This window comes from Streptomyces sp. NPDC006193 (genome assembly GCF_040613915.1).
Taxonomy (GTDB): Bacteria; Actinomycetota; Actinomycetes; order Streptomycetales; family Streptomycetaceae; genus Streptomyces.
In genome coordinates, this window is the sequence record NZ_JBEXTB010000025.1 from 1 (window position 1) to 53,160 (window position 53,160).

The window sequence follows — 53,160 nt, forward strand, 5'->3', positions numbered from 1 at the left end:
CCACGGACTGACGACCCTTCAGGAAGGCTGAGCTGAGATGGACTTCACGTTCGACGCGCGCACCGAGGAACTGCGCGCCAGGCTTCTGGCCTTCACGACTCCGCCCGGCGCGCTGCCGCGGCGGCGGCCAGGGCCAGCAGCAGTGCGATCACACCGGTGATGATGTTGTTGACGACGGTCTTCGTCGTGCTGACGTCGCCCGCCACGACCCACGGCGCGATGATGGTCCACGCGCCCAGGGCGCACGCTGCCCAGGCCATGCTGTGGGTGCGCTCGTAGGCGCGCCCGAATCCGCCGCTCATCAGGACGGCGTAGGCGATGCCGACGAGCATGTTGGTGACCGCGAGCGTGGACAGGTTGTTGAAGCCGGTGATCCACGGGGACGCCGCCAGGTAGAGGCCGGTGAGGAGCGCCAGCGTCTCGATGGCCTGGCCTTGAGGTGTGGACGTGGCGCGCTCCGCCATCTCGTGGCGAAGGCGCATGTCGACTATGTCCGGATGCGTCTCCAAGGAAGGTCCGGGAGAGGTTGCCATTGCGCTCACCTTCAAGGAAGAAGTGGTGCCGTCTCGGAGTCGTCCGGGTACCCATATCGGGTGAAAACGCACCCGGTCGCCCCCCGTCTCGCGCCCTGGTGCGGGGCCTTCGCAGGTGCTCCGTTGTGGTGTAGATGACTCACATGAGCAGGGTGTGCTTATCGGCTGGTCACCGGGGCACCCGATGTCGGGCAGTGCCGTCGCCGACACGTCGCCGGCCACTGCCGCAACCGTCCGTCCTGCGAGGGAGAAACAGCACCATGTCACGCAGCCCGGCCCAGGTTCCGACCGGCAGCCCCGCGCACCCGTCAGCGGCGCGGACCGCCGACGCACCCCGGGGAGGTGGTCTCCGATGTGCGGCCTGAGCGGGGAGATGCGCTTCGACGGCGGGCGGCCCGATCTCGCGGCCGTGCAGCGGATGAGCGACCGGCTGGCCGCCCGCGGCCCGGACGGCCAGGGCATCTGGTCGCACGGCCCGGTCGCGCTCGCCCACCGGCGCCTGAAGATCATCGACCTGTCCGAGCTCGGGGCCCAGCCGATGACGGACCCCGAGCAGGAGGTCACCGGCGTCTTCAACGGCTGCATCTACAACTACCGGGAACTGCGCGAGGAGCTGCGCCGCCTCGGGCACCGCTTCCGGTCCACCTCCGACACGGAGGTCGTCCTCAAGGCGTACCGGCAGTGGGGCACCGCCTGCGTCGACCGCTTCTACGGCATGTTCGCCTTCGCCCTCGCCGAACACCGGACCGGCCGCCTGATCCTGGCCCGTGACCGGCTCGGCATCAAGCCCCTCTACCTCGCGCAGAGCCCGGGCCGGCTGCGGTTCGCCTCGTCGCTCCCGGCGCTGCTCGCGGGCGGCGGGGTCGACACCTCGCTGGACCCGGCGGCCGTCCACCAGTACCTCAGCTGGCACGCGACCGTGGCGGCGCCCCGCACCGTGCTGAACGGCGTGCGCAAGCTCCCGCCGGCCACCGTGCGCGTCGTCGAGCCGGACGGCAGCCACCGCGACCACTGCTACTGGCAGCCGTCGTACACCCGGCGGCCCGAGTACGCGGACATGGGCCCGAGCGAGTGGCGGGACGCGGTGCTCGACGCGCTGCGCACCGCCGTGCGCCGGCGCATGGTCGCCGACGTGCCGGTCGGCGTGCTGCTCTCGGGCGGCCTCGACTCCAGCCTGATCGTCGCCCTGCTGGCCGACGAGGGGCAGCGGGACCTGGCCACGTTCAGCGTCGGCTTCGAGGCGGAAGGCGGCGCCGAGGGCGACGAGTTCCGGTACTCGGACCTGATCGCCAAGGAGTTCGCCACCGACCACCACCAGCTCATGGTCCCCTCCGAGCGGGTGTCCACGGCCCTCGACGGTGCGATCGCGGCGATGAGCGAACCGATGATCAGTCACGACGTGGTCGCCTTCCACCTGCTGTCGGAGCAGGTGGCCAAGGAGGTGAAGGTCGTCCAGAGCGGACAGGGCGCCGACGAGGTGTTCGCCGGGTACCACTGGTATCCGCAGCTTGCCGCGGTCGCCCGGGAGGACGAGCCCGAGCAGTACGCCGAGACGTACTTCGACCGGCCGCACGCCGACCTCGCCCGGATGCTGCAGCCGGAGATGCTGCCGGACGACGACGTCTCCGGCCGCTTCGTCCGGGAGCACATGGCGGCCCCGGGGGCCGAGACCGCACTGGACGCGGCACTGCGGCTGGACACCCATGTCATGCTCGTGGACGACCCGGTGAAGCGGGTCGACAACATGACCATGGACTGGGGTCTGGAGGCCCGGGTGCCCTTCCTGGACCATGAGCTCGTGGAACTGGCGGCGGCCTGTCCGCCCGACCTGAAACTGGCCGACGGCGGCAAGGGGGTGCTCAAGGAGGCGGGCCGCAAACTGCTCCCGCACGAGGTGGTCGACCGCCCCAAGGGCTACTTCCCGGTCCCGGCGATCACGCACATGGCCGGGCCCGTGCTGGAACGGGTCCGGGAGGCGCTCGACGCCCCGGAGGCACGGCGGCGCGGGCTCTTCAAGGACTCCTACCTCGCCGAGCTCCTCGCGGCTCCCGACCGACACCGCACCAAGCGCGGGGCGAACGCCCTGTGGCAGGCGGCCCTTCTGGAGATATGGCTGCAGACGCACGGAATATGACCGACGGGCGCGTCACCCACGGTACGGACGGCACCGGCGCCACGGCCGTCGAACGGCCCCGCACGGCCCCGACGGCCCCGACGGCCCCGACGGCCCCGACGGCCCAGGGTCCGGGCCCGGCCGCGCCGGACCCGGACGGCCGCGGCCGCACCCATGCCGCGCCCGTCCGGGTCCCGCTGCCGGACGCCTCCGGCCCGCGCGACGCGACGACCCGGCTCACCGCCCACGGCTGCTGGTACCCCTCGGCCGACCCCACCGGGGCGCATACGGCGTTCATCTGCGACCGCGGGGGCGTCCCGCAGCTGTGGGCGGGACCCGTGGACGGCGGCGAGGTACGGCTGCTCGACTCCGAACCGGACCCCGTCCGCGAGGTGTCCTGGTCGCCCGACGGGCGCTGGATCGCCTACACCACGTCACCCGGCGGCGGCGAACACTCGCGGGTGCTGTGCGTACGCCCCGACGGCTCCGACCGGCACATCCTGGCCGGAGCCGAACCGGGCACCTCGGCCTACCTCGGCTGCTGGGCGCACGACGGGTCGGCCGTCGCGGTCACCGTCGCCGTCCCGGCCGCCCCGCCCGCCTCCCCGGACGCCACCGGCGAGGCCCCGGCCGAACCCGGCGGGTACGCCGGCCGTCTGCCGGCCGGCTGGTCCGGCCGCGACGGCGACGCCGTGCTGCTCGGCGCGGCGCCGCTCACCGGGCCGGCGCCGGCGCCGGCCCTCCCCGTCCCGTCCGCGGTCACGGCGTCCGGTGAGGCACGGCACGGCCGGACCGCCGCGGCGGCCGGCTTCGGCGACGGGCTGTCCGCCTACCTGATCGACCCCGACGGGGTGAGCGCCCCGGTCCTGCTGGCCGCCGAGACGGACGCCGCGACGCTGCGCGTGTGCGACCTCAGCCGCGACGGCGGCCTGGCGCTGCTGCGCCGGGGCCCCCGGGGACGCCGCGAGGCGGTGGTCCTGCGCACCGGAGACCTGGTCACGACGTACACCGTTCCCGTGGCCGACGGCGACGTGTGGATCGGCCGGTTCTCGCCCCGGGCGGACACCCTCTGGCTGCGCAGCGACGCCCACCGGGAGTTCGCGGCGCTGATCGCCGTCCCTCTCGACCGCCGGGGCCGTCCGACGGGCTGGTCCGTCGCGGCGGAACGCGAGGGCAGCGACCTCGAACTGCTGGCGTTCGCGCACGACGGCCGCACCGCCGTGCTGGCCTGGAACGTCCGGGGCGCGAGCGAGGTCGAGGTCCTCGACACGCACCCGTCCGGCCCGGCCGGGGCCGCCGTCGGACCGCCCCGGCCCGTGCCGCTGCCGCACGAGGTGGTCACCCGCATCGCGGACGCCGGCACGGGGCGCCTGGTGCTCGCCCTGTCCGGATCCCAGCGCCGCCCCGGCGTGTGGTGGCTCCCCGAGGGCGTGGGCCTGGTGCGCACGCCGTGGTCGTCCCGGGACCGGGACGCCGTCCCGCCGGGCCGCCCGCCCGTGCGGCCGGTCCCGCTGAGGCCGACGGCACGCGACGGGCTGCCGCTGCACGGCTGGTACTACCGCGCCCCCGGACGCGGTCCCGGGGAACCGGCGCCCTGCGTGATCCATCTGCACGGCGGCCCCGAGGAGCAGGAACGCCCGGTCTTCAATCCGCTGTACCACGAGATCCTGGGGCGGGGGATCGACGTGTTCGCACCCGACGTCCGCGGCTCCTCCGGCCACGGACGGTCGTTCGTCGACGCCGACCTGGGCAGGGGACGGTTCGCCGCGCTCGACGACGTCGCCGACTGCGCCGCCCACGCGGTGCTGGCCGGTCCGGCCGACCCGTCACGACTGGCGGTCATGGGCCGCTCCTACGGCGGCTACCTCACGTTCGCCTCCCTCGTCCGGCATCCCGAGCTGTTCCGCACCGGCGTCGCGGTGTGCGGCATGTCGGACTTCGCGACGTTCTTCGAGGGCACCGAACCGTGGATCGCGCAGTCCGCGGCGCACAAGTACGGCCACCCGGAGCGGGACCGCGAGCTGCTGCGCTCGCTGTCGCCCATGAGCCGCATCGACGCGCTGCGCGTGCCGGTGCTCGCCGTCCACGGGGAACACGACACCAACGTCCCGCCCCGTGAATCGGAGCAGTTCGTGAGGGCGGCGCGCGAGCGCGGCCGGACCGCCGAGCTGCTCACCCTGCGCGACGAAGGCCACGAGTTCCTGCGCGCCGACAACCGGCGGCTGTTCCGCCGTGCCGCCGCCGACTGGCTGGAACGGCACCTGACCGCCTGACCGGGGACCCGCGGCGCAGGTCAGGGGCGGGGATTCGAGCGTGCCACCGCGGCCGGGCGTCGCCGCCGCGGCGTCCGGCCGCGGCGGCGCAGCGCCGGCACACGCGCCGCACCCGGTCCGCGGCGCCGCCGGACTCCGGGAAGGCGTCCTGCCAGGCCACATGCGGGAAGCGGAACAGCTCCGAGCGGCTCAGGGACAGCCCGCAGACGGTCTCGTTCCGGCCCGGCTCCCAGGCGTGCACCTCACCCGCGGGCAGCCTGCGGCGGCCGTCCTCCTCGTCCGTCCACCGGCCCGAGGCGGCCACGGCGTACCGCCGGGCGCGGGTCACCGCGGCCTGCCGGTGCGCCGGCCCCGCCGCCGGGGCACGGCGCCGTACGTGCCAGGCATCGCTCCGCCCTCCGGCGCCGGTCCGGGCCCTCAGTCCGGGCCCTCGGGGAGATAGTAGGTCTGCCTCAGGAACGCTGCCATGTCCCGGAGCGCCTCGGTGTACCCGGCCCGGTACCGCGCGTCGACGTCGGTGCGCCCGCTCTCGGCTCGCGCCCACGCGTCCAGGCGCAGGGCGATCCGCAGGTGGTTGCGGTACAGGGCGCCGTGTCCGCCCTCCAGGGCGGCGCGCGCCCGCCCCTCGTCCCAGTCCTCCAGGCCGCTCGTGTCGAAGGCGAGCAGTTCGTCGTCGGGCTGTCCCACGGCTCGGCTCCTCCTCCTCGGTTCCCCCCTCTGGGTACCCCTGTGTGCGGTGAGCGGTTCACGCCGCCGCTCCTGGGCACCCGCCGTCCCGCACCCCGCCGTCGGACCACGAGCGAAAGGCCTCCGGATGATCGACGAAAGCCATGTGAGGGAACTCCGCGACGCCCGCCACGACGGGGCCGCGCTGGTCTTCGTCCAGGGCAGCGCCCGCGTGGTCGACACCCCTTCGGGCGTCGAGGAGGACGCCCGGGGAGCCCTGGTGGTGATCACCAAGGCGGAGCTCGTGGACCGCCTGGGCCCGGCGCCGGCCGACCACGAGGTACGGGACCTCGCGTACGTGCTCACCGACATGGTCGGCAAGCTCGGCGCGTGACGCCTGCCGCGCCGGACCGCCCGCCCGGGCCGCTCAGCCGGTGACGAGTCCGGCGAAGCGGCGGCTGTCGATGTTGCCGCCGGACGCGATGACGCCGATCCGCCGCGGCGGGTTCTCGACACGGCCGGCCAGGAGGGCGGCGAGGGCCGTCGCGCCGCTCGGTTCGAGGACGACCTTGAGGCGCTCGAAGGCGAAGCGCATGGCGGCGACGATCTCGGCGTCGCTGACCAGGGCGATGCCGTCGACCAGACGCTGGTTGACGGGGAAGGTGATCTCGCCGGGCGTCGGCAGGGCCTGCCCGTCGGCGATGGTGCGGGGGACCGGGACGGTGACGCGTACGCCGCTCTCCAGGGAGCGCTTGGTGTCGTCGCCGGCTTCCGGTTCGACGCCGATGACACGGATGCCGGGGTGCAGTGCCGTCGCGGCGACCGCGCTGCCCGCGATGAGGCCGCCGCCCCCCACGGGGACGACGAGGGCGTCCAGCGGCCCGGTGTCCTCCAGGAGTTCGAGGGCGGCGGTGCCCTGGCCGGCGATGACGTGCGGATGGTCGTACGGCGGGATCAGGGCCAGGCCCCGCTCCTCGGCCAGGGCACGGCCGAGCGCGGTCCGGTCCTGGCTGTACCGGTCGTACGTGACGATCTCAGCCCCGTACCCGGCGGTCGCCTCCCGCTTGGAGCGGGGCGCGTCCTCGGGCATCAGGATGACGGCGCTGGTGCCCAGTTCGCGGGCGGCCAGCGCGGTGGCCTGGGCGTGGTTGCCGGAGGAGTACGCCGCGACGCCCCGCGCCAGCAGCTCGGGCGGCAGCTGGGCCACGGCGTTGTAGGCGCCGCGGAACTTGAACGCCCCCATCCGCTGGAAGTTCTCCGCCTTGACGAACACCTCGGCGCCCACCAGCGCGTCGAGCGTGCGGGAGGTGAGGACGGGGGTGCGGCGGACGACTCCTTCGAGGCGGGCGGCGGCCTCGCGGACGTCGGCGGACGAGACGGGCAGTGCGGAAGCCATGCGGGGTCCTTCGGACGGTGGGCGGGCCGCGGGAGGGCGGCCACCGGGCCGCCCGCGGCGCCCTCCGGGCCGCGGGACGCGGTCGCCCCCGACGGCCGGCGGATCGGTCCCGACGATCCGGAACGCGTGGTGGTCCGGTTGCGGACCGCAAGGCTAGGGAGTCCCCCGCGCCGCTGTCCAGCCCGGGGACGGTCCACGCCGTACGCCCCGCACCGGCGCCGCGGCCCAAGTAGCGTCTGCGGCAGCACGTTCGACACACAGGGCACGCGCCCTCACAGTCCAGCAAGGGGTGACACATGGCCGAGCGGTCCCGCGCAGGGCGCCAGTCCTGGCTGCGCACGTTCCACCAGTCGACACCGGGTGCGCCGCGCCTGCTCTGTCTGCCGCACGCCGGCGGCTCCGCGAGCTTCTACTTCCCCGTCTCGAAGGCGCTGGCGCCCGACGTGGACGTGCGCGCGGTGCAGTACCCCGGCCGCCAGGACCGCCACGAGGAACCCCCGGCCCGCTCCATCAGGGAGCTCGCGGACGGTGTGTTCCACGCGCTGGACGACCGGGACGACACACCGCTGGCCCTGTTCGGCCACAGCATGGGCGCGATGGTCGGCTTCGAGCTGGCCCGGCTGCTGCAGGCCGCGGGGCGGCCCCCCGCGGTGTTCTTCGCCTCGGCGCGCCGGGGCCCGTCCGTCGTGCGGACCGAGACCCTCCACCGCGGCGACGACGCGGAACTGCTCGCGGAGGTCACCAAGCTCGACGGCACCGACGCCGCCCTGCTCCAGGACGAGGAGCTGCTGCGGATGATTCTGCCCGTGCTGCGCGCCGACTACCACGCGGTGGAGACCTACCGGTACACGCCCGGACCGCGGCTGACCTGCCCCCTGGTCGTGATGACCGGCGACGACGACCCCCGGGTCAGCCACGACGAGGCCCGGGCCTGGGCCGAGGAGACCGACGGCGCCTTCGAGCTGCGCGCGTACCCCGGCGGCCACTTCTACCTGACGGCGCAGCAGGAAGCCGTCGTGGCCGAGATCAGGACCACGCTCCGGCGGCTCGGGCCCACCGCGGGCGCGGCGGCCTGAACACGCGGCGCACCGCGCCGGCGCGGTGCGCGCGGCGGCACCGGCCCTCCGGTGCCGCCGTCGGCGTGCGCGTCAGCCGAGCACCTGGGCGCTCTCGATGACGACGGGCTCGGTGGGCACGTCCTGGTGGCCCTGGCGGCTGCCCGTCTTGACGCCCTTGATGGAGTCGACGACGTCCTGGCCCTCGACGACCCGGCCGAACACGGTGTAGCCCCAGCCGTTCGGGGTCTTCGCCGTGTAGTTGAGGAAGTCGTTGTCCGAGACGTTGATGAAGAACTGGGCCGTTGCGGAGTGCGGGTCGCTCGTCCGCGCCATCGCCACCGTGTAGGCGTTGTTCTTCAGCCCGTTGAACGCCTCGTTCTCGATCGGCGCCGCGGTGGGCTTCTGACGCATGTCCTGGGTGAAGCCGCCGCCCTGGATCATGAAACCGTCGATCACCCGGTGGAAGATCGTGCCGTCGTAGTGGCCGTTGCGCACGTACGTCAGGAAGTTCTCCACCGTCTTGGGCGCCTCGGCGTCGTTCAGCTCCAGCACGATGCGGCCGAAGTTGGTGTTCAGCTCGACTGTCGACATCACAATCTCCTCGTTCCGGTGGGGCCTGCCCACGCCTCGACGGTACGGCCCGGGCGGCCGTCCTCCGGTGCGGCCGAGGGACCGGGACCACCCGGACGCTCGAGCGCACCAGGGAATATAGGATCACAAGCGGCACTCACGGCGCGGCAGCCCCCCGGACCTCACGACAGCCGCGGAGCGTCACCGGGCGCGGGAGGCAGAGCCAGATGGGCCAGGTCGGCCGGCGGCGGGGTGGACACCGTCCACAGCGGGGCCGCCGCCCCGTCGGCGAGCGCCGCCGGGGCGTCGGTGAGGTTCATCCGCTCCCGCAGCCGGCCGTAGAAGTCCGTCGGACCGAGCCGCACCGCCCTGAGCCGGCGGGGAGCGGCGTACACACCGATCCAGTCCCCGGGGCCCAGCACCCCGCGCAGCTGCCCGTCGATGCTGACCGCGGCCTGACCCGACCGTTCGAGCACCCGCAGCGCCACCGGCTCGTCCGGCGCCGCCACCACCGAGCGGTTGAACACCATGTGCGGTGCGACCGGCGTGAAGACGATGCCCTCCGCCCGCGGTGAGACCACCGGGCCGCCCGCGGCGAAGCTGTACGCGGTGGACCCGGTCGGCGTCGCCACGAGCAGCGCGTCGGCCGAGTAGGAGGCCAGGAGCCGGCCCGCCAGGTACACCGCGACCGACACCTGCCGGTCCCGCGCCAGCTTCTCCAGCACCACGTCGTTCAGCGCGGTGACGTTCAGCGCGACACCCCAGTCGCCGCCCGTCTCGCACTCCGTCCGCACCCGGGGCGGGGGCAGCAGCGGCCCGCGGCCGTACCGCAGCAGCGCCTCCATCTGCGCCGGCACCTCCAGCCGGCACGACGCCCGCAGGGTGAGGAGCATCCTGCGTTCCACCGTGATGCGCTCCTCCCGTACGGCGTCCAGCGCCGCACGCACCGCCGGGGCCGGAACCTCCGTCAGGAAGCCGACACGGCCGATGTCGACGCCGAGCACCAGCGCGTCGCTCTCGGCCGCCAGCCGGGCGCCGCGCAGGAACGTGCCGTCGCCGCCCAGGGTGACGACGAGGTCCGGATCGCCCGCGGCGTCGACCTCCTCTCGGGCGCTGCGCCGCGCGCCCTCCTGCCACACGTCGATGTCGGCACATCCCACCGCGTGCTCGGCGCACCACGCGCGCACGGCTCGCGCGGCGGCCACGGCCTCGGCGCGCCCGCCGTGCACGACCAGGCCGACACGGTTCACCGTCATACCCGTACACCGCCTCTCAGCCGGCTCGTCCCCCGTGCCATCCTCGTCGCGGACCGGGCCGGCCGCCGCTCGCCACGCCGCCGCACGCCACGCCGCCGCGCCACGACGCACGGCGCCTTCTGCGCCGCCCGGCCCGCGCGGTGTGACCTTCTCCCTTGCGGCCGCGGCACCGCTGCTGTGAGTCTCCCCTCGAACGACTTTCCGAAGAACTGTTATCGGTGCCGCGCCGTGCGGTCTCCCAGGTAACGGACAGCACCGCCCGGCGTCGAGAACAGGGAAGCGCAGATGACGACAGAGCACACGGTGGACACGGCGGCACTGGTCGACGCCGCCCGAGCGGGGGACGCGGCCGCCCAGGACGCCCTGGTCGGCGCATATCTGCCGCTGGTGTACAACATCGTGGGGCGAGCCCTGAACGGTTCGGTCGACGTCGACGACGTGGTCCAGGAGACCATGCTCCGGGCCCTGCACGCGCTCGGCGACCTGCGCACCCCCGAGAGCTTCCGGTCCTGGCTCGTGGCCATCGCCATGAACCGGGTCCGGGCGCACCGGCAGGACCGGCGACTCGCCCCGGGCGCCGTGGAGGAGGCGGCCGACGTCGCCGATCCGGGCGCCGACTTCGTGGACCTGACGATCGTCCGGCTCCAACTGTCCGGGCAGCGCCAGGAGACCGCGCGCGCCACCCGCTGGCTGGAGCCCGACGACCGGGAGGTGCTGTCGCTGTGGTGGCTGGAGTGCGCCGGTGAGCTGACCCGCGCCGAGGTCGCCGCGGCCCTGGAGTCGTCGCCGCAGCACACCGCGGTGCGGGTGCAGCGGATGAAGGCCCGCCTGGAGGCGGCCCGCGTGGTGGTACGGGCGCTCGACACCCGGCCGCCCTGTGAGGACCTGCGCGGCGTCCTCGTCTCCTGGGACGGCCGGCCGTCCGCCCTCTGGCGCAAGCGAATAGCCCGGCACGCCCGCGACTGCGCGCGCTGCGGCGGCCTGTGGAGCGGTCTGCTGCCCGCGGAGGGCCTGCTGGCCGGGCTGGCACTGGTCGGGGTGTCGTCGGCGCTGCTCGCGACGACGCGGTCCGCCGCGGCCGGCATGACCGCGGCCGGCTCGGCGAGGGAGGCGGGGGACCCCGGCGCGGGCGCGGAAGCCGCCGCCTGGGGCCCGGGCGGCGCCGCCCCGAACGGGGGCGGGGCGGAAGGGACCATGGGCGGGGCCGGCTCGGACGCGGGGGAGGCCGGCTCGGGCGTCCAGGCCGGGCCGCGGACCGCCCGCCGAGGCGCGACCGCCCGCGGTGAGGCGCGGCGCCGCCGGCGGATCCGCCGCCGTGCCGTCGGGGGAGCCGTCGTGGCGGCTTGTGTGGCGGGCGGCGGCATCTGGTACTTCGGCGCGGACGACTCCAACCCGCAGGGGGGCAGGGCCCCGGCCGCGCACGAAGCCGCCGCCCCCGTCGCCGGCCTGTCGCAGGCCCCCCGCCCCGCCGGGACCTCGGCGTCGCCGTCGGCCTCCGCCTCGCCCTCCGCGTCCCCCTCGAAGAAGCCCCGCGCATCCCAGAGCCCCCGCCCGGCGAAGAGGACCAGCACGCCCGAGCCCGAGCGGACCGTGCGGGTGACGCCGCGCGCCACCCGCACGGTGCAGGCGCAGGCGCAGCCGCAGTCGGCGCCCACGGGCACCGTGGCGCAGGTGGTCGCGCTGGTGAACAAGGAGCGGGCGGCCGCCGGGTGCGGTCCGGTCAGGGAGGACCCGCTGCTGGACAAGTCGGCACAGGGCCACTCCGACGACATGGCCGCCCGCGGCTTCTTCGACCACACCGACCCCGACGGCGCGGACCCCGGCGAACGCATCACCGCGGCGGGCTACCGCTGGTCCACGTACGGCGAGAACATCGCCCGGGGGCAGCAGACGCCGCAGGCGGTGATGGAGTCCTGGATGAACAGCCCCGGCCACCGCGCCAACATCCTCAACTGCGCCTTCAAGGACATCGGCGTGGGCGTCCACGACGGCTCCGGCGGTCCGTGGTGGACGCAGAACTTCGGCGCCAGGCTCTGAGCCCGCGCGGGACCGGCCGTGTCCGGCCGTACGCCAGCGGGCACCGCCCGTACGCCCGCACGACCGCGGGGACGCCGGCCGAGCGGTGCGCGGCGGCCGGACGCCTCGGCGCCGGCCGCCGCGTGCCGTGTCCGTGTCCGGCAGCCGTCACTCGTTCTGGAAGACGGCCTTGCTGACCTCGGCGGGGCTCTGGAACTCCTTCTTCCCGAGGTGGGAGATCCGTTCGGTGATCTCCTTGGGCGCGTGGTTGTCCTCGGCGACCTTCCGAAGCTGGTCGGTGTCGGCCGGGTACTCCACGCCGGACAGGGCTTTCTGCAGATCAGGGGGAGTGATACCCGCCATGGCTCCTCCAGGCGGTGAGATGGTGCACGGTGTTGTCGCCGGCGCCGCATGCTGCGCCGGACTGGTCAGGTACCCCTCCGCCGGGAGCGGATTCACATATTCCGAAGGGTGATGCCACCGGCCTCGCACGGGTACTCGAAGCTGCGCACCCGGACCCGCGATCCGTGTGGGAGGACCCGATGAGCGAGAACACCCCTTCCCAGGCCGAGGGCGAGCCGGAGGCGGACGCCCCCGAGGCCGAGCGGGAGCAGCCGCCCCGCACGACTCCGTCGCAGGCGGAGGGAGCGGACCCCGACGACGACCCCGAGCAGGACGACGCGTGAGGGGGACGGCACGGGCACGGCACGCACGGCGTCCCTGAACAGCCCGTCGAGGCCCCGCACGGCATCCCCGCCGCTGAACGAAGGAAATGCCGGCCGTGACGCGGTGGCGTGGCGGATCCGGGCAGGCGCCGCGGCCCCGGCCGGGACACCGGGCGGCGCGGGCTGGGCCCCCGCGGGGCGGGCAGGCCGGGGAATCTCCGCGCACCTCAGGGAGGCGAGCCGGGGAATCTCACCGCACCTGGGGGGAGGCAAGCCGTGGATGTCCCCTTCACGTGAGGGAGGCGCCCCGGACTCCGGTCCAGGAGGAGTTCGGCCGCAGGCGGCGCGGGCGGACGCGCGTGCGGGCGGCGCTGGGCGGCCGCCGGTCACTCCGTCGTCACGGCGCCCTCACAGGACCTGCCGCCGGTCCCCGCGCATGCCCCGGACCCCACCGGGTACGCGAGCCGGAAGCACGCCCGGGCGCCAGCCCGTCCGGGTGGCCCGTAAGAACGCCGCTACCTGGGGATCTGCCATGGAGACACCCGCACACGACGACCTGCCGACGCCGGCCCAGCAGGCGCTGGACGCGCTGGCCGTGAACGCCGAGGACCAGGCCGCCCTCGACACCCTCGCCCACAGTGACGTGCTCGTCCCTGTTCCGGACGACGCGGTCGACGGGGAGGGAACCGATTCCTCGACGGTGGCCCTGCCCATACTCGAGCAGCCGGGAGGCGACCCCGTGGTCCCGGTGTTCACCTCGGAGGGCGAGATGGCCGAGCTGCTGCCGTTCGTCTCGCGCTACCGCCTGATCCCGCTCGGCGCGCTCGCCTCGCAGTGGCCGGACGAGCATCTGTCCCTGGCCATCGACGGCAGCTCCGCCCACGCACTGACCCTCACCTCGCAGGGGGTGCGCACCCTGCTCGCCCGCTGAACCACCGGGATGGCTGCGCCGCCCGGGGCGAGCCGCGCGACCCGCGTCCGGCTCGCCCCGGGCCGGGGCTCACCGCTCCCGTTCGGCCAGCGTGCGCGCGAGCACGGCCCGCTGCAGCGGCAGCACCTCGGCGTGCAGGGCGCGCCCCTTGGGGGTGAGCGCCACCCACACCCCGCGCCGGTCCTCGGCGCACACGGAACGCTCCACCAGGCCGTCCTTCTCCAGCCGTCCGATCAGCCGCGACAGCGCGCTCTGGCTGAGATGGACCCGGCCGACCAGGTTCTGCACGCGGCACTGGTCGCCCTGCCGGGGCGACTCGGCCGCCAGGATGTCCAGCACCTCGAAGTCGCTGGCGCCCAGGCCGTGCGCATGCAGCGCGCGGTCGATCTCGCACATCGTGCGCGCGTGCACCGCGAGGATGTCCCGCCAGCGTTCCTCTAGCCGGGTCTCGGCCGTCTTGACTGCCATACCCGCACGGTAGCACCGTTCCGGCCAATCGTTGAGTGTGCAACTACCGGTGGCCGCGGACGGCCGTACGGGCCTCAGGCGGCCGGATCCTGCAGCAGGCCCACCAGGTTGCCGTCGCCGTCCCGGACCGAGGCGACGAGCCTGCCGCCGCCCACGTCCCGCACGTCCTGGACGACCTCGCCGCCCGCCTCCAGCAGGGCGGCGAACCGCTCCCGCAGATCGGTGACGTGCCAGTAGGGCACCGGCCCCGTCAGGCCCTGGGCGTGCCCGTTCGGGTCGAGGCCGACGTCCTGCCCGGCGGCCTTGTAACCGATGTAGTACGGCTCGTCGGCGAACGGTTCGACGCCGAGCAGGGCGGTGAAGAAGGCCTTGGCCCGCTCCGGGTCCTTGACCGGGTAGACGATCGTCCGCAGTCCGGTGGTCATACGGCTCACTCCTCGAACGCGCGTGGCCCGACGGCGGTCTCCGCCGGTGCCCCCACGCCAGGACCGCGGATTGCGCCGCGGCTTCTCGGATCCTGACCGGTTGCGGGCGCAGGGGCCGCGGCGCCCGCACGTGGGTGCCGGGGAGGGCCGTGTCCGGTCGGCGCCCTCCGCCGCGGGACGTTCCGCACGGCGGTCGCGTCGCACGGCCGTTCGGTACCGGCCAACGGGGGCGGACTCGCGGGCGGGGCGGCGTCGCCGGACGGCACAGTGGGAACACTGCGTACCAGGGGCCGGGACGGAGGGCGGACGGATGACGGCAACTCCCTCGGGCCGGATGCGGCAGACCATCCTGGACCTGCTCAAGGACCCGGCGGCCCACTTCCCCGCCGCCCGCCGCGACGTCGCCGAGGCCGGGGTCACCGCCCGGGCCGTCGCCGCCGAGCTGGGCCTGCCCCGCCGGACCGCCCTCGCCCATCTGACCTTCCTCACCCGCCTGGGCCTGCTGCGCACCCGCCGGGTCCGCTGCCGCACCCGCTACCGGCGCGACGAGGTCCGCATCGCCGAGGTGGCCCGGTTCTTCGAGAAGGGCTGGTGAGGAAGGGGACCACGCGGGGGCCGTACGGGCGCCGTGCGGGGGCCACACCGGGGGGCCGGGTCGAGGGGGCGTGCACGGTGGTGCGGCGGGGTGGTGCGGTGGTGCGGCTGGAGTGGCCGCCGGACCGGCGGGGGAGCCTGGGGGGCGAGCGTTCGGCCGCCTGCGGTGTCCGCGCCTCGCGGGGCCCGCCGGACGGCGTTTCGCCGCGCGCGAGCCGACGCACGGGCCGCCGGCCGCACGGGCCGGCCCGACGGCGAAGGGGCCGCACATGGACCGTCCCGCGGAACTCGTCCCGCTCCACTACGTCTCCCTGGGCGCCCGCGGGCCGGAGGACGTCGTCGCCGACCCGTACGGGCGGGTGCTGACCGGCGTGGCGGACGGCCGTGTCCTTCGCGTCCACCACCTCGACGACCCGTGCACGGCCCGCGTGGAGGTGCTGGCCCGCACCGGCGGCCGGCCGCTGGGGCTGGAACTCCTGCCCGACGGGGACCTGCTGGTGTGCGACGCGATACGCGGGCTGCTCCGCGTCGGCACGGACGACGGGTCCGTCCGGGTCCTCGCGGACTCGGTGGCGGGGGAGCGGCTCCGCTTCTGCAGCAACGCCGTCGCCCTGCCCGACGGCGCCGTGTGCTTCACCGTCACCAGCCGCCGCTACGGCCTCGACCGGTGGGCGGGCGACATCGTGGAGCACACCCGCACCGGTCGCCTGCTGCGGCTGCCCCCGGAGGGCGGGGAGCCCGAAGTGCTGCTGGAAGGGCTGCAGTTCGCCAACGGAGTCGCCGCGAGCGCCGACGGCTCCTTCCTGCTGGTCGCCGAGACCGCCGCCTGCCGCCTCCTCCGCTACCGGCTCACCGGCCCCGGCGCCGGACACGCCGAGCCCTTCGCCGACCTGCCGGGCATGCCGGACAACCTCTGGCGCGAGGGCCCGGCCGGGCCGGTCTGGGTGGCCCTGGCCGCCCCCCGCCTCCCGGCGCTGGGCCTGCTGCACCGCGCCCCGCCGGCCGTCCGCCGCGGCGCGGCCCGGGCCGCCGTCCGCGTGCCGTACCGCCCGGGCGCGACCATCGGCGTCGTCGCCGTGGACGACGAGGGCCGCACCGTCCACCGCCTCATCCGCCGGCGCTCCGGCTTCCGCATGGTCACCAGCGTGTGCGCGGCCGGCGAGCACCTGGTGCTGGGCAGCCTCCGGGAGCCGGGTGTGGCGGTCTGCACCCGGCCTGCCGCCCGCTGACGCGGCGGTACCCTGGCGGCCGTGAGCGCCCGCAGGGGCGGGGGCCGAACAGGAGACGCAGGCAGCATGACAGCCCCGGAAACGCAGACCCGCGGCGTCCGTCCCGTGCCGGGCCGGCGGTCCGGGTGGCGCGCGCAGACGCCCGTCGTCGCGGTGGTGGCGGCCGGCGGCGCGCTCGGCGCCCTGGCCCGCTACGCGCTGACGCTCGCCTGGCCCGCTCGTCCCGGCGGCTTCCCGTGGGCGACCTTCTGGACCAATGTCTCCGGCTGCGCGGTCATGGGCGTCTTCATGGTGCTGGTGACCGACGTGTGGGCCGCGCACCGTCTGCTGCGGCCGTTCTTCGGCACCGGCGTCCTCGGCGGCTTCACCACCTTCTCCACCTACGCGGTCGACGTCCGCCGCCTGGCCGGCGCCGGCCGCCCCGGCCTGGGGTCGGCCTATCTCGTCGCGACGCTGTGCGCGGCCCTCGCGGCCGTGTGGCTGGGCTCGGCCGCCGCCCGGCGCCTGCTGCTGAGGAGACCGCGATGACGCCACGTGCCCGCCGGGCGCTGCGGCTGACCGTCTACCTCGGCGAGGACGACACCTGGCACCACAGGCCGCTCTACTCGGAGATCGTGCGCCGCGCGCACGCCGCCGGGCTCGCCGGGGCCAGCGTCTTCCGGGGCGTGGAGGGTTTCGGCGCCGGCTCCCGCATCCACACCTCCCGGCTGCTGTCCCTGAGCGAGGACCTTCCGGTCGCCGTCGTCGTCGTGGACACCGAGGAGCGGGTGCGGGCCTTCCTGCCCCAGCTCGAGGACCTGGCCCCCGGGGGGCTCACGACGCTGGAGGAGTGCGAGGTCGTGCTGCCCGGCGCGGCGCGGGAGGACACCGGGGGGACGGGGCCCGGCCATGCGGTCGGTCCCGGCGGAGGTGGACACGAGGGTGAGGAATCGTTGTGAACTGGCTGCTCGTCGGTGCGGGGGCCGTCGTGGGCGCCCCCCTGCGCTATCTCACCGACCGCGCGGTGCAGGCCCGGCACGACTCGCTCTTCCCCTGGGGCACGTTCCTCGTCAACGTGGTCGGCTGCCTGCTCCTCGGGCTGCTCACGGGCGCCGTCTCGGCCGGGGCCGCCGGGCCGCGGCTGCAGCTCCTGGCGGGGACGGGGCTGTGCGGCGCGCTGACGACGTACTCGACCTTCTCGTACGAGACGCTGCGGCTGACCGAGGCGGGCTCCGGCCTCTACGCCGCGGTGAACGTCGTGGCGAGCGTGGCGGCGGGGCTCGCGGCGGCGTTCACCGGTGCCTCGCTCGCGGGCCTGCTGTGGGCCTAGGCGCCGTGCCCGTGGCAGCCGGCCGCATGAGCTGACCGAGCCGGCGAGCCGCGGCGGGCGCCTCCACGTGCCGAAGGCGCCGGAGCTTCCGCCAGGGCTGGGCGACATCACGTACTTCGTCCGCCGGACGGAACGCCGGCGCGCGATGACCGCGCGGCCGGTCACCCCGCCGACCGGGACCGCAGCCAGTAGGAGCGGGCAGCGACGATCAGTGCGATTCCGTGGACGGCGAACGCGGCCATGCCGATCCAGGCGACCAGCAGTGCGTCGCTCGAGGAGTGGAAGTCGCCTCGCCGCATCGTCACCGCGCCGGTTGTGGCCAGGGCCGCGTAGCCGACGCCTGACACCCCGTACGGAGCCAGTGTGGCGGCGCCGATCAGGGCCGGGGCCAGCGGGAGCCAGCGCGGGACGCGCCGGCCGCGCAGCCACGGCGTCCAGCGCGGGAAGACCTGGCCCCACGGCCGGACCAGTCCCCACAGCAGGAAGACGCCGAGCGCGGCCAGCAGCACGGTGCCGTCCAGGCCCCAGGACTCCAGGGTGAGCCAGATGCCCGACGCACCGTTGCGCCGGGAGACCGCGAGGATCTCCTCGCCGGTCATGCCGGCGAAGTCGCCGCCGAATGCCCAGGTGAGCTTCATCGCCGCGTAGGGGAGAAAGGCCGCCGTCCCGGCCCAGGCGGCGAGCTGGACCGGCCCGGAGGCGGCGGAAGGGGCCCGAACGGCGGCCTCGGCGGGCGGGCGGCGGTCGGACCGGGCGGTGGCCGCGAGCAGCAGGGCCCCGGCCGCCGCCAGCGCGTGGTGCGCGGCGGCCACGCCGCTGTCCACCCCCTGACCGAAGAGCAGCGTGATGACGTCCATGAGCAGGCCGAACGCGGCGGTCCCGGCCAGCGCGCAGACCACCCACAGCAGTACCCGTGACGCCGGCCGCAGTCCGTACCGCGCCACCGCGCCGCAGGCCAGGGCCGCCAGCGCCCCCACCCCCGTGACCGCCCAGCCCAGCGCCGGGGGCCCCGGGGCGCCGCCCAGGCGGAGCACCGGCGTCCCGCTCGCCGCGCAGGCCAGGCCGAAGCCCGCGTACACCAGCGCCCACACCGTCGCGGCGCGGGCCGCCCAGCACGGCCACCGCCGCCCCCATGCGCGCCCAGGCGCCCTCGTCGTCCCCGTCGCACCGGCCATGCACCGACCCTCGCACCGACCGCAGCGACCCGGCATCGGCTTGCGGAACGATCTCCCTCCGCCTCAGGGGTGAGAGCCGCTCCTCCCCGGGTATGCCGCGCACCCGCGGTGTCACGCGGGACGGCGGTCCGGAACCCGGGCGCCTGCCCCACGGCCGAGGGGAGTAAGTACTGTCTAGACACTGTCGACCAACCTTCCTCAGAACTGGATTCCATGAGCGCCATCTCCGTCGGTCAGGCCGTCGTCCTCGGAGTAGTCGAGGGGGTGACCGAGTTCCTGCCCGTGTCCTCCACCGGCCATCTCAAGATCGCCGAGGGACTGATGGACATCCCCGTCGACGACAAGTCCGTCGTCGGTTTCTCCGCCGTCATCCAGGTCGGCGCCATCGCCGCCGTGCTCGTGTACTTCTTCAAGGACATCAGGCGGATCGTCACCGCCTGGTTCCGCGGTCTGGCCGACCGCGAGGAGCGCCACCACCACGACTACAAGTTCGCCTGGTGGGTGATCGCCGCGACCGTCCCGATCGTCGTGGTGGGCCTGGCCGCCAAGCCGCTGATCGACGGCCCGCTCGCCTCGCTGTGGGTGGTCGCCGGTTCGCTGATCGCCGGCTCCGGCGTGATGTGGGCCGCCGACCAGATGGGCCGGCACAAGCGCGGCGAGGACGACACGTCGTTCAAGGACGCGATGTGGGTCGGCTGCTCCCAGATCCTCGCCCTGCTCTTCCCCGGGTTCTCCCGCTCCGGCGCGACCATGTCGACCGCGCTCATCCTGGACCTGGACCGCGTCGCCGCCACCCGGCTCTCCTTCTTCCTCGGCATCCCGGCGCTGACCGGCGCGGGTCTGTACGAGCTGAAGGACGCCCTCGGCGCGGGCGTCGGCGCGGCCCCCCTGGCCGTCGGCACCGTCGTGTCGTTCGTGGTCGCCTACGCCTCCATCGCCTGGCTGCTGAAGTTCGTCGCCAAGCACTCCTTCAACGCCTTCGTGCTCTACCGGATCGTCATCGGCGTCCTCCTCCTGGGCCTGCTCGGCACCGGCGTGCTCAGCAGCTGAACCCAGCGCGTCCCGCAGCTCACCGACGGGGTGCGGCGCCTGCCGGCCAGGCGTCGCGCCCCCGGTGCACCGCAGGTGCACGGCGGCTTGACAGCCGGCGCCCGCACCCCGCACCATCGATCCCCGTGAACCTGTCAGACAGCCAGACAGGTGGTCCGGCTCCCCGGCGCGTCAGCGCCATGGAAGCGGTGCTCGGCCACCTCCGCGGCGCCATCGAACGCGGCGAGTACGCCCTCGGCGACAAGCTGCCGTCCGAGGCCGAGCTGTGCCGCACCCTCGGCGTGTCCCGGCCGGTGCTCCGCGAGGCGCTGCGCGCGCTGCAGACGATGGGCCTCACCGTCTCCAGGACCGGCAAGGGCACCTTCGTGGTCGCCAACGCCGTCGAGGACCCCACCTTCGGCGACTACGCGGCCAGCGACCTGCTGGAGGTCCGCCGCCACGTCGAGATCCCGGTCGCCGGGTACGCGGCCCTGCGCCGCACCCCGGAGGACCTCGCCCACCTGGCCCGTCTGCTCGACCGCATGGAGCGGGAGACGGACACCACCGCCTGGGTCGCGATGGACACCCTCTTCCACCTGGCCGTGGCCGAGGCCGCCCATAACCCGGTCTTCCGCCGCGTCATCGAGGACATCCGGGACGCACTGGCGCGTCAGTCTGCCTTCCTGAACGAGCTGGGCGGCCGCCGCGAGCAGTCCGACCGCGAGCACCGGGCGATCGTCGAGGCGCTGGCCCGCGGCTCCGAGCACGACGCCGTGGCCGCCATGAGCCTCCACCTCGACCGCGTCGAGACGACCCTCACCGACATCGTGCGCGCCACGCGCACGGACCCCACGGACGGCGGACCGCCGGCGTGAGCGGGCAGCCCCCCGCGTACGGCCCGTCCCCCGCTCGCACCGGCGGCGCCGCGCCCCGCCCGCCGCGGACCGCCGCGGCGGGCGGCGACCACGGCGTCCGCCCCCGCCCGACCCGCCCCGCCGCCGGCGCGCGACCCGCGCTCCGGCCGGCCCCGACCCCATGACGCAGGCAGTGATGCACAGCAGTTCCCCCGCCGACGCACCCGTCGTCCGCGAACCCCTCCACGCTCCCGTCGCCCACCTCGTCCGCGGCGGCGTGGTCGAGGGCGTCCACTACGGCTCCGTCGTCGTCCTCGGCGCCGACGGGCAGGTGCAATTCCAGCTCGGCGACGTCGAGGCGGCCTTCTACCCGCGCTCCGCCCTCAAACCCGTCCAGGCCGTGGCCATGCTGCGGGCCGGGCTGCCGCTCGACGGCGCCCTGCTGTCGCTGGCCGCGGCGAGCCACTCCGGCGAGGAGCGGCACCTCGCCGGCGTCCGGCGCCTGCTGGAACTCGCCGGACTCACCGAGGACGACCTGCGCAACGTGCCCGACATGCCGTTCGGCCCGGCCGTCCGGGACACCTGGGTCCGCGAGGGCCGGCCGCCGTCCCGCCTGGCCCAGAACTGCTCCGGCAAGCACGCGGCCATGCTCTGGACCGCCCGGCTCAACGGCTGGTCCCTGAAGGACTACCTCGACCCGGAGCACCCGCTCCAGCGGGCCGTCGCCGCGACCGTCGAGGAGCTGACCGGCCAGCGCGTCGCCCGGGTCACGGTGGACGGCTGCGGCGCCCCGCTGTTCGCCGTCTCCCTGCACGGTCTGGCCCGCGCCGTCGCCCGCATCGCCTCCGCCGCGCCCGGCACCCCCGGGGCCCGCGTCGCCGATGCGATGCGCGAGCACGCCGAGATGGCCTCCGGCGCCGGCCGGGACGTCGCCGCGCTGATGCGCGCCGTGCCCGGGCTGCTCGCCAAGGACGGCTTCGAGGGCGTCGAGGTGGCCGCGCTGCCGGACGGCCGGGCCGTCGCCGTGAAGATCGCCGACGGGGCGGACCGGGCCCGCGTCCCGGTCACGGCGGCCGCGCTCGCCCGCGCGGGCGTCGACCCGGCCCTGCTCGCCGACTTCGCGGGGGAGCCGCTGCTCGGGGGAGGGGAGCCCGTGGGCTGCGTGCGGCCGGTGCGCGCGCTCGGTCCCGCGCCGCTGCCCGCCTGCGCGTAGCGCACCCGCTGCACGCCGGCCGTGCGGGGCAGGACCGCCGGCCGGCGTCGTCCCCGCGCGGACCGTCCCGCGGCTTACCGGACCCCGAAGGGGCCGCGGGCCGAGGACGCCCCACCCTGGCGCCTCACCTCACGTACCTCAGAAAGGCAGACCCCGCCCCCATGACCCCGCCCACCCGGAGCGAGCACGACCTGCTCGGCGACCGCGAGGTCCCCGCCGACGCGTACTGGGGCATCCACACCCTGCGCGCGACGGAGAACTTCCCCATCACCGGCACCCCGATCTCCGCCTACCCCCACCTGATCGACGCCCTGGCCGCGGTGAAGGAGGCCGCCGCCCTCGCCAACGAGGAACTCGGCCTGCTGGAGCCGGCGAAAGCCGCCGCGATCGTCGCCGCCTGCCGGGAGATCCGGGCCGGCGCGCTGCACGACCAGTTCGTCGTGGACGTCATCCAGGGCGGCGCCGGCACGTCCACCAACATGAACGCCAACGAGGTCGTGGCGAACCGCGCGCTGGAACTGCTGGGCCACGCGAAGGGGCAGTACGCGCATCTGCACCCCAACGAGGACGTCAACATGGGCCAGTCGACCAACGACGTCTACCCGACCGCCGTCAAGATAGCGACGGTCTTCGCGGTGCGCGGACTGCTCAAGGCGATGTCCGTGCTGCAGGACGCCTTCGCCGGCAAGGCCGTCGAGTTCCGTGACGTGCTCAAGATGGGCCGCACGCAGTTGCAGGACGCCGTGCCGATGACGCTCGGCCAGGAGTTCTCCGCGTTCGCCGTCATGCTGGAGGAGGACCGCGGCCGTCTCGCCGAGGCCGTCGAGCTGATCCACGAGATCAACCTCGGCGCCACGGCCATCGGCACCGGCCTCAACGCTCCCGCCGGCTACGCCGAGGCGGCCCGCCGCCACCTGGCCGCCATCACCGGCCTGCCGCTGGTCACGGCCGCGAACCTGGTCGAGGCCACCCAGGACTGCGGCGCCTTCGTCCAGGTGTCCGGCGTCCTCAAGCGGATCGCCGTCAAGCTCTCCAAGACCTGCAACGACCTGCGCCTGCTGTCCTCCGGTCCGCGTGCCGGCCTCGGCGAGATCAGCCTGCCGCCGGTGCAGGCCGGCTCGTCGATCATGCCGGGGAAGGTCAATCCGGTCATCCCGGAGGTGGTCAACCAGGTCGCCTTCGAAGTGATCGGCAACGACGTCGCCGTCACCATGGCCGCCGAGGCCGGGCAGCTCCAGCTCAACGCCTTCGAGCCCCTCATCCTGCACTCCCTGTCGAAGTCCGTCACCCACCTGCGCAACGCCTGCCTCACCCTGGCCGAGCGCTGCGTGTCCGGCATCACCGCCGACACCGAACGGCTGCGCGCGAGCGTCGAGGACTCCATCGGCCTGGTCACCGCGCTGAACCCGCACATCGGCTACGCCGCCGCCACCGAGATCGCCAGGGAAGCCCTCGCCACCGGCCGCAGCGTCGCCGAACTGGTGCTGGAGAAGGGCCTGCTGCCCGCGGAGCGGCTCGCCGGACTGCTGCGCCCCGAGGTCGTCGCGGGCAGCGGAGCGCCGACCGCCTGACCTGCGGCGACGCCGGCACGACTACGCTCGGGGACCGGCCCGGAGGCACAATGGCGATCATGACAACGACGTCGTCGCTCACCTACCTGCCGGTCCTGGAGCGCATCGCCGAGGAGATCAGCCGCACGCCCGGCCGCGGCCGGCCGGCCGACTACATCCCGGCCCTCGCGGCCTGCGACCCGCGCAGCTTCGGCATGGCCGTCGCCGAACTGGACGGCACGGTCTACGGGGTGGGCGACTGGCGGCGGCCCTTCTCCGCGCAGTCCATCACCAAGGTCTTCACGCTCGCCCTCGACCTCGCCCGCGAGGGCGACGCGCTGTGGGAGCACGTCGGCCGCGAACCGTCCGGCAACCCGTTCAACTCCCTGGTGCAGCTCGAGCACGAGAACGGCATCCCGCGCAACCCGTTCATCAACGCGGGCGCCCTCGTCGTCACCGACCGTCTGCAGACCCGTACCGGGGACGCGGCCGGCGAACTGCTGGCGTTCCTGCGGGCCGAGAGCGGCAACCGAGCCCTCGACTTCGACCGGGAGGTCGCCGCCTCCGAGGCCGCCCACGGGGACCGCAACGCGGCCCTCGCCCACTTCATGGCCTCCTACGGCAACATCGACAACGACGTGCCGGTCCTGCTCGACCAGTACTTCCGGCAGTGCTCCGTCGCCGCCTCCTGCGCCGACCTGGCCCTGGCCACCGGTTTCCTCGCCCGGCACGGCATCCGGGCCGACGGGGGCCGGCTGCTCAGCCGCAGCCAGGCCAAGCAGGTGAACGCGATCATGCTGACCTGCGGCACGTACGACGCGGCCGGCGACTTCGCCTACCGCGTGGGCCTGCCCGGCAAGAGCGGGGTCGGCGGCGGGATCATCGCGGTCGTGCCGGGCCGGTGCACGCTGTGCGTGTGGAGTCCGGGCCTGGACGAGCGCGGCAACTCGGTGGCCGGCGTGGCGGCCCTGGACTGGTTCACCACGCTCACCGGTCTCTCCGTCTTCTGAACGCCCCGTCCCGGCGTCCGTGCCGCCGCGGCCGGGAAGGCCGTACGGCGCGTGGGCGTCCGCGGGCGCCGCCGGGCGGGACGGAGGGACCGCGAGCCGCTCCCCGGTCCGCCGGCCGCGTCAGCCGCGCGGCGCCCGGCCGGTCCTCGACCGCAGCGCCAGCGCCAGCGCCCCCGCGCCGAGCCCCGACAGCCCGGCGACGACCGCGGTGCCGGACCAGTCCGAGTCGCCCTCCGGGGCGGCGGAGGTGGCCGCCATGACCGGCTTGGCCGACGGCGCCGTACGGGACCCGGCGCGCAGGCCGTCCAGCGAGCCCACCGGATCCACCCGCCCGGCCGCGGCGAAACCCCAGTCGAGCAGGGCGCGGGCCTCCTCGTACACGGCGAAGGCCCCGCCGGCCTGCGGGTTCAGCACCGTCACCACGAGCGTGCGCCCGCCCCGGCGGGCCGCGGCCACCAGGGTGTTGCCCGCATTGCTGGTGTAGCCGTTCTTGATGCCGATGAGGCCGGGGTACGGCGCCACACCGTCCTCGCCGGTCAGCAGCCGGTTGGTGTTGGCGATCGGGTAGGGCGACCCGTCGCCGGGGAAGTCGGCCTCGGCGGTGGCGCAGTACCGGGCGAAGTCGGGGTCGGCCAGTCCCGCGCGGCCGAACACCGCCAGGTCGTAGGCGGAGGACACCTGACCGGGAGCGTCGTAGCCGTCCGGGGAGACGACGTGGGTGTCCAGGGCGCCGAGGGAGCGGGCCTTCTCCTGCATCCGGGCGGCCGTGGCCTCCCAGCCTCCGTTCAGCGCGGCCAGCACGTGCACGGCGTCGTTGCCCGAGCTGAGGAAGACCCCGCGCCACAGGTCCGCCACCCGGTAGGTGTGCCCCTCCTCGACGCCGACCAGGCTGCTGCCCTCGCCGACGTCCTCCAGTTCCTCGTACCGCACGGTGTGCCGCAGCCCGCCGGGCAGCCCCGGCAGGACGGTGAGGGCGAACAGTGTCTTCAGGGTGCTGGCGGGCGGCAGCCTGCGGTGGGCGTCGCCGGCCGCCATCACCTCCCCGCTGCCGGCGTCGGCGACCAGCCAGGACAGCGCCGAGACGTCGGGCAGGGCGGGCGCGCCCGGGTGCGGCCGGACCTGGGCGCCGGAGCGGTGGAGCAGGGACGGCCCGGGCGTCGCCGCGTGGGGGCCCGGCGGCGCGGGCTCCCCGGCCCGGGGTCCGGCGGTGGCCGCGGCCGGTGTGAGCACCAGCAGGCCCGCCACGCACAGGGAGCAGGCCGACGCAGCCACGCGAGAGGAGAGTCCGGTGATCATATGATCAACGTACGAACGGTGGTGCGGGTGTGCCGCGCCGTCGGGGCCGTTCGGCCCACCGGAGCAACCCGGATGCGGCACCCCGCCGTCCCGCGGCGGGCGTCAGCCGGGCGGCAGGGTGGGCAGGATCCGCCGCAGGAACGCGGCGTTGCCGGGTGTGGCGCGCAACCGCTCCAGGAGGGTCTCCAGGGCGGCCGGCCCGGACTCCCGCGCACGCAGGGCGAGGCGCAGACCGTGTACGGCCGCCGACTCGGCCGGGGTGAGGAGGAGCTCCTCGCGGCGGGTGCCGGTGGCGCCGATGTCCACGGCGGGGAAGAGGCGGCGGGCGGCGGCCTCCCGGTCCAGACGGAGCTCCATGTTGCCCGTGCCCTTCAGCTGCTCGAAGAAGTAGGCGTCGGCGCGGGACCCGGTGTCCACCAGGGCGGTGGCCAGGACGGTGAGGGAGCCGCCCTCCTCGGCCTGCCGGGCGGCGCCGAAGAACCGCTTGGGGCCGATCAGCGCACCCGCGTCGACACCGCCGCTCAGGGTGCGGCCGCCGGCGGCGGAGGCGTTGTTGTGCGCGCGGCACAGCCGGGTCAGCGAGTCCATCAGGACGACGACGTCCTCGCCGGCCTCCACCAGACGCTTGGCCCGCTCCACGACGAGGTCGGCGAGGGCGATGTGCCCCCCGGGTGACCGGTCGAAGGTGGAGGCGTACACCTCGCCGCGCACCGAGCGGCGCATCTCGGTGACCTCCTCCGGCCGCTCGTCCAGCAGGAGGACCATCAGCCGGCACTCGGGGTGGTTGCCGGCCACGGCGGCGGCCAGCTGCTGCAGGAGCACCGTCTTGCCGGTCTTCGGCGGGGCCACGATCAGGCCGCGCTGGCCCTTGCCGACCGGCGCGAGCAGATCGGCTACGCGCCCCGCCGGCCCGGCGGCGGGGTGTTCGAGCCGGATGCGCCGGTGGGGGTGGAGCGGGGTGAGGTCCCGGAAGTGCCGCCGGGAGCGGAGGTCGCCGGGGGCGCGTCCGTCGACGCGTGCGACCGCCGTCACCGCGCGCTGGGCGCCGAGGACGCCCTCGACCAGGTCGCCCTTGCGCAGGCCGTGGCGGCGGATCAGCTGCGGCGGGACCTGCGGGTCGGCGGGGGAGGGCAGGACCGCGCCGTGCGGCAGGCGCACCGGGCGGGACCGCAGGCTGCGCGCGGAGGCCGGCTGCCCCGGTTTCCCGCCAGACGTCCCCAGACCGTAACGATCGCGGACGTGGGGGGACTTGCCCGTCAACCGTGCATTATCTTCACGGCATGTCCACGCCGCCGCAGCCCCCGCAGCCTGCCGACCAGCCTGCGCAGCAGCCCCAGCAGCCCGCCCCGCAACCGTTCGTCCCGCCCCAGCCGACGGCCTACCCGTACCCGCATCCGCAGTCGCCCCCGGCGGGTGCCTTCCACGGGCAGCCCACGCTGGTCGGCGGTCCCGGGCTCGCCCCGTCGCAGCCGGGGAACCCCTACCTGCAGGCGCCGCAGTACGGGCCCGTACCGCCCGTCCCCCCGCCCGGCGGCGGCAGGGGGGCCGGACGCGCGGTGCTGTGGGCGGCGGCCGGAGCGGTCCTGGCCTCCGCCGCATGGGCGGCCGGTGTGCTCCTCGCCGACGGCGCCGGCGGCGGCGAAGCCGACCTGCGCGGTTACTCGGCGCCGTCCGACCTGTGCTCCACCGCCGACTACTCCTCCTTCAAGGACGAGTACACCGGAAGCGACTCCTCGCCGACCCGCACGTCCCTCGAGGACGAGGCGCTGGACCAGAGCAACTGCAGCCTGAGCCTGAAGAAGTCCGGTTCGTCGTACGCCGACGCCTACCTGACCATCCAGCTGGACCTGCACAAGAAGACCGACCCCGGACCCGAGTTCACCGCCGCCTGGAAGAACTACGGGGAGAGCCACACCGGTTACGACGTCGACCCGGTCGAGGGCATCGGCGACGAGGCCTACCTGGTCAGCCAGGACACCACGAACGGCTCCTCCACCGGCTCCCGTTACGCCACCCTCGCCGTCCGCGACGGCTGGGTGACGTACACGATGACCTACAGCGCCTACCTCTCCTCCTACGACAGGGACAAGAACCCGCCCGCGCTCACGGACGTGACCGGCTGGCTGAAGACCGATTCCAAGGCCACGCTGCGGCAGCTCAGGCGGTGATCCGCGCCGGGGCGCGGCCGCTCAGGCCTCCCGCGCCCCGGCCTCCCGCGCGATCTGCTCGAACCGCGCGCCCATGGCCGCGGCGAGGGCCTGCGCGCCCGACAGCGGGCGGACCATCACCGTCAGGTCGTCGATCAGGCCGTCCTCGCCGACGTGCAGGAAGTCGCAGCCGGTCAGCTCCCGGTCGCCCACCCGCGCCCGGAACACCAGCGCGGAGTCCGGGCCGTCCGGGGCGCCGATCTGGCGGACGTACCGGAAGTCCTCGAAGACCTGGACGACCGCGCGCAGGATCGCCGCGGTGATCGCCTTGCCGGCGTACGGCCTGAAGACGACCGGGCTGGTGAAGACGACGTCCTCGGCCAGCAGCGCCTCCACGGCGTCCATGTCCCCGGCCTCGACCGCCTCGCGGAACGCGCGCATCGGATCACCCCTGCATAGTCAATTATTTGAATAGGTGCGGATGAGATTAATCAACGGCTGCTAGCCTGTCCACATGTCGCTGAAGTACGCCGTCCTGGCCGCCCTGCTGGAGGGCGAGGCCTCGGGCTACGAGCTGTCGAAGGCGTTCGACGCCTCGCTCGCGAACTTCTGGCCCGCCACCCCGCAGCAGCTCTACCGGGAACTGGAACGCCTCGCGCAGGACGGGCTGGTGCGGGCCCGCACGGTGGAGCAGGAACGCCGCCCCAACAAACGGATGTTCACGCTCACCGAGGCCGGCCGGGCGGAGCTGGGCGCGTTCGCCGCGCAGCCGCCGAAGCGGCCCACGGCCCTCCGCGACGAACTCCTCATCAAGATCCAGGCGATGGACGGCGGCGACCCGGAGGTCACCCGGGCGCTGGTCGAGGAACGGATGGGCTGGGCCCGCGGCAAGCTCGACCGCTACCGGCGGCTGCGCGACCGCCTGCTCGACGGGCGCACGGAGGAGGAGTACCTGCGCACCGCCGAGCGCGCCGGGCCGTACCTCACCCTCATGGCCGGGATCGGCTTCGAGGAGGAGAACCTGCGCTGGTGCCGGCGGGTCCTCGCGATCCTGGAGCAGCGCCGCACCGGCGCGCGGCCGGAGGCCGCGCCCGCCGGGGACCGGTGACCGCGGCCGCGACGCCGTCGGCGGCTCGCTCGCACCGCGGGATCTCCGTCGCACCGCAGGCCCGGATCGCCGTCGCGACAGTGCCGCCGCACCGCGGGATCGCCGCGCAACCGTGCCGCCGCACCGCGGGACCAGCGTCGCCGCCGCACCGCGTGATCGCTCGTCGGAGTGGTGCCGCCGCGTCGCGCGCACGCGACCGCCGGCGGTGCAGCACAGTGGGCGGGTGCCTCGTCGACTTCTCCCGCTGCTGGTGGCGGCGCTCGTCAGCGTCACCGGCTGCGCCACCGTGAGCCCGGGGCCCCTTCCGGGCCCCGCCCGCCCCCAGCGCTCGCCCGTGCCGGACGCGGCGACGCCGTCGGTCGTCCACGAGCCGGTCGACGTTCCGCCCGGGCGTGCGGCGCTCGTGCGCACGGGCCCCGGGCGGCCCCGGGGGAGCGCGCGCGTGACCGTGCCGGCGCGGCGCCCCGCGCCCGCCCGCAGGACCGTCCCCGCGGCACCGCCCCGGGCCCTGCCGCCCGCCGCCCCGCGCGTGGGCCGCCCGCGCCCCGAACGGCGTCCGCCGCGGCGGACGCCCGCCCGGCCCCGGCCCGCCCACCGTCCGCCGGTTCCCCGGATGAGGGATCTGTGCCGCCAGGCGGACGGTGTGGCCGAACCCCGCATCGTGCGGCTCTGCCACGACGCCTTCGGCTGACAAGGGCAGGGAGCAGGGGCAGGGGTCGGGGGAGGGCGGTGGCCGGGACACCGGCGCGTCCGTCCGCCCCGCCCGGCCCGGCAGGCCCGAGGCGGTTTCGTTCGGATCGGCCCGGGGCCGCGACGCCCGGCACGGCACCTCGCCGCGTCGTCGGACCACCCGGGTACGCCCGGTACGCGGGTGATCCTCCGCCGTGCGATGCACCGCACCGGACGCCGCGACTCACTCCGACCTGTAACGAAACCCCCCTAAGCTGGCGGCATGTTCGGCCCCGAAGGTCCCACGCTCCGCGAACTCGCCGTGCAGGCGCTGTCGTCCGTCGAGCGCGGCTACGACCTGCTCGCCCCCAAGTTCGACCGCACCCCGTTCCGCACGCCCGACGTCGTGCTGGACTCCGTGACCCAGGCGCTGGCGCCGCTCGGCCCGTTCGCGGACGGCCTGGACCTGTGCTGCGGCACCGGCGCCGGGACCCGGGCGCTGGCCGGACTGTGCCGCCGCAGCGTCACCGGGATCGACTTCAGCGCCGGCATGCTCGACGTGGCCCGGCGCCGGGTCCGGCCGGCCGCCGGCGGTCCCCGGCTCGCCTGGGTGCGCGGCGACGCCCGGGCCCTGCCGTTCACGGCCGCCTTCGATCTCGTGGTGTCGTTCGGGGCGTTCGGCCACTTCCTGCCGAGGGAACGGGCGGGGCTGTTCGCCGGGGTGCACTCGGTGCTGCGGCCCGGCGGGTGCTTCGCCTTCCCGGTCTTCGCCCCGCCCCGCCCGGGACACCGGGCCTTCTGGCTGCTGCTCGGGTTCGACACGGTGATGCGGGTGCGCAACGCGCTGTGGCGGCCGCCGTTCGTCATGTACTACCGGGCCTTCCGGCTCGGCGACGTGCTCGGGGAGCTGGCGCGCGCCGGCTTCACGGTGGAGCTGCACGCGCTGCCCGGGTTCGGCCGGCGAGCCGACGGCAGCCCGCGCGCCCGGCTGGTGACGGCCCGCAGGCCCGACGCCCGCCCGGCGGAGCTCACCCCGCGGCCGGCAGGGTGAACTCGTAGACCAGCGCGTCCTGTTCGGCGTTCACCACCAGGTCGGTGATCTCCAGGGGGCGCGCGTACTGGTCGTGCACCCGCCGGGTCACCCGCACCGAGGAGGCGTCCCCGACCTGGGTGATGGCGTCCCGGTGGTGCAGGGCCAGCCCGGCCTTGCGCATCCAGTCGTAGGCCCGCCGCAGCTGCGCGGGAGTGGCCCCGTCGGCCCGCTCCCGGTAGCGGGCCAGCTCCGCCACCTCGGCCAGCGCCACCGCCGAGAACGAGGTCACCGCCGTCCGCAGGGACCGGCCGTCCGGCGTGACCGACCGGTAGCGGTGCACCAGGGTGGGCCGGTGCGGGGCCAGCCCCAGCGCCAGCGCGTGCTCGGGCGGCGGCGCCTCCCAGGTCACCGTCGCCCGGTCCACCGCACGCGGGTCCGCCGGGCGGAAGCCCACCGGGAAGGTGAGCGCGTCCGGGGTCCCGACCGGTTGCCCGGGCAGCGTGGCGTGGCTGCCCCGCCGGTCGGTGGCGACCAGGCCGTTGCGGCGCAGCACGTCGAGCGCCTGCCGGACGGTCTCCCGGCTGACGCCGAAGTGCGCGGCCAGCTGCCGTTCGCCCGGGAGCCGTTCACCCGGTGGGATCGTGCCGTCGCGCAGTTCGTCGAGCAGCAGCGCCGCGATCCGCCCGTACAGGGGCCGGCCGTCGCTGGGCGAGGGATCGTGCGGGGTGGTGCGGGCCATGCCGCCCCTCCTGTCGGTGACGAAACGTAGCCGCGCGGGCTCATTGCGCGACCATGATTAGCATTGGTCTAAACCACAAGGGAAGGGCGGCCCCGCGGTTCGGCCGAAACCCACCCGGGCGATCTTCGGCCACCGGGGGAGCGACGCGGTCTCACAATGTCGTGGCAGACGGCGTCGGTCGGCGGCGACTTCCCGCATCACCGGCGGTGCGCGGCCCTGAGACGCATGACGCGGACCAGCGACCCGTCCGCGTCCGGATCGGCGGGCCCGGCACGACACGCGGACGCGTCGTGACCGGAAGCCCTGGGCGGTCGCCCGGCCCGTCGGCGCCCGAAGCGGGCTCTCGTGCGGCAGCCCGCGTCCACGGCCGTGGCCGCGGAACATCACGACCGGCGGCAGCGGTCGTGTGGCCCGCCCGGCAGCCGCAGCCGGGCCCTTCACGGGGTGGCCGTCCGACGCGGCGGCCGTCACGTGGTGCACCTCGATCGTGCGCAGCCGGGTCTCCCACGGCTCGCACGCCGCTCCGCACGCGCCTGCCGGAGCGTCCCGTCCCGGAAGGCGCCTTGCCGTCGGGTGCGGCGCGGCGCCCGACGGTCATGTGAGCGGCTGGGTCCAGCGCGGTCCGGTCCGGGCCCACTCCCGCTCCCACTCGGCCAGCCGGTGGCGCACCGCGACCCGGCGCGCGACGGCGTGCCCCAGGACCACCGCGGTCGCCGTGCCGCCCGCCGCGCACAGGCCCACGGTGACCGTGCGCTGCCAGACCGCCACCTCGTCCAGGGGCGACGCGACGCTGCGGCCCCGCGCGTCGAGCCACACCGTGACCGGCTCACCGGCCCGGGCCCCGGCCGGCACCGACACCCACGCGGTGCGGGTTCCCCGGCCCGGCTCCGTCCAGCGGACCTGGGCGCGGTGGGAGTGCCGGTGGTCACCGCGGACCGTGCCCGGCCGCTCGGGGGTGTCGCCGACCACCACGGCACGCACCTGATGCCGTTCGGCCCGCTGGGCCGCCGCCAGCGCCCGGGCATCGCCATGGGCGTGCAGGCCCGCGGCCACCCCCACCAGCGGCGACACCACGAGCAGCAGGACGGCGACGACCAGGACCGTCCACGCCTCCACGACGTCCGACCGGCGCCGCAGCGGGTTGCGCCGCCAGCGCCAGCCACGCACCCGGGTCCGCATGACCACCTCCTCGCCACCGCGGCGGCCGGAGGGCCGTCGGCAGCCGGTGCTCCCGGTTCCGCCGCCCCCGCCGCGCACGCACACGAGCGTCCACACCCGTCTCGTACCCCGTACGGCTCCCCTCGCGCACGTCGCGGACCGCGAGTTCCGGCCCACTCGCGCACGGCACGGGCGCGCGCCCCGCGGGCGCGCGCCCGTACCGCCGGCCCGTTCCCGTCGCTACGGCGCGCACCCCCCGGGGGGCTCAGCCGAAGCGTTCGATCCGGATGCGTTCCACCGGCTGACCGGCCGCCACCAGCAGCCGGGAGGCGTGTTCGGCGAACCCGTTGGAGCCGCACACATAGGCCTCCCACCCACCGGCGGGCGGTTCGGCCAGGAGAGGCGCCACATGCGCGGCCGTCAGGCGACCCACCGGTGTCCCCGGCGGGGCGCTGCGGGTGAACACGACCGTCGTCTCGGCGCCCAGCTCGGCCGCGTAGATCAGCTCCTCGGGGCTGCGCGCGGACACCAGCATCCGCAGCGGGACGGTCAGACCGCGCGCCCGGTGGTGCCGCACCATCGACATCAGCGGCACGATCCCCGAGCCGGCCCCCAGCAGCAGCGCGGGCCGGTCGCCCGGCCAGGCGAAGAAGCCGCTGAGCGGGCCGCGCACCTCGACCGTGTCACCCGGGCGGGCCACGGTGTGGAACCAGCCGGAGACCTCGCCGTCGGGCACCCGGTCCAGGGTCAGCTCGATGTGCCCGGAGTCGTCCGGCGCCGACGCGATCGAGTAGTGGCGCTGCGCCGTGTAACCGTCCTCCGCGGTCAGCCGCAGCATCAGGTGCTGGCCCGGCAGATGCCCCGCCCAGCCCGGCACGGCCAGGCGGAACGTGGCCGCGTGCGGCGTCTCGCGCCGGATCTCCGTCAGGGTGGCGGTCCGCCACACGCCCGCCACCCGGTCGCCGACGGCGATCCGCCCGGGCACCGCGAACCGCGTCGGGGGAGTCGTCGTCTCAGTCACCGGAGTACCGCTGCTCCTGCCAGGGGTTGCCCCGCCCGTGGTAGCCGTTGCGCTCCCAGAAGCCCGGCTCGTCGTGGTCGAGGAGCGTGATGCCCGCGATCCACTTGGCGCTCTTCCAGAAGTAGAGGTGGGGCACCAGCAGCCGCGCCGGCCCGCCGTGCTCCGGCGGCAGCGGCTCGCCGCCGTACTCCCACACGATCCACGCCCGCCCGCCGGTGAGGTCGGCGAGGGGCAGGTTCGTGGTGTACCCGGTGTGCGAGTAGGCCAGCGCATGGGCGGCGGACCCATGGGGCCGCACCACATCGAAGAAGGCGTCCAGCGAGACGCCGCCGAACCGCACGCCGAACTTCGACCAGCCGGTCACACAGTGGATGTCACCCTCGTACGCCGACGCGGGCAGCGCGTGCGCGGCGTCCCAGTCCCAGGTGTGCGGTTGCTCCACCAGGCCGTCGATGCGGAAGGACCAGTCGGTGGGCCGGAGGTCCGGGGTGACCTCGGCGGACAGGACGGGCCAGTCGTCCCCGGCGTCGTACTGCCCCGGCGGCAGCCCGGGGCGGTGGACGCGCGGGCGGCCCGTGAAGCCTCGCGTGACGTTCATGATTCAACCGTACGCTGTCGTCGCTTCCGCCCTGCCCCCGGTCGCCGCCGGAATCGTTGCGGCCGTGTGAAGTCTCCCGCGAGCCGGGAATAGCGGGCCCGGCGCCCCTCCTTGGCGTGTGGTGCCGGCACCGGTGGGCCGGTGACAGCGCGAGAGAAGCGAGGATCGAGGATGCCCCAGGCGTACGTCCCCGGCGACCGGACCGTGACCCAGGCGGTCCGGGTGAGCGCCGCGAGCAGCCCGGGCGGCCCGGGCCGGAGCGCCGCGGGCGCCCGGCACGTCCTCGACAACCCGGCCCTCGCCTCCCTGACCGGCCCGCACGCCCACTTCGCCGAGCGGCGCGGCCGGGTGCTGCGCTACCCGCTCGACGTCTCGCCGTGGCTGGCCCTGCCCGACGAACCGGACGCGCGGGACTGGGCGGAACTCGCCGGACTGGCCGGACCGGGCGCGGAGGTGCCGCTGCCCGGTTTCCGCGGGGAGGTCCCGGACGGCTGGGAGGTCACCGAGCGCATCGAGGGCGTGCAACTCGTGGACGACGGCCTGGCCGCCGCACCGGACGCGGAGGCGGTCCGGCTCGGCCCCGCGGACGTGCCCGAGATGCTGGACCTCGTGGCGCGGACCCGCCCGGGGCCGTTCCTGCCGCGCACCCTCGAACTCGGCGTCTACCTCGGCATCCGCCGCGGCGGAGCGCTGGTCGCCATGGCGGGGGAGCGGCTCCACCCGCCGGGCTGGACCGAGATCAGCGCGGTCTGCACCGACCCCGCCTTCCGGGGCCAGGGCCTGGCCGGCCGGCTCGTCCTCGCCGTCGCGCACGGCATCCGGCAGCGCGGCGAGACGCCGTTCCTGCACACCGGCGCCCAGAACACCGGCGCCGTCCGGCTGTACGAGTCCCTCGGCTTCCGGCTGCGCCGCCGCACCGCCTTCCTGACGGCCCGGGCGCCGCGACGGCTGCCGCAGGCGGTGGTCGCGGCGACGTAGCGCAGGCGCCCTTCAGCCGGGCCGGTCACGCCGGGTTCCGCGTCGTACCGCTCCAGGCAGGCCGCGAACCGCACCGGGTTCTCCTCCGGCCGGCCCGCGAGCCGCTCCCGGAAGGCCGCCCGGCGGCTGCGGGCGACCTGGGCGAGGATCGCCTGGCCGGCCTGCTCAGGTGCAGCCCTGGACGCGGTCAGTGCGACGTGAGCGAGCCCTCGTAGAGCCGGAGAAGGCCGCAGCCGCGGGATACGGCCCTCAGGGGGGCCACGGGGCGTACGTGCCCCTGCCGTGCTTCCCTGTGCCTTGTCGATCGATCCGCCGCGATCCCCGGGCGGCGGCACGGACGCCACAACCGACCTGGCCGCCACCGATCTGACGCTGCAGCACGCCCGCCGGGCCGCAGATCGACGGCGCTCGCGCGTCGTACCCGAACGGGAACGGCGCGATCCGGCGATCGGGGACAGACCCCGTGCGGCGGACGGCGGCGCGCAGAGCCCGCCCCGGGACCGGCCTGCCCGTCCCGGGGCCGGGTTCTACGCTGCCGGCAAACGCGGAGCTGCGGAATCCGGTTGCTGCTCGGGGGCAGCCGGGCTTCTGTTCGGGCGGCCGAGCGGTGTCGCCCGCGCGGGTCGGCCGAGGATGACGCCGACCATGACCAGCACCAGGCCGCACACCTGCTGCACGGCCAGTGCCTCGCCGGCGACCCATATGCCGAGCAGCACGCCCGTGACCGGGTTGAGCAGGCCGATCAGACCCACGGTCGCGGCAGGCAGGTGCCGCAGCCCCGTGAACCAGGTGACGAAGGCAAGCGCCGTCGCGATGAACGCTACGTAGGCGAACGCCAGGAGCGTCGGCGCGGAGAACGCGGGGGGAGCCTCCTCCACGAACGCGGCGCACGGGAGCAGGAGAAGTCCTCCGGCGGTCAGCTGCCAGGCGGTCGAGGCGAGCACGTCGGCGTCGGCGCTCCACCGTTTGGCGAGGATGTGACCGAAGGACGACACCAGCATGGCGGCGCCGGAGGCGAGGATTCCCGGCACGCTCACTCCACCGGCTCCCGTGAGGAGCATGAGACACACCCCGACCAGCCCGATCCCTGAGCCGGCCAGGTGCGCGGTCCGGGGCCGCTCGGCCACCACGGGCCAGGCGATGAGCATCATCGTCAGGGGGGACAGCGCCATCACGGTCGAGGCGACGCTGGTCGGAAGCAGTTGTGAGGCGGCATAGACGAGCACGAAGAACACGCTCACGTTGAGCAGCCCGAGGACGGCGGACCGCCACCACCACCCGCCACGGGGCCGCTGCCTGCACACCGCCAGCAGGACGAGGCCGGCGGGGAGCGCCCGCAGAGCGGCCCCGTAGAGCGGGCGATCGGCAGGAAGGAACTCGTGCGTGACGAAGTAGTTGGCCCCCCACGCCACCGGTGCGACCGTCGTAAGAGCCACCCAGCGAACATTAGCTTCCATGGAAGCTAATGTAGCTTCCCGGGAAGCTATTATGAAGACATGGAAGACCGGGAATCGCTGGACCGGGTGTCGCGCATCCAGGCCGACTGGCGCCGCGAGCGGCCTGACCTGGACGTCTCCCCGCAGGGGGTGATCGGCCGGCTGCATCGCCTGGCCGCACGGCTCACGCAGGAACTCTGTGCCGTCTACGACCGTTACGGGCTCACCGAGGGAGAGTTCGACGTCCTGTGCGCCTTGCGCCGCGCAGGTGCGCCCTATGAACGGGCGCCCGGCGAGCTTGCCGTGCACACCATGGTCACCACCGGTGCCATGACGAAGAGGATCGACCGCCTGGAGCGAGCCGGACTCGTCACCCGCCGTCCCTCCGCCGACGACCGGCGCGCTCGGATCGTCGCCCTCACCGGAGCCGGCCGTGAACTGATCGACCAGGCGTTCACCGACCACATGCGCAACGAACGCCGTCTGCTGGAACAGCTGACCACCGCTGAGGCCGAGGCACTCGAAACCCTGCTCAAGACCTGGCTCCACCGTATGGATCATCCGCGCACCCCCGGCGGCGAGTAGTACCCGGCAGCCCGCGAACGGGCCGACAAGCGAAGCCTTCGGTATTGTTCGAACGAACAGAACAGTGTTAGAAGTGGTGCATGAGCGTCGGAGACCGACTTGACCTGACCCTGCGGCTGGTCCAGAACGCGGGCAGACTGTCCGTGTCCGAGCTGGCCGAGCGTCTCGGCGTCTCCGAGATGACCGTCCGCCGGGACCTGAACGCGCTGGAGAGCCAAGGCCTGCTCCGCCGAGTCCACGGCGGTGCGGTCCCCGTGCGTCCTCGGGAAGAGGGCGGAGGCTTCTTCGCCCGCCGTGAGTGGCAGGCCGTGACCAAGGACCGGCTGGGGGCGGCGGTCGCAGCGATGGTCGAGCCGGGGTCGACAGTCCTGCTGGATGCCGGTACGACCACGGTCCACGTCGCCGAGCATCTGGTCGGGCGCGCCCCGCTCACTGTGGCCGTACTCAGTCTGCAGGCGGCATCGGTTCTGGCGGACAAGCCGGGCATCGAACTGCTCCTCGCGGGAGGACGCTCGCGCCCCGGCGAGCGCTCGCTGGTAGGCCCGCTGGCCTTGCGTACTCTGGGCGCCCTGAGCTTCGACTGCTTCGTCATGTCGATCGGCGGGGTGCACGCGGAGCGCGGCTGGACGGAGTTCTCACTCGATGACGCGGCGGTCAAGCAAGTAGGTCTCGCGCAAGCGGAACGAACCGTGGCCGTGGCGGACGCCACCAAGCTGGGTGTGCGGGCCTTCAGTCAGGTCGCGCCCCTGAGCGCGGTCGGCACCTTCGTCACGGATGCTGCAGCGAAGGACGTGCGGACTCATCCGAACGGACCCCTCACACTGCAGGCGTTGAAGGATGCCGGCGTGGAGACCCACCTGGTGTGACGCCGTCGCTCCGCGACCTGCCGGAGGGGGCGGCGATCGGCTGTCGGCCTTTGCGCCAGCATGCTTGCGTGACAGCTACGCGTGATCAGCGTCCCGGCGAAGCCACTCCCGACCAGGGCCGCTTGGCGGGCAGTGATGGTTCCGGTCGGTGGCGGCCAACCCTTGCGCCGACGCGGCCACTCGGTGCGTGCGGTACCGGAGGCCATGACTTCCCCACGGTGATCACGCAGCCGGGTGCCGCACGGTCGCTCCGAGGCCCTTGCGTCCGGATGTCCCGCACCCGGAAGCGTCCCGCTTGCCGGCGGAGGCGCGGCTGCGACGGCGCCGCCCAGCGGTCCGCGGTCACCGCCACCGGCACTCTCGTGGCCCCGGCATGAAGCAGTGCCGTGGGATCGCCACCAGGCGCGACTGCGACGGCTGCATGGAGCCCCGGATACCCGCATCAGCGCGACCGGCCAATTCGCACAGGGCGCTGTTCAAAACAAACACAACTGTGTTAGAACTGTGGTGTTGAAGCGAGCGGTCCGGCTGTGAGGCCGATCGGTGTGCGGCGGCTCGCCGAGGCGCTCACCGGAGTCCGCCGACGAGACCGCAGACAGCGAAATGCCAGCCGCAAGGCGTCGAGCGTTCTGGATCGCCCTGACGAGTTCTCAGGCGGGATCGCACCAGGCCGCCACGGATCGTCGAGCAGTGCTGGTCTCGCCCGGCACCCCGCATGCCGGCGCACGGAATTCCCGACAGCACGCAGCGTGCCGGTCACCCACAAGACATCGACTCGTCCACCACCCGAAGGAAAGGTGTCTCCATGACGATCGACGAGCGTTCGCTCATGATCCTGGTAGCAGGCCCCTACCGCTCCGGCACCGGCGACGACCCGGCCAAGCTCGAAGCCAACGTACGCGCCATGACCGACGCTGCACTGAAGCTCTTCCGCGCGGGCCATCTCGGTGTCACCGGCGAGGCACTCGCGCTTCCGCTCCTGGAGGCCGCCGGCAGCACCGGTCCCGGCGACGCGGTCCACGAAGAGATCTTCCACCCCGTCGCCGAGCAGTTGCTGGCGCGGTGTGACGCGGTGCTCCGCGTCGGTGGTCCCTCCGAAGGCGCCGAGCTGATGGTCTCCCGGGCGCGTGCGATGGGCAAGGCCGTCTACACCAGCCTCGACGATGTGCCTCCGGTCCGATGACCGTCGGCGTGGATACGCCCGACCGTCGTGGACGCACCCATCTGGACCGGCAAGGCCGCGATGTGACCGGCAACCCCCGAGTCCGCATTCGCGACGTGGAGGTTCTTTCCTGCGACTGGTACGTCCTTCGCAAGACGACCTTCGACTACCGGCACAGCGACGGGCACTGGAGCCGTGAACAGCGCGAGACGTACGACCGCGGCGACGGAGCCACGATCCTCCTGTACAACCAGGCACGTGGAACGGTGCTGCTGACACGGCAGTTCCGCCTGCCTGCCTATGTGAACGGCCATCCCGACGGGATGCTCATCGAGACGCCGGCCGGACTGCTGGACGGTGACACACCCGAAGAAGCCGTCCGCAGGGAGGCCGCGGAGGAGACAGGCCACACCGTCGGCGTCGCCGAGCGCGTCTTCGCCGTGTTCATGAGCCCGGGCTCAGTCACTGAGCGGCTCCACTTCTTCGCCGCACCCTACGAGGGACCGGCACCGGGACTCCGTCAACAGGGCGTCGCTGAAGAGGGGGAGGACATCACCGTCCTGGAACTCCCCTTCGCGCAGGCTCTGGACATGATGCGCATCGGTGAGATCGCGGACGCCAAGACCATCATGCTTCTGCAATGGGCCGCTCTGAGCGGACCGTTCTCGCTCCCGCTCGGACGAGACCGCTGTGGTAGCGGTTGAGCGGCACCCGCGAACAAGAGGCTTGTTCGCCCGGAGCAGACGGTCGTGATCAGTGGCTCATACGAGCGGTCTGGTCCGCCCAAGCGTGTCCACGAGGTGTACGACGAGCCGTTCGGCCAGGTCGTGACCAAGGGCTGGAACTATCCGCTGAAGACGGATGTCACGGCGAGCACCGTGGGTCGGCGAGTGAAGCTCACGTGCCACGACTCCTTCCCTCACAAGCTCACCACGTGGCGTCCCGGCACCGCCGAGTGACCACCCCGACTGACTGAGGTCGGCTGAGTCTTTCGGCACGGCGCGCCGCAGAGTGCGATCGCGGGCTGGAAACGGCTCAGCCGACGTCCGGTCCGCGGCGGCAGAACCACACTCGGAAAGCGCACTCGGCGGCGGACTTCCAGCAGGCGTGCCCGGGCGCTCTTCTCCGGTGTCCGTCCGATTCCGAACGCGGCGGTCATGTCGGTGGCGGTGGTGCCCCGCTGCTTCGCTGCGGCGACCGCCTCCCGCAGGCCCTGCAAGAAGGTCCTGCCCTCGGCGTCGTCGCCCAGCGCGACGAAGTGCGCACTCCGCTCTGGGCGCCAAGGTGCCGTCGAAGCTGGGGACCTGATGCGGCCGGGCTTGCGCTTGCGGGGCGCAGAAGCCAGCAGGGGGCCGTGCCGGCTGATGATCCGGCCGACACGGCCGCCGGACAGATCCCGAAGAGTACGGCGAGCTGGCGCATGGTCAGGTTGGTGTGGCAGTACATCGCCGTCCTCCAGCTTCAGTGCCCGCGGCCGGCCCCGGCCGGTCCGGGGCGAGAGCCCCGGCCGCCCTCGCGGTGGACGGCCCGCACCAGGCGCTGCCATCCACGCGGGCGAGCCAGGTGAACACCTCTATGAGCCGGTTCCGTGTGCCGGAAGCCGATTCCGTGTGCCGGGAGCCGAGTCGTGGGGCCTGGGGTAGGGTGGCCCTCCGGTCGCGGACGTCGCGGCCCCGACGGCGAGGAGGTGAGTCCCATTACCGCTGTGTCGGCTGGGGTGCTCCCTCCCCGTGACGGCGCGGTGCACCGGAAGCGGTGACCGCGGGGGCGCCTCAGGTCTCGCGCTCCCGAAAGGCCTTCGGCTTCCATGCCCACTCCCGCACCTCTCTCCCCGTCCGCCGTCGTCTCCGCACTGCGCGCCGCCGGGTGCGTCTTCGCCGAGGACGAGGCGGAACTGATCCTCGCCACCGCCCGCACCCCCGGGGACGCCGCCGCCATGGTGGACCGGCGCGTCGCCGGACTGCCGCTGGAGCACGTCCTCGGCTGGGCCGGGTTCCACGGACTGCGCATCGCCGTGGAACCAGGGGTGTTCGTCCCCCGACGCCGTACCGAGTTCCTCGTCGACCAGGCGCTGGCGGCGGCGCCGCACGCGACCGTCGTCGTGGACCTGTGCTGCGGTTCCGGCGCGCTGGGCGCGGCCCTCGCCGCCGCCCTGGACGGCGCCGAGGTGCACGCGGCCGACATCGACCAGGCCGCCGTGCGCTGCGCCCGCCGCAATCTCGCCGCGTTCGGCGGCCGGGCGTACCGGGGCGACCTGTTCGACGCCCTGCCGACCGGTCTGCGCGGCCGCGTGGACGTCCTGACGGCGAACGTCCCCTACGTCCCCACCGCCGAAGTGCCCCTGCTGCCGGCCGAGGCCCGCGACCACGAGCCGCTGGTCGCCCTGGACGGCGGCGCGGACGGCCTCGACGTGCTGCGCCGGGTGGCCGCCGGGGCGCCCCGGTGGCTGGTGCCCGGCGGCTGCCTGCTCACCGAGACCGGTGCGCACCAGGCGCCGGCCGCCGTGCGCATCTGCCGCGACGCCGGTCTGACGACCCGTCTGGCGGTGAGCGAGGAGCGGTACGCGCACGTCGTGATCGGCGTGGCCGAGTGACCGCTACGGCAGTTCCTGCGCCCGTGCGACGAGCAGGGCCACGTCGTCGTGGTTGTCCGGGTGGTGGAGCGTGCGCAGGAGGAGGTCGCAGGTCTCCTCCAGCGGCCGGGCGGGGTCGTCGAGCAGGGTCAGCAGGAAGGCCAGGCGCTCGTCCAGCGAATGGCGGCGGGTCTCCACCAGCCCGTCGGTGTAGAACACCAGCTCGTCGCCGGGCGCCAGGTCGACGGTGACGGTGGAGAAGCCGACCCCGCCCACGCCGAGCGGCACCCCGGTGGGCAGGTCGAGCAGCTCCGGCGGGCGGCCGGGCCGTACCCGGGCCGGGGGCAGATGACCGGCGTTGGCGATCCGGCACTGGCGCAGATGCGGGTCGTGGACGGCGTACACGCAGGTGGCGATGGAGTGGTCGAGGGCCGAGGTCGTCTTGTCCAGGTGCTCCAGCAGCCGGGCCGGGTCCAGGTCCAGCGCGGCCAGCGTGGTGGTCGCGGTGCGCAGCCGGCCCATCGTGGCGGCCGCGCTGATGCCGCTGCCCATCACGTCGCCCACGACGAGCGCGGTCTTGCCGCCCTCCAGCGGGATCACGTCGAACCAGTCGCCGCCGACCTCGCTGGTGGCGCCCGCCGGCTGGTAACGGGAGGCCACCTCCAGGCCGGTCGTGACCGGCGGATGGCTGGGCAGCAGGCTGCGCTGCAGGGTCAGCGCGGTGTTGCGGGCGTTCTGGTACCAGCGTGCGTTGTCGATCTGCACGGCCGCCCGGGCGGCCAGCTCCCGCGCCAGCAGCAAGTCGTCCTCGTCGAACGGCAGCGGGTTGCGGGTGCGCTTGAGGTCGAGCGCGCCCAGCACCTCGCCGCGCGCGATGAGCGGCACCGCGAGGTACGAGTGCAGGCCCGCCCGGGCCAGCAGGCCGGCCGCCTCGGGGGAGCGGGCGATGCGCGGCAGGTCCTCGTCCTTCACGTGCGGCACCAGCACCGCGTCGCCCGTGCGCACGCACTCGGTCACCAGCCGGTCGGAGGCGTACCGGGCGATCCGGCCGGGCGGGTCGGCGGCCCGTACCGCGTCCGAGCCGTCCTCCGGGCGGACCGCGAGGGCCCGGATCACCGCGGACTCCGAGGGGCCGAGCGTGCTGGGCCGGCCCTCCACCACCGCGTCCAGCAGGTCCACGGCGGCCACGTCGGCCAGTTCCGGCACGGCGACGTCGGCCAGCTCGCAGGCGGTGCGCTCCAGTTCGAGCGTGGTGCCGATCCGGGCGGAGGCGTCGGCGACGACCGCGAGCCGGCGCCGGGCCGCCTCCGCCTCCACGGAGGCCCGGTGCTGCTCGGTGATGTCGACCAGCGAGAACGCCACGCCGAGCACGTTGCCCATGGCGTCCTCCAGCCGGTACAGCGAGAGCGACCAGGTGCGGTCCTCCTCGGGGGCCGCGTGCGTTCGGCCCACGAGCAGGTCGTCGACGAGCGGCACGCCCGTCTCCAGCACCCGCCGGGCTGCCGCCTCCAGGGCGTCGGCGTCCACCAGCGGCAGCACCTCGCGCAGGGTGCGGCCCACGTGCCCGGCGGACGTCAGCCCGTCGGTCTTCTCCAGGGCCGGGTTGACCGACACGAACCGCAGCCGGGTGTCCAGGACGCCGTACCCGATCGGTGACTGCTTCACCATCCGCTCCGACAGCGCCACGTCCTGCTCAAGCCGCCGCACGGTCGTCTGGTCGGCGGCGAGCCCGAGGGCGTACACGTCCCCGTGGTCGTCCAGCAGGCGCATGTTGCGGAACTCCACCAGGCGGGTGCCGCCGTCCTTGTGCCGGATCGGGAAGCCGCCGGCCCAGCTCTGCCCGGTGCGCATCACGTCGGCGAAGAGCCTGCCGACCAGGGCGATGTGCTGCTCGTGCACCATCAGCCGGGCGGCGTACTGGCCGAGGGCCTCCTGCGCGCTGTAGCCGAACAGCTCCTCCGCCTGCGGGCTCCACAGGACGATCCGCCCGTCGGCGCCCAGCACCACCGACGCCACGCCGAGCACGTCGAGCAGCCCGCCGGGCCGCAACGGCCCCCGCGCGGGCTCGTCGCCCTCGGCCACCGCAGCCCCGGCTGCACTCATGCCACGCACCGCCTTCGCCCGTCCGCTCGGCATGCCGTCCCCCGTGCCGACTCCTTCTGTTCTACCGCGCTCACACCCGACTCTCCGAGGCCTTCGCCGTCTGTCTCCACCATCTCCCGACACGGCGGCGGACGACCGCCGGAGCCGCCGCGGCGGCGGTGCGCGCGGTGCGGGCCGCCCGCCGGGACCGTACAGCGCGGTCCCGCGGGCCGTGAAGGTTCACGCTCATGTTGCTCCCTTGGCCTGTACATGACCACGCGCCCGCGCCAGACTGTCCGCCGACCGAGTGCCCCACCCCCCTGTCACCGAGGAGTCGGCCATGCCCGCGTCCGCCCGGCGCCGCCGCCACGCAGTTCTCGCCGGACTCGTCTCCCTCGCCACCGCCGCCGTCGTGTCCCTGTCCGCGTCCGCGCCCGCCGCCGCGGCGGACACCTGGACGGAGACCGGTTCCGACCGCGCCGACCCGCTGACCGAGAGCCAGGGCCTGACCTCGATCGAGGTGCCGGCGGGCAGCCCCAACCGCTACACCGGCATCGGCACCGTCCCCGTCGACGTGTCCGCCCGCGGCTGGAACCACGTCGGCGACCCCGACGCCTCCTACGGCGGCTTCTACATCGAGCCCTACCAGCGGGACTCCGGCAACTCGAAGATGTTCCGCGTGCGGACGCCCGGCGGCACCTGGACGGAGTACGTCCACACGCTGAGCCCGGGCGAGGCGCTGAACAACTCCTGGGTCGCAGTCTCGCCCGACGGCCAGTGGATGCTCTCGGGCGAGTGGGGCACGATGAGCCGGCTGCTGGTCTTCCCGACGCCCGGCGTCAACCCGTCCACCTCGCCCTCGGCGAACCTCCCGCAGGCCGCGACCGTCCGGCTCGACCACGCCGTCCGCGACGTCCAGGGCTGCGACTTCTCCGCCCCGACCACCCTGCTGTGCTCCTCCGACGACCCCGAGGGCAGCCTCTTCGGCCTCACCAAGCCACTGCTGCAGATCGACCTGTCGGCCGCTCCGAGCGGCGCCGCGGACGTCGTGGGCCATGTCACCGCACTGCGCCGGCTCCCGCTGCGCAGTTCCTGCTCAGGCGGCTTCGAGGCGGAGGGCATCGACTACGACCGCCGCAGCGGCATCCTGCGGGTGATCGTGGTCTCGCCCGGGTTCTGCGTGCTGACCGACAGCAAGACGTACAGGTTCGCGCGCGGCTGAGGCGTGCGCGGCCGCTCCGGGTCATTCCCCGCGGATGGACGCGGTCCGGCGGGGTACCCCGTTCCCTGGCAGCGGCCACGAAAGGATCGATCAATGGCAGACACGGAGCGGTCGCATCCGGAGACCGTCACGGTGGAGCTCAGCGGTTCCACGGAGGACGCGCGCATCGTCTTCGACGCGCTGAGGTCGTGCTTCGCCTCCGACCGGGGCGCGAACGAGCCGCCTCGGCAGCTCCACGAGAGCCGCCCGATGGTGTGGCACGGCAGTTACGACGTCGCGGACGCCCGCGCGGAGGGCTGCGCGCCGGTCCGCCTCGGCTCACCCGTCCAGGTGGACGTCCAGGGCGGCCCCTGGGCCGTGGACCGGTTCCGCACCACCCTGGACGCGATGTTCACGGTGGAGGAGACCGGCGCGGCCTCCGGCGACCAGGAGCGGGACCTGCACCTGCGCCTGGAGAGTCGCTGAGTCGTCCGGGCCGCGCCCCGGCCGGCCCGTCGCCGGCCGGGGCGTACTGCGCCAGGCCGTGGCCGAAGGACCAGTCGGCGGAGCCGTTCTCGGTCAGGGTCACGAACACGTTGCGCGGCTCGGTGCCGGTGCGCTCGTGCACCAGCTCGGCGATCCGCCGGAACATCGCCCGCTTGCGGTCCGCGCCGCGCCCGGCGCGCAGGGTGATCGCGACGAACACCACCGAGTCGTCCCGGCGCACGCCGGGGTGGTCGCCGTAGCGCAGGCCGCTGCGGACGCCGTCGTGGCCGGTCAGGACCTGGAATCGGTCCCCGGCCGGGATGCCGAGCGTCTCCACGAGGGCGTCCTGGACGGCCTGGCCCAGCGCGTCGAGGCGGGCGGGATCGGTGCCGAGCGCGTCCATGCGGACGAAGGGCATGGGGGCGTCCTCTCGGGCGGCGGATCGGTGCCAAGTGAGTGTACATACTAGTAGGTACAGAGTGGCCGGTGTCACCTCCCTCTTTTGTGCAACTAGTTGCACAAAGCTGGGCGCGTCCTCTACAACAAGAAGCGACGACACCGCGCACGGAGGGCCCGATGAGCCGCTACCCCCACCTGACGACCCCGCTCGATCTGGGCTTCACCACGCTGCCCAACCGGGTGCTCATGGGCTCGATGCACGTCGGCCTGGAGGAGGCCGAGCGCGGCTTCGAGCGGATGGCGGCGTTCTACGCGGCCCGCGCGCGCGGGGGAGTGGGCCTCATCGTCACCGGCGGCATCGCGCCCAACGAGGAGGGGCGCCCCTACGAGGGCGGCGCCAAGCTCACCACCGAGGCGGAGGCCGAGCGGCACCGGGTGGTCACCGAGGCCGTGCACCGCGAGGGCGGCAGGATCGCGATGCAGATCCTGCACTTCGGCCGCTACGCCTACCACCGCGACCTGGTCGCCCCCAGCCCCCTGCAGGCGCCGATCAGCCCCTACGTGCCGCGCGAGATGACCGACGCCGACGTCGAGCGCACCATAGAGGACTACGCCCGCGCCGCCCGCCTCGCCCGGCGGGCCGGCTACGACGGGGTCGAGATCATGGGCTCCGAGGGCTATCTGATCAACGAGTTCACCGCCGCCGGGACCAACCGGCGCACCGACCGCTGGGGCGGCTCCCACGAGAACCGCATGCGGTTCCCCGTCGAGATCGTCGAGCGGGTGCGCGAGGCCGTCGGCGAGGACTTCATCGTCGTCTACCGGCTGTCGATGCTGGACCTGGTGCCGGGCGGCTCCACCCTGCAAGAGGTGATCACGCTCGGCAAGGCGGTCGAGGCCGCCGGAGCGACGATCATCAACACCGGCATCGGCTGGCACGAGGCCCGCATCCCCACCATCGCCACCTCCGTGCCGCGCGGCGCCTACGCCTGGGTCACCAAGAAGCTCATGGGCGAGGTCTCCGTGCCGCTGGTGACCACCAACCGCATCAACACGCCCGAACTGGCCGAGGAACTCCTGGCCGGCGGCTACGCGGACATGGTCTCCCTGGCCCGCCCCCTGCTCGCCGACCCCGACTTCGTCGCCAAGGCCGCCGCCGGCGCCCCGGAGGCCATCAACACCTGCATCGGCTGCAACCAGGCCTGCCTCGACCACACCTTCAGCGGTCGGATCACCTCCTGCCTGGTCAACCCGCGCGCCTGCCACGAGACGGAACTGGTGCTCGCGCCGACCCGGCGCAAGAAGCGCGTCGCCGTCGTCGGCGCCGGCCCGGCCGGGCTGGCCTGCGCGGTCTCCGCCGCCGAACGCGGCCACGCCGTCACCCTGTTCGACGCGGCGAGCGATATCGGCGGACAGCTCGACGTCGCCCGCCGGGTGCCCGGCAAGCAGGAGTTCGACGAGACGCTGCGCTACTTCCGCCACCAGCTCGACGCCCACGGCGTCGAGGTGCGCCTGGACACCTGGGTCACCCCCCAGACCGTGGCCGACTACGACGAGGTCGTCGTCGCCACCGGCGTCACCCCGCGCACCCCGGACATCCCCGGCGTCGACCACCCCAGCGTCCTCGGCTACCTCGACGTGCTGCGCGACGGCGCCCCCGTCGGCGACCGCGTCGCCGTCCTCGGCGCCGGGGGCATCGGCTTCGACGTGGCCGAGTTCCTCACCGACGCCGGCGACAAGGCGAGCGAGGACCCGCGGACGTACTTCCGTCACTGGGGCGTCGACATGGACTACCGGGCGCCCGGCGGGCTCGCCGCCCCCGAGCGGCCCGCGCCGCCCCGACAGGTGCACCTGCTCCAGCGCAAGACCAGCAAGGTCGGCGCCGGGCTCGGCAGGACCACCGGCTGGATCCACCGCACCGAGCTGAAGCACCGGGGCGTGACCATGGTGCCGGGCGTGCGCTACGACCGGATCGACGACGCCGGGCTGCACATCACCGTCGGCGGCGAGAGCACGGTCCTGGAGGTCGACACGGTCGTGCTCTGCACCGGCCAGGAGCCGCGCCGGGAACTGTACGACGAGCTGGTCGCCGCCGGACGCGCCGCGCACCTGATCGGCGGCGCGGACGTCGCGGCCGAACTCGACGCCAAGCGGGCGATCAAGCAGGGCACGGAGCTGGCGGCGGCGCTGTAGGGGCCGCGGCCGCCGTCCCTAGGATGAGCCCATGTCACTCCCGCACGCGATCCTCACCGCCCTGCTGGAAAAGCCGTCGTCGGGGCTGGAGCTGACCCGCCGGTTCGACAGGTCGATCGGCTACTTCTGGTCCGCGACGCACCAGCAGATCTACCGCGAGCTGGGAAGACTGGAGGCCGCGGGCTTCATCCGGGCCCTGCCGGCCGAGCAGCCGGCCCGCGGGCAGCGCAAGAGCTACGAGGTGCTGCCCGCCGGCCGCGCCGAACTGGCCCGCTGGACCGCCGCCGCGCAGGACCCCAAGCCCCAGCGGGACGTGCTGCTGCTGCGGCTGCGCGCGGCGGCCGTGGTCGGCACGGCGGGCCTGGAGGCCGATCTGCGCCGCCATCTGGAACTGCACCGGCGGCAGCTGGCCGAGTACCGGGAGATCGAGGAGCGCGACTTCCCGCCGGGCCGGGACAGCCCGCAGGACCGGCTGCGGCACCTGGTCCTGCGGGCGGGCATCGACCTGGAGACCTTCTGGACGCAGTGGCTCACGCACGCCCTGGCGGAGTTCGCCGAACTGCCCGGGCCGGCCGCGGACTGAAGCGGGCGCCGTGCCGGCGCCTCAGAGGCGGTACGGCTTCGAGCGGCGGCGCAGCACCCAGCCGGTGGCCACGACGCCCGCGCCGACCAGGGCCGCGCCGGCGCCCAGGGTCAGCGGGCCGTAGTCCCGGGCGGCGCCGCCCAGGCCGCCCATCACCCCGCGGGAGGGCGCCGCCGTGGACGTCGCCGAGATCGTCGGCCTCGCGGGCGCGGAGACGATGACCGACTGGCTGCCCGCGGTGGCGCCGCTGGAGCAGAGGACCACCACGGTGTAGGTCCCCGGGCTCACCCCGGACCAGGCCGCCGACTGGCTGACCGAGGTGCCCGACAGGGCCACCTGGCGGCCCTGGGAGAAGGTCGCCTGACGGCTGGTGAGCAGGGCCGCGGTGCCCCAGCTGCCGTTGATCTGGGTGCACGCGCCGGTGACCACCGAGACCGTGGAGCCGCTGGTGCTGACCGAGATGCCCGAGACCGCGGCGGACGGCCCGGCGAGCGCGGCCGGGAGCCCGGCGGCGGCCGCCAGGGTCAGGCCGGAACGGAGCAGGAGTCGTGAGGTGTGCATCGGGCCTCCGGCGGCACGGTCGGCGGTACGTCCCATGCGCCGCCGAGGGTCGGGAAACGGCCGTGCTGCCTCAACCGCAGCCAACGCGGTCCCGGACGCGCCCGCACCCCGACGGCGCCCGGCCGGGTGACGCGCGCCCCGTCCGGCGTACCCGCCGGGCCGGCCCGGACCGTCAGCCGCCGGTGGTCACGGTCCGCTCCGCCGAGTAGCCGCCCCAGGTGCCGTCCGGCAGCCGTGCCCGCAGCCGCACCCGGTGCCTTTCCCCTGCGGCGGCGCCCGCGTAGAAGCTGTGGTGCGCCCGGCCGCGCGGCGCGGCGCCGCCCCACACGAGCGAGGTGGCCGCCGCGCCGTCCAGCTGGATCTGGTACTCGGTGATCACCCCGTCCGCGCGGGGCGGGTCCCAGGCCAGGTCGATGTAGTAGGCGCCGCCGGAGCGGTGGGCGGTCGCGGTGAACCCGGTGGGCGCCGTGTCCCGGCCGTCGTCGCTGCCGGGGGTGGCGAGGCGGACCGGGGCGCCGGCCGGGGAGAGGTTGCCGGCGGCGTCCCGGGCCCGCACCGTGAACACGTAGCACCTGCCCGGCCGCAGGCCGGTGACCACCGCGGCGGTCTGCGTCCCGCCGACGCTGTGGATCTTCGTGCCGCCCTGGTGGATCTCGTACGACACCACGCCCCGGTCGTCGCGGGACGCGCTCCAGGACAGCTGGGCCGCCCGGCTGCCCACCGCCCGCCCCGCGGTGTTCCGCGGCGGGGTCGGCGCCGAACGGTCCGCCGCGGCCACCGCCGGGGTCCGCGCCCTCACCGCCCGGCTCGGCGGGCCCAGCCGGCCCGTGGCGGACCGGGCCCGGACGGTGAAGGCATACACCGTCGACGGCTTGAGCCTGGTGACGTCCACCATGTGCTGCGAGCCAGGCACTTCCGCGACTTTAGTGGGGCCGCGATATACCTCGTAGGTGTCGACCCCCGAGCCGTGCGGGGCCGCGTTCCACATCACGTGCACGCTGGTGGCGCTGCCCGCCGCCGCGGTGATCCCGACCGGCGGACCCGGCGCCCGGCCCTCGTTCCCGTCGGCCCGGCTCCCGCCGCAGGACGCGACCAGCAGCACCGCGCCGCAGGCCAGGACGAAGGGCGGGGGAACGCGTCGCACGGCTCTGCCTCCCCGGGGACGGCGTCGCACTCGTCGAAAGGTCCGGACCAATATGGCCCGGCCGGTGGCGCAGCGGCAAGGGGGTCACCGCGGCGAGCCGCCCCGGCGTGCGTCCGGGGACGTTACGTATGCTGAGCCTCCCACGGCTGAACCGACGCCTCCGCGGTGCGGTTCACGCCGCCGGCGCGGACACGCTGTCGTCGCCGATCCCGCGCCGACGCGGGCGGCCGGGGGTCCGGACCGGCGCCGGCCCGGACCCCCGGCCCCTGTTCCCCGCTCGCCCGGCTTCCCCCGCCGCTCCGTGCCGCCGTCCCCTACGGGGCGTCAGAAGCGTGCTCCATCCGGCCCCTTCGGGGCGGGCGCGTTGGCCGAGCGGCCGGTCCCGCACCACAGTGGCCTCGACATCCCCCGTGTGAGAGGGTCCCTCATCGTGCGTCTCCCGTCGCTGACGCTGGCCGCCGCCGGCGCCGCCCTGATCGCCCCGGCGGCGCTGCCCGCCCCGGCCACCGCCGTGCCGCCCCGAGAACGGCAGGTGGCGCGCAGCGAGGGCGCGGTCGCCGCCGCCGAGCTGCTGGCCCGCACGGACGCGTGCACCCGCGTCTCCAAGGGCCGGTACCGCACCGACGCCGGCAGCGCCCCGGCCGTCCCCGTCTGCGGCACCCGCGACGCCGTCTTCTGGAAGGCCGACCTGGACATCGACTGCGACGGCCGGCCCACCGCCCGCTGCAACCGCCGCACCGATCCGTACTTCGGCGCCGCCACCGCCTTCCAGCAGTACGACGGCCGCCACCTCGACGCCGAGAGGCTGCCCTACATCGTGGTGCCGGCGCCGAGCCGCCGCTGGGACCACCGGGAGCACGGCGTCCGCGGCGGCTCGGTGGCCGCCGTCGTCTACCGGGACCGGGTGCAGTACGCGGTCGTGGGGGACACCGGCCCGAGCGACATCATCGGCGAGGCCTCCTACGCCACGGCCCGCAGACTCGGCATCCCGGCCGACCCGCGCTCCGGCGGAGCGGATGCCGGGGTGACCTACATCGTCTTCCGGGACTCCGGCGCCGGACCCATCGAGGACCACGCGGCGGCGGTGGCCGCGGGGGAGCGGCTGGCCAGACTCTTCGTCGACGAGGACGACTGAGCGGCCCGGCGCCCCTGCGGCGGTCACACCTTGCGGTAGCTGTACGCCTCCGCCGCCGCGGCCTCCACCGCGTCCAGGTCCGCCCCCGCGGCGGCGGTGACCACGGCGGCCACCGCGCCCTCCAGGAACGGCGCGTCCACCAGGCGGGTGCCGTCCGGCAGTTCGTCGCCCTCGGCGAGCAGCGCCTTCACCGTGAGCACCGCACTGCCCAGGTCGGTGAGCACCGCCACCCCGGCCCCCCGGTCCACGGACGCCGCGGCGGCGGAGATCAGCTCGGCGCTGGTGCCGAGCCCGCCGCCCCCGGTGCCGCCCGCCGCCGCCACCGGCACGCCGCTCACGCCGCCCGCCAGTCCCTTCGCCAGCTCGGCGACCGAGGCGGCCACGGCCGCGCTGTGCGACACCAGCACGATCCCGACCAGTTTCTCCTCACTCACCGTCCGCCTCCGCCGTGTCGGCCAGTGCGGCGATCAGCAGCGCCGACGAGACCGCCCCCGGATCCTGGTGGCCGATGCTGCGCTCGCCCAGATAACTCGCCCGGCCCTTGCGGGCCTGCAACGGCGTGGTGGCCAGGGCGCCCTCCTCCGCCGCGGTCCGCGCGGCGGCGAAACCGGACCCGAACGCCTCCACGGCCGGCATCAGGGCGTCGATCATGGTCTTGTCGCCCGGGGCCGCCCCGCCGAGCGCCATCACCCCTTCCACGCCCGCGCGCAGCGCCTCGCCCAGCTGGTCCGCGCCCACCTCCGCGGCATCGCCGAGCGCCTTGCCGGTCCGGCGCAGCAGCGTGCCGTACAGCGGTCCGGACGCGCCGCCCACCGTGGAGATCAGCTGCCGTCCGGCCAGGGTCAGCACGGCGCCCGGAGTCGCGGGCGTCTCCTTCTCCAGGGCGGCCCGCACCGCCCTGAACCCGCGCTGCAGATTGCTGCCGTGGTCGGCGTCCCCGATGGCCGAGTCGAGGGCGGTGAGCCGGCCCGCCTCACGGTCCACGGAGGCGGCGACCGCCGTCATCCAACGGCGGAAGAAGTCGGCGTCGAGCACTGGATCTCCTTGCGTGGTAGGGATGCCGGCCGGTGCGGTGAGCACTTCTTCGCCCTATCACATCCCCCAGCGCAGCGCCGGGGTCTTCACCGGAGCGTCCCACAGCCGCAGCAGTTCCTCGTCGACCTGGCACAGGGTGACCGACGCGCCCGCCATGTCCAGCGAGGTGACGTAGTTGCCGACGAGGGTGCGGGCCACGGTGACCCCGCGCTCGCGAAGCACCCGCTGCACCTCGGCGTTGAAGCCGTACAGCTCCAGCAGCGGGGTCGCGCCCATGCCGTTCACCAGCACCAGGACGGGGCTGCGGGGCGGCATGTCCTCCACGATCGCGTCGACCGCGAAGTCGGCGATCTCACCGGAGGTCATCATCGGCCGCCGTTCCCGGCCCGGCTCGCCGTGGATGCCGATGCCCAACTCCAGTTCGCCCTCAGGAAGATCGAAGGTCGGGCTGCCCTTCGACGGGGTCGTGCAGGCGCTGAGCGCCACCCCGAAGCTGCGGGAGTTCTCGTTGACCCGGCGGCCGACGGCCTCCACCCGCTCCAGCGGCTGCCCCTCGGCGGCGGCGGCTCCCGCGATCTTCTCCACGAACAGCGTCGCGCCGGTGCCGCGCCGGCCGGCCGTGTACAGGCTGTCGGTGACC

54 protein-coding genes and 4 pseudogenes (1 of these 58 only partly in view) are annotated in these 53,160 nt (G+C 74.6%); 32 read left to right on the plus strand and 26 right to left on the minus strand.

The features are described 5' to 3' along the window. Positions 1–92: 92 nt before the first annotated feature. The gene (locus ABZ261_RS21530; protein WP_356861460.1) at positions 93–482 is read right to left on the minus strand and encodes an SPW repeat protein; all 390 of its coding nucleotides are present in this window, start codon (positions 480–482) and stop codon (positions 93–95) included. A 403-nt stretch (positions 483–885) separates the two neighbouring features. On the opposite strand from ABZ261_RS21530, the gene ABZ261_RS21535 reads away from it, so the two are divergent. Next, positions 886–2,667, plus strand: coding sequence for an N-acetylglutaminylglutamine amidotransferase (locus ABZ261_RS21535; protein WP_356861462.1), 1,782 nt, complete (start codon positions 886–888; stop codon positions 2,665–2,667). Next, the gene (locus ABZ261_RS21540) at positions 2,664–4,919 is read left to right on the plus strand and encodes a prolyl oligopeptidase family serine peptidase (protein ID WP_356861464.1); all 2,256 of its coding nucleotides are present in this window, start codon (positions 2,664–2,666) and stop codon (positions 4,917–4,919) included. Before ABZ261_RS21535 ends, ABZ261_RS21540 begins: the two co-directional genes overlap by 4 nt. Positions 4,920–4,959: 40 nt before the next feature. Here the strand turns inward: ABZ261_RS21540 and ABZ261_RS21545 are convergent. Then, positions 4,960–5,247: pseudogene (locus tag ABZ261_RS21545) on the minus strand (hypothetical protein); the annotation flags it as partial. A gap of 89 nt (positions 5,248–5,336) precedes the next feature. Continuing rightward, positions 5,337–5,606 (minus strand): hypothetical protein, encoded by a 270-nt coding sequence (locus ABZ261_RS21550; protein ID WP_356861466.1) that lies wholly within the window; start codon positions 5,604–5,606, stop codon positions 5,337–5,339. A 127-nt stretch (positions 5,607–5,733) separates the two neighbouring features. On the opposite strand from ABZ261_RS21550, the gene ABZ261_RS21555 reads away from it, so the two are divergent. After that, positions 5,734–5,979, plus strand: a complete 246-nt coding sequence (locus ABZ261_RS21555) for a hypothetical protein (protein WP_356861468.1) — start codon at positions 5,734–5,736, stop codon at positions 5,977–5,979. A 33-nt stretch (positions 5,980–6,012) separates the two neighbouring features. Here the strand turns inward: ABZ261_RS21555 and ABZ261_RS21560 are convergent, their stop codons facing one another. Next, positions 6,013–6,981, minus strand: coding sequence for a threo-3-hydroxy-L-aspartate ammonia-lyase (locus ABZ261_RS21560; RefSeq protein ID WP_356861470.1), 969 nt, complete (start codon positions 6,979–6,981; stop codon positions 6,013–6,015). Positions 6,982–7,277: 296 nt separating this feature from the next. Between ABZ261_RS21560 and ABZ261_RS21565 the strand changes: the two genes are divergently transcribed. Next, entirely contained in the window at positions 7,278–8,057 is a 780-nt protein-coding gene (locus ABZ261_RS21565; RefSeq protein WP_356861472.1) for an alpha/beta fold hydrolase, read from the plus strand. Positions 8,058–8,129: 72 nt separating this feature from the next. On the opposite strand, the gene ABZ261_RS21570 is transcribed toward ABZ261_RS21565, so the two are convergent. Together ABZ261_RS21570 and ABZ261_RS21575 are read right to left on the minus strand one after the other, a co-directional pair. Continuing rightward, the gene (locus ABZ261_RS21570; protein ID WP_356861474.1) at positions 8,130–8,630 is read right to left on the minus strand and encodes a peptidylprolyl isomerase; all 501 of its coding nucleotides are present in this window, start codon (positions 8,628–8,630) and stop codon (positions 8,130–8,132) included. Between the two features lie 161 nt (positions 8,631–8,791). Then, positions 8,792–9,865 carry an NAD(+)/NADH kinase gene (locus ABZ261_RS21575; protein WP_356861476.1) on the minus strand — a complete coding sequence of 358 codons (1,074 nt, stop codon included), beginning with the start codon at positions 9,863–9,865 and terminating at the stop codon, positions 8,792–8,794. A 285-nt stretch (positions 9,866–10,150) separates the two neighbouring features. Here ABZ261_RS21575 and ABZ261_RS21580 point away from each other — a divergent pair, with 285 nt between their 5' ends. After that, positions 10,151–11,902: a sigma-70 family RNA polymerase sigma factor gene (locus ABZ261_RS21580; RefSeq protein ID WP_356861478.1), complete on the plus strand. Its 1,752-nt coding sequence runs from the start codon at positions 10,151–10,153 to the stop codon at positions 11,900–11,902. Between the two features lie 147 nt (positions 11,903–12,049). On the opposite strand, the gene ABZ261_RS21585 is transcribed toward ABZ261_RS21580, so the two are convergent. Further along, positions 12,050–12,244 carry a DUF2795 domain-containing protein gene (locus tag ABZ261_RS21585; protein WP_356861480.1) on the minus strand — a complete coding sequence of 65 codons (195 nt, stop codon included), beginning with the start codon at positions 12,242–12,244 and terminating at the stop codon, positions 12,050–12,052. 179 nt (positions 12,245–12,423) lie between these two features. Here ABZ261_RS21585 and ABZ261_RS21590 point away from each other — a divergent pair, with 179 nt between their 5' ends. Both ABZ261_RS21590 and ABZ261_RS21595 read left to right on the plus strand, forming a co-directional pair. Beyond that, entirely contained in the window at positions 12,424–12,567 is a 144-nt protein-coding gene (locus tag ABZ261_RS21590; RefSeq protein ID WP_356861482.1) for a hypothetical protein, read from the plus strand. Between the two features lie 511 nt (positions 12,568–13,078). Next, the gene (locus ABZ261_RS21595; protein ID WP_356861484.1) at positions 13,079–13,477 is read left to right on the plus strand and encodes an SseB family protein; all 399 of its coding nucleotides are present in this window, start codon (positions 13,079–13,081) and stop codon (positions 13,475–13,477) included. A 69-nt stretch (positions 13,478–13,546) separates the two neighbouring features. On the opposite strand, the gene ABZ261_RS21600 is transcribed toward ABZ261_RS21595, so the two are convergent. Both ABZ261_RS21600 and ABZ261_RS21605 read right to left on the minus strand, forming a co-directional pair. Then, entirely contained in the window at positions 13,547–13,945 is a 399-nt protein-coding gene (locus tag ABZ261_RS21600; RefSeq protein WP_356861486.1) for a MarR family transcriptional regulator, read from the minus strand. Between the two features lie 74 nt (positions 13,946–14,019). Next, positions 14,020–14,370, minus strand: coding sequence for a VOC family protein (locus ABZ261_RS21605; RefSeq protein WP_356861488.1), 351 nt, complete (start codon positions 14,368–14,370; stop codon positions 14,020–14,022). A gap of 310 nt (positions 14,371–14,680) precedes the next feature. Here ABZ261_RS21605 and ABZ261_RS21610 point away from each other — a divergent pair, with 310 nt between their 5' ends. The 5 genes from ABZ261_RS21610 (at position 14,681) to crcB (ABZ261_RS21630) (ending at position 17,502) form a co-directional block, all read left to right on the plus strand. Next, entirely contained in the window at positions 14,681–14,965 is a 285-nt protein-coding gene (locus ABZ261_RS21610; protein ID WP_356861490.1) for an ArsR family transcriptional regulator, read from the plus strand. 268 nt (positions 14,966–15,233) lie between these two features. Continuing rightward, positions 15,234–16,193 (plus strand): SMP-30/gluconolactonase/LRE family protein, encoded by a 960-nt coding sequence (locus ABZ261_RS21615; protein ID WP_356861492.1) that lies wholly within the window; start codon positions 15,234–15,236, stop codon positions 16,191–16,193. A 66-nt stretch (positions 16,194–16,259) separates the two neighbouring features. Next, a complete protein-coding gene (gene crcB / locus ABZ261_RS21620) occupies positions 16,260–16,721 on the plus strand; it encodes a fluoride efflux transporter CrcB (RefSeq protein ID WP_356861494.1) in 462 nt (153 codons plus the stop codon). Next, entirely contained in the window at positions 16,718–17,131 is a 414-nt protein-coding gene (locus ABZ261_RS21625) for a DUF190 domain-containing protein (protein ID WP_356861496.1), read from the plus strand. The genes crcB (ABZ261_RS21620) and ABZ261_RS21625 overlap by 4 nt, the downstream gene beginning before the upstream one ends. Further along, complete coding sequence (crcB, locus tag ABZ261_RS21630) at positions 17,128–17,502, plus strand: fluoride efflux transporter CrcB (protein WP_356861498.1); 375 nt, start codon at positions 17,128–17,130, stop codon at positions 17,500–17,502. Before ABZ261_RS21625 ends, crcB (ABZ261_RS21630) begins: the two co-directional genes overlap by 4 nt. A 161-nt stretch (positions 17,503–17,663) precedes the next feature. On the opposite strand, the gene ABZ261_RS21635 is transcribed toward crcB (ABZ261_RS21630), so the two are convergent. After that, a complete protein-coding gene (locus ABZ261_RS21635) occupies positions 17,664–18,677 on the minus strand; it encodes a hypothetical protein (RefSeq protein WP_356861500.1) in 1,014 nt (337 codons plus the stop codon). A 213-nt stretch (positions 18,678–18,890) separates the two neighbouring features. Here ABZ261_RS21635 and ABZ261_RS21640 point away from each other — a divergent pair, with 213 nt between their 5' ends. The 5 genes from ABZ261_RS21640 (at position 18,891) to ABZ261_RS21660 (ending at position 24,333) form a co-directional block, all read left to right on the plus strand. Then, positions 18,891–19,727, plus strand: a complete 837-nt coding sequence (locus ABZ261_RS21640; protein ID WP_356861502.1) for an undecaprenyl-diphosphate phosphatase — start codon at positions 18,891–18,893, stop codon at positions 19,725–19,727. A gap of 125 nt (positions 19,728–19,852) precedes the next feature. Then, complete coding sequence (locus ABZ261_RS21645; protein WP_356861504.1) at positions 19,853–20,581, plus strand: FadR/GntR family transcriptional regulator; 729 nt, start codon at positions 19,853–19,855, stop codon at positions 20,579–20,581. 175 nt (positions 20,582–20,756) lie between these two features. After that, positions 20,757–21,773 carry an asparaginase gene (locus tag ABZ261_RS21650; protein WP_356861506.1) on the plus strand — a complete coding sequence of 339 codons (1,017 nt, stop codon included), beginning with the start codon at positions 20,757–20,759 and terminating at the stop codon, positions 21,771–21,773. Between the two features lie 161 nt (positions 21,774–21,934). Beyond that, a complete protein-coding gene (gene aspA, locus ABZ261_RS21655) occupies positions 21,935–23,344 on the plus strand; it encodes an aspartate ammonia-lyase (protein WP_356861508.1) in 1,410 nt (469 codons plus the stop codon). 50 nt (positions 23,345–23,394) lie between these two features. Continuing rightward, complete coding sequence (locus ABZ261_RS21660) at positions 23,395–24,333, plus strand: glutaminase (RefSeq protein ID WP_356861510.1); 939 nt, start codon at positions 23,395–23,397, stop codon at positions 24,331–24,333. 120 nt (positions 24,334–24,453) lie between these two features. Here the strand turns inward: ABZ261_RS21660 and ABZ261_RS21665 are convergent, their stop codons facing one another. After that, complete coding sequence (locus ABZ261_RS21665) at positions 24,454–25,629, minus strand: serine hydrolase (RefSeq protein ID WP_356861512.1); 1,176 nt, start codon at positions 25,627–25,629, stop codon at positions 24,454–24,456. A gap of 102 nt (positions 25,630–25,731) precedes the next feature. Beyond that, a pseudogene (gene rho, locus ABZ261_RS21670) lies at positions 25,732–26,760 on the minus strand (transcription termination factor Rho); the annotation flags it as partial. 149 nt (positions 26,761–26,909) lie between these two features. Between rho and ABZ261_RS21675 the strand changes: the two are divergent. Beyond that, complete coding sequence (locus ABZ261_RS21675) at positions 26,910–27,797, plus strand: hypothetical protein (protein WP_356861515.1); 888 nt, start codon at positions 26,910–26,912, stop codon at positions 27,795–27,797. A gap of 21 nt (positions 27,798–27,818) precedes the next feature. Here the strand turns inward: ABZ261_RS21675 and ABZ261_RS21680 are convergent, their stop codons facing one another. Further along, positions 27,819–28,217: a nuclear transport factor 2 family protein gene (locus tag ABZ261_RS21680; protein ID WP_356861517.1), complete on the minus strand. Its 399-nt coding sequence runs from the start codon at positions 28,215–28,217 to the stop codon at positions 27,819–27,821. A gap of 73 nt (positions 28,218–28,290) precedes the next feature. On the opposite strand from ABZ261_RS21680, the gene ABZ261_RS21685 reads away from it, so the two are divergent. Then, positions 28,291–28,884 carry a PadR family transcriptional regulator gene (locus ABZ261_RS21685; RefSeq protein ID WP_356861519.1) on the plus strand — a complete coding sequence of 198 codons (594 nt, stop codon included), beginning with the start codon at positions 28,291–28,293 and terminating at the stop codon, positions 28,882–28,884. 952 nt (positions 28,885–29,836) lie between these two features. After that, the gene (locus tag ABZ261_RS21690) at positions 29,837–30,604 is read left to right on the plus strand and encodes a class I SAM-dependent methyltransferase (protein WP_356861521.1); all 768 of its coding nucleotides are present in this window, start codon (positions 29,837–29,839) and stop codon (positions 30,602–30,604) included. On the opposite strand, the gene ABZ261_RS21695 is transcribed toward ABZ261_RS21690, so the two are convergent. The 4 genes from ABZ261_RS21695 to ABZ261_RS21710 all read right to left on the minus strand — a co-directional run bounded on the left by ABZ261_RS21695 (position 30,582) and on the right by ABZ261_RS21710 (position 34,102). Further along, positions 30,582–31,325 carry a GntR family transcriptional regulator gene (locus ABZ261_RS21695; RefSeq protein ID WP_356861523.1) on the minus strand — a complete coding sequence of 248 codons (744 nt, stop codon included), beginning with the start codon at positions 31,323–31,325 and terminating at the stop codon, positions 30,582–30,584. The two genes, ABZ261_RS21690 and ABZ261_RS21695, sit on opposite strands and share 23 nt — an antisense overlap. Positions 31,326–31,919: 594 nt before the next feature. Continuing rightward, entirely contained in the window at positions 31,920–32,504 is a 585-nt protein-coding gene (locus ABZ261_RS21700; protein ID WP_356861525.1) for a hypothetical protein, read from the minus strand. A gap of 244 nt (positions 32,505–32,748) precedes the next feature. After that, positions 32,749–33,504, minus strand: a complete 756-nt coding sequence (locus ABZ261_RS21705) for a ferredoxin reductase (RefSeq protein WP_356861527.1) — start codon at positions 33,502–33,504, stop codon at positions 32,749–32,751. Continuing rightward, the gene (locus ABZ261_RS21710; protein ID WP_356861528.1) at positions 33,497–34,102 is read right to left on the minus strand and encodes a sulfite oxidase-like oxidoreductase; all 606 of its coding nucleotides are present in this window, start codon (positions 34,100–34,102) and stop codon (positions 33,497–33,499) included. Before ABZ261_RS21710 ends, ABZ261_RS21705 begins: the two co-directional genes overlap by 8 nt. Before the next feature lie 222 nt (positions 34,103–34,324). Between ABZ261_RS21710 and ABZ261_RS21715 the strand changes: the two genes are divergently transcribed. Next, entirely contained in the window at positions 34,325–35,080 is a 756-nt protein-coding gene (locus ABZ261_RS21715; protein ID WP_356861644.1) for a GNAT family N-acetyltransferase, read from the plus strand. Positions 35,081–35,109: 29 nt separating this feature from the next. Here ABZ261_RS21715 and ABZ261_RS21720 read toward each other — a convergent pair. Together ABZ261_RS21720 and ABZ261_RS21725 are read right to left on the minus strand one after the other, a co-directional pair. Further along, positions 35,110–35,241, minus strand: a pseudogene (locus ABZ261_RS21720) (MarR family transcriptional regulator); the annotation flags it as partial. A 366-nt stretch (positions 35,242–35,607) separates the two neighbouring features. Next, positions 35,608–36,537 (minus strand): EamA family transporter, encoded by a 930-nt coding sequence (locus ABZ261_RS21725; protein ID WP_356861530.1) that lies wholly within the window; start codon positions 36,535–36,537, stop codon positions 35,608–35,610. Between the two features lie 39 nt (positions 36,538–36,576). Between ABZ261_RS21725 and ABZ261_RS21730 the strand changes: the two genes are divergently transcribed. The 6 genes from ABZ261_RS21730 (at position 36,577) to ABZ261_RS21755 (ending at position 41,722) form a co-directional block, all read left to right on the plus strand. Continuing rightward, positions 36,577–37,101 carry a MarR family transcriptional regulator gene (locus tag ABZ261_RS21730; RefSeq protein WP_356861532.1) on the plus strand — a complete coding sequence of 175 codons (525 nt, stop codon included), beginning with the start codon at positions 36,577–36,579 and terminating at the stop codon, positions 37,099–37,101. A gap of 80 nt (positions 37,102–37,181) precedes the next feature. Next, on the plus strand, positions 37,182–37,967 hold the full coding sequence (locus ABZ261_RS21735) for a DeoR/GlpR family DNA-binding transcription regulator (protein ID WP_356861534.1): 786 nt from the start codon (positions 37,182–37,184) through the stop codon (positions 37,965–37,967). Between the two features lie 805 nt (positions 37,968–38,772). Next, positions 38,773–39,150 carry a DUF4406 domain-containing protein gene (locus ABZ261_RS21740; RefSeq protein WP_356861536.1) on the plus strand — a complete coding sequence of 126 codons (378 nt, stop codon included), beginning with the start codon at positions 38,773–38,775 and terminating at the stop codon, positions 39,148–39,150. Beyond that, entirely contained in the window at positions 39,147–39,833 is a 687-nt protein-coding gene (locus ABZ261_RS21745) for an NUDIX domain-containing protein (protein WP_356861538.1), read from the plus strand. Before ABZ261_RS21740 ends, ABZ261_RS21745 begins: the two co-directional genes overlap by 4 nt. Positions 39,834–39,878: 45 nt before the next feature. After that, positions 39,879–40,088, plus strand: a complete 210-nt coding sequence (locus tag ABZ261_RS21750; protein ID WP_356861540.1) for a hypothetical protein — start codon at positions 39,879–39,881, stop codon at positions 40,086–40,088. Positions 40,089–40,936: 848 nt separating this feature from the next. Beyond that, positions 40,937–41,722 (plus strand): putative protein N(5)-glutamine methyltransferase, encoded by a 786-nt coding sequence (locus ABZ261_RS21755; RefSeq protein WP_356861542.1) that lies wholly within the window; start codon positions 40,937–40,939, stop codon positions 41,720–41,722. A 3-nt stretch (positions 41,723–41,725) separates the two neighbouring features. Here the strand turns inward: ABZ261_RS21755 and ABZ261_RS21760 are convergent, their stop codons facing one another. Then, complete coding sequence (locus tag ABZ261_RS21760; RefSeq protein ID WP_356861544.1) at positions 41,726–43,804, minus strand: SpoIIE family protein phosphatase; 2,079 nt, start codon at positions 43,802–43,804, stop codon at positions 41,726–41,728. A 319-nt stretch (positions 43,805–44,123) separates the two neighbouring features. Here ABZ261_RS21760 and ABZ261_RS21765 point away from each other — a divergent pair, with 319 nt between their 5' ends. Together ABZ261_RS21765 and ABZ261_RS21770 are read left to right on the plus strand one after the other, a co-directional pair. After that, positions 44,124–45,005 carry a hypothetical protein gene (locus ABZ261_RS21765; protein ID WP_356861546.1) on the plus strand — a complete coding sequence of 294 codons (882 nt, stop codon included), beginning with the start codon at positions 44,124–44,126 and terminating at the stop codon, positions 45,003–45,005. A gap of 93 nt (positions 45,006–45,098) precedes the next feature. Next, a complete protein-coding gene (locus ABZ261_RS21770) occupies positions 45,099–45,470 on the plus strand; it encodes a hypothetical protein (RefSeq protein WP_356861548.1) in 372 nt (123 codons plus the stop codon). A gap of 31 nt (positions 45,471–45,501) precedes the next feature. Here the strand turns inward: ABZ261_RS21770 and ABZ261_RS21775 are convergent. Next, positions 45,502–45,888, minus strand: a pseudogene (locus ABZ261_RS21775) (tautomerase family protein); the annotation flags it as partial. Between the two features lie 158 nt (positions 45,889–46,046). Here ABZ261_RS21775 and ABZ261_RS21780 point away from each other — a divergent pair. Both ABZ261_RS21780 and ABZ261_RS21785 read left to right on the plus strand, forming a co-directional pair. Then, a complete protein-coding gene (locus ABZ261_RS21780; RefSeq protein ID WP_356861550.1) occupies positions 46,047–48,062 on the plus strand; it encodes an NADPH-dependent 2,4-dienoyl-CoA reductase in 2,016 nt (671 codons plus the stop codon). A gap of 31 nt (positions 48,063–48,093) precedes the next feature. Continuing rightward, entirely contained in the window at positions 48,094–48,645 is a 552-nt protein-coding gene (locus tag ABZ261_RS21785; RefSeq protein ID WP_356861552.1) for a PadR family transcriptional regulator, read from the plus strand. 21 nt (positions 48,646–48,666) lie between these two features. Here ABZ261_RS21785 and ABZ261_RS21790 read toward each other — a convergent pair whose 3' ends face one another. After that, entirely contained in the window at positions 48,667–49,206 is a 540-nt protein-coding gene (locus ABZ261_RS21790) for a hypothetical protein (protein WP_356861554.1), read from the minus strand. A 172-nt stretch (positions 49,207–49,378) separates the two neighbouring features. Then, positions 49,379–50,350, minus strand: a complete 972-nt coding sequence (locus ABZ261_RS21795) for a fibronectin type III domain-containing protein (protein WP_356861556.1) — start codon at positions 50,348–50,350, stop codon at positions 49,379–49,381. A gap of 430 nt (positions 50,351–50,780) precedes the next feature. On the opposite strand from ABZ261_RS21795, the gene ABZ261_RS21800 reads away from it, so the two are divergent. Further along, positions 50,781–51,485, plus strand: coding sequence for a glycoside hydrolase family 75 protein (locus ABZ261_RS21800; protein ID WP_356861558.1), 705 nt, complete (start codon positions 50,781–50,783; stop codon positions 51,483–51,485). A gap of 23 nt (positions 51,486–51,508) precedes the next feature. Here the strand turns inward: ABZ261_RS21800 and ABZ261_RS21805 are convergent, their stop codons facing one another. The 3 genes in view from ABZ261_RS21805 to dhaK are tightly spaced (at most 57 nt apart) and all read right to left on the minus strand, a layout consistent with a single transcriptional unit that may run on beyond the window. Continuing rightward, the gene (locus tag ABZ261_RS21805) at positions 51,509–51,919 is read right to left on the minus strand and encodes a PTS fructose transporter subunit IIA (RefSeq protein ID WP_356861560.1); all 411 of its coding nucleotides are present in this window, start codon (positions 51,917–51,919) and stop codon (positions 51,509–51,511) included. Further along, positions 51,912–52,520: a dihydroxyacetone kinase subunit DhaL gene (gene dhaL, locus ABZ261_RS21810; protein ID WP_356861562.1), complete on the minus strand. Its 609-nt coding sequence runs from the start codon at positions 52,518–52,520 to the stop codon at positions 51,912–51,914. The genes ABZ261_RS21805 and dhaL overlap by 8 nt, the downstream gene beginning before the upstream one ends. A gap of 57 nt (positions 52,521–52,577) precedes the next feature. Next, on the minus strand, positions 52,578–53,160 hold the 3' portion of the coding sequence (dhaK, locus tag ABZ261_RS21815; protein ID WP_356861564.1) for a dihydroxyacetone kinase subunit DhaK. It continues 410 nt past the right edge of the window; 583 of the gene's 993 nt are visible here — the last part of the coding sequence; the start codon falls outside the window, past its right edge; the stop codon is at positions 52,578–52,580.

Excerpts from the sequence above, each read along its gene's own strand:
- ABZ261_RS21735 (WP_356861534.1), top strand. The coding sequence starts at position 37,182 with ATGAGCGTCGGAGACCGACTTGACCTGACCCTGCGGCTGGTCCAGAAC.
- ABZ261_RS21585 (WP_356861480.1), bottom strand. The coding sequence starts at position 12,244 with ATGGCGGGTATCACTCCCCCTGATCTGCAGAAAGCCCTGTCCGGCGTG.
- ABZ261_RS21590 (WP_356861482.1), top strand. The coding sequence starts at position 12,424 with ATGAGCGAGAACACCCCTTCCCAGGCCGAGGGCGAGCCGGAGGCGGAC.
- ABZ261_RS21790 (WP_356861554.1), bottom strand. The coding sequence starts at position 49,206 with ATGCACACCTCACGACTCCTGCTCCGTTCCGGCCTGACCCTGGCGGCC.
- ABZ261_RS21625 (WP_356861496.1), top strand. The coding sequence starts at position 16,718 with ATGACGCCACGTGCCCGCCGGGCGCTGCGGCTGACCGTCTACCTCGGC.
- ABZ261_RS21685 (WP_356861519.1), top strand. The coding sequence starts at position 28,291 with ATGTCGCTGAAGTACGCCGTCCTGGCCGCCCTGCTGGAGGGCGAGGCC.
- ABZ261_RS21530 (WP_356861460.1), bottom strand. The coding sequence starts at position 482 with ATGCGCCTTCGCCACGAGATGGCGGAGCGCGCCACGTCCACACCTCAA.
- ABZ261_RS21730 (WP_356861532.1), top strand. The coding sequence starts at position 36,577 with ATGGAAGACCGGGAATCGCTGGACCGGGTGTCGCGCATCCAGGCCGAC.
- ABZ261_RS21540 (WP_356861464.1), top strand. The coding sequence starts at position 2,664 with ATGACCGACGGGCGCGTCACCCACGGTACGGACGGCACCGGCGCCACG.
- ABZ261_RS21690 (WP_356861521.1), top strand. The coding sequence starts at position 29,837 with ATGTTCGGCCCCGAAGGTCCCACGCTCCGCGAACTCGCCGTGCAGGCG.
- ABZ261_RS21660 (WP_356861510.1), top strand. The coding sequence starts at position 23,395 with ATGGCGATCATGACAACGACGTCGTCGCTCACCTACCTGCCGGTCCTG.
- ABZ261_RS21765 (WP_356861546.1), top strand. The coding sequence starts at position 44,124 with ATGCCCGCGTCCGCCCGGCGCCGCCGCCACGCAGTTCTCGCCGGACTC.
- ABZ261_RS21595 (WP_356861484.1), top strand. The coding sequence starts at position 13,079 with ATGGAGACACCCGCACACGACGACCTGCCGACGCCGGCCCAGCAGGCG.
- ABZ261_RS21605 (WP_356861488.1), bottom strand. The coding sequence starts at position 14,370 with ATGACCACCGGACTGCGGACGATCGTCTACCCGGTCAAGGACCCGGAG.
- ABZ261_RS21575 (WP_356861476.1), bottom strand. The coding sequence starts at position 9,865 with ATGACGGTGAACCGTGTCGGCCTGGTCGTGCACGGCGGGCGCGCCGAG.
- ABZ261_RS21565 (WP_356861472.1), top strand. The coding sequence starts at position 7,278 with ATGGCCGAGCGGTCCCGCGCAGGGCGCCAGTCCTGGCTGCGCACGTTC.
- ABZ261_RS21700 (WP_356861525.1), bottom strand. The coding sequence starts at position 32,504 with ATGCGGACCCGGGTGCGTGGCTGGCGCTGGCGGCGCAACCCGCTGCGG.
- ABZ261_RS21740 (WP_356861536.1), top strand. The coding sequence starts at position 38,773 with ATGACGATCGACGAGCGTTCGCTCATGATCCTGGTAGCAGGCCCCTAC.
- ABZ261_RS21695 (WP_356861523.1), bottom strand. The coding sequence starts at position 31,325 with ATGGCCCGCACCACCCCGCACGATCCCTCGCCCAGCGACGGCCGGCCC.
- ABZ261_RS21770 (WP_356861548.1), top strand. The coding sequence starts at position 45,099 with ATGGCAGACACGGAGCGGTCGCATCCGGAGACCGTCACGGTGGAGCTC.
- ABZ261_RS21680 (WP_356861517.1), bottom strand. The coding sequence starts at position 28,217 with ATGCGCGCGTTCCGCGAGGCGGTCGAGGCCGGGGACATGGACGCCGTG.
- aspA (WP_356861508.1), top strand. The coding sequence starts at position 21,935 with ATGACCCCGCCCACCCGGAGCGAGCACGACCTGCTCGGCGACCGCGAG.
- ABZ261_RS21780 (WP_356861550.1), top strand. The coding sequence starts at position 46,047 with ATGAGCCGCTACCCCCACCTGACGACCCCGCTCGATCTGGGCTTCACC.
- ABZ261_RS21610 (WP_356861490.1), top strand. The coding sequence starts at position 14,681 with ATGACGGCAACTCCCTCGGGCCGGATGCGGCAGACCATCCTGGACCTG.
- ABZ261_RS21535 (WP_356861462.1), top strand. The coding sequence starts at position 886 with ATGTGCGGCCTGAGCGGGGAGATGCGCTTCGACGGCGGGCGGCCCGAT.
- ABZ261_RS21560 (WP_356861470.1), bottom strand. The coding sequence starts at position 6,981 with ATGGCTTCCGCACTGCCCGTCTCGTCCGCCGACGTCCGCGAGGCCGCC.
- ABZ261_RS21710 (WP_356861528.1), bottom strand. The coding sequence starts at position 34,102 with ATGAACGTCACGCGAGGCTTCACGGGCCGCCCGCGCGTCCACCGCCCC.
- crcB (WP_356861494.1), top strand. The coding sequence starts at position 16,260 with ATGACAGCCCCGGAAACGCAGACCCGCGGCGTCCGTCCCGTGCCGGGC.
- ABZ261_RS21570 (WP_356861474.1), bottom strand. The coding sequence starts at position 8,630 with ATGTCGACAGTCGAGCTGAACACCAACTTCGGCCGCATCGTGCTGGAG.
- ABZ261_RS21650 (WP_356861506.1), top strand. The coding sequence starts at position 20,757 with ATGCACAGCAGTTCCCCCGCCGACGCACCCGTCGTCCGCGAACCCCTC.
- ABZ261_RS21755 (WP_356861542.1), top strand. The coding sequence starts at position 40,937 with ATGCCCACTCCCGCACCTCTCTCCCCGTCCGCCGTCGTCTCCGCACTG.
- ABZ261_RS21785 (WP_356861552.1), top strand. The coding sequence starts at position 48,094 with ATGTCACTCCCGCACGCGATCCTCACCGCCCTGCTGGAAAAGCCGTCG.
- ABZ261_RS21665 (WP_356861512.1), bottom strand. The coding sequence starts at position 25,629 with ATGATCACCGGACTCTCCTCTCGCGTGGCTGCGTCGGCCTGCTCCCTG.
- ABZ261_RS21725 (WP_356861530.1), bottom strand. The coding sequence starts at position 36,537 with ATGGAAGCTAATGTTCGCTGGGTGGCTCTTACGACGGTCGCACCGGTG.
- ABZ261_RS21580 (WP_356861478.1), top strand. The coding sequence starts at position 10,151 with ATGACGACAGAGCACACGGTGGACACGGCGGCACTGGTCGACGCCGCC.
- ABZ261_RS21635 (WP_356861500.1), bottom strand. The coding sequence starts at position 18,677 with ATGGCCGGTGCGACGGGGACGACGAGGGCGCCTGGGCGCGCATGGGGG.
- ABZ261_RS21555 (WP_356861468.1), top strand. The coding sequence starts at position 5,734 with ATGATCGACGAAAGCCATGTGAGGGAACTCCGCGACGCCCGCCACGAC.
- ABZ261_RS21675 (WP_356861515.1), top strand. The coding sequence starts at position 26,910 with ATGTCCACGCCGCCGCAGCCCCCGCAGCCTGCCGACCAGCCTGCGCAG.
- ABZ261_RS21600 (WP_356861486.1), bottom strand. The coding sequence starts at position 13,945 with ATGGCAGTCAAGACGGCCGAGACCCGGCTAGAGGAACGCTGGCGGGAC.
- ABZ261_RS21745 (WP_356861538.1), top strand. The coding sequence starts at position 39,147 with ATGACCGTCGGCGTGGATACGCCCGACCGTCGTGGACGCACCCATCTG.
- ABZ261_RS21615 (WP_356861492.1), top strand. The coding sequence starts at position 15,234 with ATGGACCGTCCCGCGGAACTCGTCCCGCTCCACTACGTCTCCCTGGGC.
- ABZ261_RS21640 (WP_356861502.1), top strand. The coding sequence starts at position 18,891 with ATGAGCGCCATCTCCGTCGGTCAGGCCGTCGTCCTCGGAGTAGTCGAG.
- ABZ261_RS21760 (WP_356861544.1), bottom strand. The coding sequence starts at position 43,804 with ATGAGTGCAGCCGGGGCTGCGGTGGCCGAGGGCGACGAGCCCGCGCGG.